The following is a 57,671-nucleotide window of genomic DNA, read 5'->3' as shown; positions in this document are numbered from 1 at the left end:
CAGATTTCACAAGTTCATCATTATCACAATTAAAGATCCTTTCCGGAGAATCACACATGTCTTTAGCAAAAGATAAAATATGGAAGTTACTGGCCCCATTGGTCGTAATGGGCGTCATGTTTCTTATCCCCGTCCCTGATGGAATGCCTCCACAGGCCTGGCACTACTTTGCCGTGTTTGTGGCGATGATCGTCGGTATGATCCTGGAGCCAATTCCGGCAACAGCGATCAGCTTTATCGCCGTAACGATCTGCGTTATCGGCAGCAACTATCTGCTGTTTGATGCTTCAGAACTGGCCGACCCGGCATTTAAAGCGGGTAAGCAAGCGCTGAAATGGGGTCTGGCGGGCTTCTCCAGCACCACCGTGTGGTTGGTGTTTGGTGCGTTTATTTTCGCGCTGGGTTATGAGGTCACCGGTCTGGGTCGTCGTATCGCGCTGTTCCTGGTGAAATTCATGGGGAAACGTACCCTGACGCTGGGCTATGCGATTGTTATCATCGACATTCTGCTGGCGCCGTTTACACCGTCCAACACCGCGCGTACCGGTGGTACTGTATTCCCGGTTATCAAAAACCTGCCGCCGCTGTTTAAATCCTTCCCTAACGATCCTTCCGCGCGCCGTATCGGCGGATATCTGATGTGGATGATGGTTATCAGTACCAGCCTGAGCTCCTCTATGTTCGTGACCGGCGCTGCGCCAAACGTACTGGGTCTGGAGTTCGTTAACAAAATCGCCGGGATTCAAATCAGCTGGTTGCAGTGGTTCCTCAGCTTCCTGCCGGTCGGTATTATTTTGCTGATCGTTGCTCCGTGGTTGTCATACGTTTTGTACAAACCAGAAGTCACTCACAGTGCTGAAGTTGCCGCATGGGCCGGTGATGAACTGAAAACCATGGGTAAACTGACCCGTAAAGAGATGACGCTGATCGGTCTGGTTTTACTGAGCCTGGGTCTGTGGGTTTTCGGTGGTAAGCTGATTGACGCTACCGCAGTGGGCCTGCTGGCAGTCTCCCTGATGCTGGCGCTGCACGTGGTACCGTGGAAAGATATTACCCGCTATAACAGCGCATGGAACACCCTGGTCAACCTTGCCACTCTGGTAGTAATGGCCAACGGTTTAACCCGTTCAGGCTTTATCGACTGGTTCGCCAACACCATGAGCACGCACCTGGAAGGCTTCTCGCCTAACGCAACAGTAATCGTTCTGGTGCTGGTGTTCTACTTTGCTCACTACCTGTTTGCCAGCCTTTCTGCGCACACCGCCACCATGCTGCCGGTTATTCTGGCGGTAGGTAAAGGTATCCCGGGCGTGCCGATGGAACACCTGTGTATCCTGCTGGTGTTGTCCATCGGTATCATGGGCTGTCTGACTCCGTATGCAACAGGCCCTGGCGTTATCATCTATGGCTGTGGTTATGTGAAGTCCAAAGACTACTGGCGTCTGGGTGCTATCTTCGGCGTTATCTACATCTCTATGCTTCTGCTGGTCGGCTGGCCGATTCTGGCAATGTGGAGCTAATCATTTCGGTTCACGCCTGATGAAAATGATGCCAGTCAGCTAAACCTGACTGGCATTTTTTATGATTAAATAGATGATATTCAGAATTTATATAAGTATCCGAAATCATCATGACATCAACATGGCGTTATTCTTCGTTACTGGCAGCACTCCTGCTGCCGGTTTCTGCAGCTCAGGCCGATGAACTTCAGGCAAAACAGTACGCTGATTTTGACAGCTACGTGCTGGCCCTCTCCTGGCAAACCGGATTTTGTCAGAGCCAGCATGAGCGTAATCGTCAGGAGCCTGACGAATGTCGTTTACAAAAAGAGAGCGCAGACAAAGCGGATTTCCTGACCGTTCACGGTTTATGGCCCAGCCTGCCTAAATCCATTGCCGCCCGTGGAGTCGACAACCGCCGCTGGATGCGTTTTGGCTGCGCGACTCGCCCTATTCCCAACCTGCCTGAAGCACGTGCCAGCCGTAAATGCGCGGCCCCCGAAACCGGACTGTCGCTGGAAAGCGCAGCAAAACTCAGCGCCGTAATGCCCGGCGCTGGAGGGAGATCCTGTCTGGAACGTTACGAGTATGCCAAACATGGCGCGTGTTTCGGTTTTGATCCCGACGCGTACTTTGGCACGATGGTACGGCTGAATAATGAGGTTAAGAACAGCGAGGTGGGCAAATTCCTGGCGGAAAACTACGGCAAAACCGTCAGCCGTAACGCATTTGACGCCGCAGTTGCCAAAAGCTGGGGCAAAGAGAACGTCAAAGCTGTGAAGCTAAGCTGCCACGGCAATCCGGCGTATCTCACTGAGATCCAGTTATCCCTGAAAGCCGACAACATCAACCAGACGTTATCTGCACAGTCATTCTTACCGCAACCACATCCAGGTAGCTGCGGTAAACAGTTTATTATCGACAAAGTGGGATATTGAAACTTGCGACCGACGCTGCAAGCCGGCGTCGGTCCGTAAGCTTAGCTTTTTGCTCGGGCGTCCGGGCGAACTAAATCAAAACGGTGTGTTTCACTGATCGAATAATATGCCGTTGGCCCACCTGCGCGCAGTACCGGCTTCGCTTTCGCCGTCTGATAGATGCCCTCTTCCAGCAGCGTTTCATCGATGTGGATGCCCACCACTTCCCCCAATACCAGCCAGGTATCAACCGGTGAGCCATCTGCGGTAGTCAGTTGCAGGCTTTGCGATAAGCGACACTCAAAATTGACCGGGCTTTGCGCCACGCGCGGCACGTTGACTATCCGGCTATCTGCCTTGCTAAGCCCGGCGGCAAAGAACTCATCCTCGCCGTGCGGCAGACTGGCCGACGTTTCGTTCATCGCACTGGCCAACTCAAGGGTGGTCAGGTTCCAGACAAACTCACCTGTTTCGATAATATTCTGCACACTGTCTTTCCAGCCGCTGCTGGCAAAACCGATAATCGGTGGATGATAGTTAAAGCAGTTAAAGAAACTGTACGGCGCCAGATTATGCCGACCGTTACTGTCACTCGACGCAATCCATCCAATAGGGCGTGGCCCAATAATGGCATTGAGCGGGTCATGCGGTAAGCCGTGTCCCTGTGACGGTTGATAGAAATACATAGCGTTCCCTGTTGAAGTTAACGTCAGCGCAGCACAAATTATGCTTCGCTCATCCCCCTGGAAAAAGAAGATCAGCGTAGAACAATCTGCCAACGATTACGACTGAATAAAGTTGAGCAGGTCACCGTTGATCTGTTGTTTATGGGTGGTGCAAATACCATGCGAGCCGCCGACATATACCTTCAACTGCGAATCAGGCAGTATTTCCGCCGCGACCTTTCCGCAGGTTTCAAACGGGACAATCTGATCGTCATCACCGTGGATCACCAGCGTCGGGATAGTCATCTTTTTGAGGTCCTCACGCAGATCTGTTTCCGAAAACGCGTGGATACAGTCGTACAACGCTTTGATGGAGCCTTGTAAACCCTGTTCAACAAAACTTTCCCTGACGGCTTTCGACTCTTTTGCGCCAGGACGGTTGTAGCCATAGAATGCAGCGGTCAATTCATAGAAAAAGGCGGCGCGATCGTTCACAACCCCTTCACGAATGCCATCGAATACCTCTTTCGGCACGCCATTTGGATTAAAGTCGGTCTTGATCATAATGGGCGTCACCGCGCCAATTAACACCGCTTTTGCCACCCTCTGCGTCCCATGGCGGCCAATATAACGAGCAACTTCGCCACCGCCGGTAGAGTGCCCGACATGCACAGCATCTTTGAGATTGAGATACGCGGTAAGTTCGGCCAAATCGTCAGCATACTGATCCATATTGTGGCCATCCCAGGGCTGGGCCGAACGCCCGTGCCCTCGTCTGTCATGGGCTATCACACGAAATCCTTTCGACCCGAGAAACAGCATCTGATCTTCAAATGCATCTGCGGTTAGCGGCCAACCATGGCTGAACACAATGGGCTGGCCGCTTCCCCAGTCTTTGAAATGCAAATAGCTGCCATCTTTTAAGGTAAGTTTGTCGTACTGGCTCATGAGATCTCCTGTCGAGGAACACTGAGTTGTCGTGACGCGCCCGCAGCGAGCGCTTAAAAAGCATAATGCAAATTTGAGAACGATCACGTTTTTCGGCTAAAATCACACCATACGCGTAATGCTTGTCAGTTAACGAACTAAAGGTAATGAACCTGTTGCCTCTGGTGTATTGTTCCGTTCACCTTATGTTTTTCACTTCTCTGAAACCATACTGCCTGTGAACGTGTTAAGGGTACTATCGCTGTACCCTTAACAATCCCGGCTCCCGGCTGAAAATCGATGAGGCGTTGACGGCTGACCGGGTCTGTCCGCAGGGATGCGGACAGAGGGGACGGCCTGCATGGACGTAGGCTCGGCCCCGACCCGACAGGCAGACGGCATAAGACGAATACATCGCGTAGCGACGATTTTCCCGCCGGGAGCCTGGGTTGCAAGGGAGGCGGCGGCGAGCCTCCCTTGCCCGTTCACGGGGGCTGTGCCGCAGAAAAGTGATGCCGCTGAAGTGAACGGAACCCTGAGCCGGAAGCACATGTTCCCTATAATGCTTAACTGGCTGACATTACACCATACGCGACAATATTGATGATTTGCCTGAATGTGAACTAAATCACTTCAAACATGGGGTAAGTCTCAGTATCATCATAAAAGCTAAACCCTTGCCGCCTGACGGTGAGGGTTTTCTTTTGGGATTATTTACCTGCGCATCCGCAGTATCGACGACATGGAGTAATAAATGTCCAGACCAACTATTATCATTAACGACCTCGATGCGGAACGCATTGACCGCCTGTTGGAGCAACCTGCGTTTGCTGGTTTACCGATAGCGGACGCATTAAACGCTGAACTGGATCGCGCCCAAATGTGTTCCCCGGAAACCATGCCGCACGACGTGGTGACCATGAACAGCCGCGTGAAATTCCGCAATCTGAGCGATGGCGAAGTGCGTGTACGTACCCTGGTATATCCGGCCAATATGACTGACAGCAGTACACAGCTTTCGGTAATGGCGCCAGTCGGTGCAGCGCTTCTGGGCCTGCGCGTTGGCGATACGATCCATTGGGAATTACCGGGCGGTACATCGACCCACCTCGAAGTCATCGAGCTTGAGTACCAGCCTGAAGCTGCAGGCGACTACCTGCGCTAACTCTGTCTTATCAAAGCGACTCGCTTTATCTTACAGGGGATGCATCCGCATCCTCTTTCCGCTTCAACCCCTGCTTTCTTTCACTTACTACACTTCCTTTTCTCCTGTTCGCAAAACATAAATCTGTGTCGTGACTGACAGAATCATTTTTAATACTATGCTGTTATGTGTTCATGTAATGACAAGGAGAATGTTTATGTACAACACAATCATAATGCCTGTTGATGTATTCGAAATGGAACTGAGCGACAAGGCTGTTCGCCATGCAGAATTTCTGGCACAAGATAAAGGGGTGATCCATCTGCTGCATGTGCTCCCGGGTTCTGCCAGTCTGAGTCTGCACCGTTTTGCCGCTGACGTTCGTCGTTTTGAAGAGCATCTGCAACACGAAGCGGAAACCCGTCTGCAAACGATGGTCGGTCACTTCAGTATCGATCCTTCCCGCATTAAGCAGCACGTTCGCTTTGGTAGCGTGCGTGATGTGGTAAACGAATTGGGTGAAGAGTTGAATGCAGATGTGGTGGTCATCGGATCGCGTAACCCATCAATCAGCACCCATCTGCTCGGATCTAACGCCTCCAGCGTTGTCCGCCACGCTACCTTACCGGTGCTGGTAGTTCGCTAATAAAAAAAGAGGCTACCTTCCGGTAGCCTCTTTCTCCTACAAACCGATAATATCCCATTTGTAGGCCCGATATGCTTGTGCTATCGGGCATTTCGCTTCTTTTGCAGGTGAGTCTTACTTTCTTATACGGTTGTGGTGCGAATCAGATAATCAAACGAGCTCAATGATGCTTTGGCACCTTCGCCAGTCGCAATGATAATCTGCTTATACGGTACGGTGGTGCAGTCTCCGGCCGCGAAAACGCCCTTCACGCTGGTCTCGCACTTGGCATCAATGATGATTTCACCCATGCGGTTACGCTCAACGGCGCCTTCCAGCCAGTTGGTATTTGGCAACAGGCCAATCTGCACAAAGATACCCGCCAGTTCCACATTGTGGATATCACCGCTGACGCGGTCACGATACTCCAGACCGGTGACTTTACTGCCGTCGCCTTTCACTTCTGTGGTTTGCGCATTCAGAATAATGTCGACGTTTTTCAGACTGCGGACTTTATTCTGCAGAACCTGATCGGCTTTCATTTCCGGGGCAAATTCCAGCAACGTCACGTGCTCGACGATACCCGCCAGATCGATAGCCGCTTCAACACCCGAGTTACCGCCACCTATCACCGCGACACGCTTGCCTTTAAACAGCGGGCCATCACAGTGCGGACAGTAGGTTACGCCCTTGGTGCGATACTGATCTTCACCCGGAACATTCATGTTGCGCCATTTTGCACCGGTAGCAATGATGATGCTGCGTGCTTTCAACACCGCGCCGGAAGCCGTTTCAATCTGATGCAAACCACCTTCCTGAGCTGCCGGAACCAGTTTGCTCGCACTCTGGCTATCAATAACATCAACATCGTAATCATCAACATGTGCTTTCAGTGCGCCAGCCAGTTTCTGGCCTTCGGTTTTCGGTACAGAGATGTAGTTTTCGATATCAACGGTATCAAGAACCTGACCGCCAAAGCGTTCGCCCATCAGACCGGTGCGAATACCTTTACGTGCAGAGTACACCGCAGCCGCTGCCCCGGCAGGACCCGAACCGACGATCAGCACATCGTAAGCATCACGCTTATTCAACTCTTCCGCTGCGCGCTTTTCTGCACCGGTATCCACTTTCGCTACGATTTCAGTCAGCGTCATACGACCCTGGCCGAACTCTTTGCCGTTCATATAGACCGCCGGTACGCCCATGACGTTACGATCGGTAATTTCGTTCTGGAATGTACCGCCATCAATCGCCGTATGCTTGATGCGTGGGTTAAGTACAGACATCAGGTTGAGCGCTTGCACCACATCCGGGCAGTTATGGCAGGACAGTGAATAATAGGTTTCAAACTCAAAGTCCCCGTCGAGGTCGCGGATCTGCTCCAGCAGTGACTGTGCCTCTTTTGACGGATGACCACCGGTCCACAACAGCGCCAGAACCAGAGAGGTAAACTCATGCCCCAGCGGAGAACCGGCAAAGCGCGGCCCCTGGTGAGAACCAGGATTGGTAATCAGGAACGATGGCTTACGTACCGCCAGAGTATTGTCTTCTTTAAAGGTGACTTTTCCTGACAGTTCAGCAATTTCAGTCAGCAGTTCCTTGATTTCTGCCGATTTAGCGCTGTCATCCAGCGTAGCAATCAGCTCAACAGGTTTGGTCAGTTTCTCAAGATAAGCCTTGAGCTGGGTTTTCATATTTGTGTCGAGCATTATTCTTCCCTCTCTGAAAACATCATCATGCAAGCCGAATTCGCGGGGCCGCATCAATGCAACTTGCGTCATGGTGCTGGAATGAAATGGGCGCGTCTGCGCCCATTGATTGCCGGGTGGCACTTCGTTTACCCGGCCTACGGTTTCGTAGGCCTATGCAAGCGCAGCGCCGCAAGGCAAAACAGACTTAGATCTTGCCGACCAGATCTAAAGATGGCGCTAAGGTCGCTTCGCCTTCTTTCCACTTAGCCGGGCAAACTTCACCTGGGTGGGAAGCGACATACTGTGCAGCTTTAATTTTGCGCAGCAGGTCAGACGCATCACGGCCGATACCTTCAGCGGTAACTTCGATTGCCTGGATGATACCCTGCGGGTCAACAACAAATGTTGCACGGTCAGCCAGACCTTCATCTTCACGCATGTTGTCGAAGTTACGGGTCAGGGCGCCAGTCGGGTCGCCGATCATCGCATATTTGATTTTCGCGATGGTTTCAGAGCTGCTGTGCCATGCTTTGTGAGTAAAATGAGTGTCAGTAGAAACAGAGTAAACGTCCACACCCAGTTTCTGCAGTTCTTCGTAATGGTCAGCAACGTCGCCCAGCTCGGTCGGACATACGAACGTAAAATCAGCCGGGTAGAAGAAGAAGACACTCCAACGACCTTCGGTATCTTTCTCGGTTACTTCGATGAACTCACCGTTTTTGAACGCCTGGTTTTTGAAAGGTTTAATTTTGGTATTAATCAAAGACATCTGTACTTCCTCCGTGTTTTCGTTGAGGGATAAGTTAACGAAAATCATTGATAAGGGCTAATGCGTTTCCTTTATCAAATCAATAAGCGTTAACTAACAACCGACTCAACCGCATGGTGTAAACCCTATTCTAAAAGTAAAAAAGGCTCCCTTTGCAGGGAGCCTCATTACCCGAGTTACCCGCAAGTAACTTCAGTGCCAGCAGAACTGGCTATGTGTTGCGCTCTACATTACCTTAACCAAGGTCGTAACAGCGATTGGGATTACATCACCCAACTACCGAAAGGGCAATCGACAGACTGTCGATCTTACCTATGGCTGCGATAGGTTTTGCAACTTAACTCCCTTTCCTTCTAATTTTATAAGGAAAATCAATGTTTAAACGTACATTACTCTTAGCTCTGCTCCCTGCAGTCGTCCACGCTGAAGAGCTTCCTGCCCCCGTGAAAGCGATTGAGAAACAGGGCATTACGATTCTGAAGTCGTTCGACGCCCCGGGAGGCATGAAAGGTTATCTGGGCAAATATCAGGACATGGGGGTCACTATCTATGTGACGCCTGATGGAAAACAGGCGATCTCCGGCTATATGTATAACGAGAAAGGTGAAAACCTGAGTAATGCGCTGATAGAAAAAGAGATCTATGCCCCTGCCGGGCGCAAGATGTGGCAACGCATGGAAAAAGCGTCGTGGATTCTGGATGGCAAAAAAGACGCGCCAGTTATTGTGTATGTGTTTGCCGATCCCTTCTGTCCCTATTGTAAACAGTTCTGGCAGCAGGCGCGCCCGTGGGTGGACGCCGGTAAAGTCCAACTGCGCACGTTGCTGGTTGGCGTAATAAAACCCGAAAGCCCGGCAACCGCTGCGGCCATTCTGGCAAGCAAGGACCCCGCTAAAACCTGGCACGACTATGAAGCCTCCGGCGGCAAAATGACGCTGGCACTGCCAGCAAACCCGCCTGCCGAGCAAATGAAGACGCTGAATATCAACCAAAAACTAATGGACGATTTAGGCGCCAATGTCACGCCCGCCATTTATTACATGAGCAAAGATAATACCCTGCAACAGGCAGTAGGTTTGCCCGATAAAGAGAAGCTGGATATTATCATGGGAGCCAAATAAATATACGCAACGAATGATTGATATTATTTTCATATCAATCATTCTTCTTTTCTATATCAATTAACCCGTTAGCACTTTTTACCGAAAAAATAACCCTGCCTGTGCTATTTTAAGTAGTAGTAAACTATTCATTAAGTTTTACATGTATATGAAACGATGATGCATTAAAACTCATACATAACAAAATGAAATATTTCACAACTAAACTAAAACAGGAATTAGCGTATGGCTAACCTTTACGACCTCAAAAAATTCGATCTGAACATGCTGGTTATTTTCGAGTGTATCTATCAGAATCTGAGCATAAGCAAAGCCGCCGAAACGCTGTTTATTACCCCCTCAGCCGTTAGCCAGTCGCTACAAAGGCTTCGCACTCAATTCAATGATCCTTTGTTTATTCGGGCAGGGAAAGGCATTACGCCTACCGTAACGGCGGTCAATCTACACCATCACCTTGAGAACAATCTCAACAGTCTGGAAGAAACAATAAATATCATGCACAGCTCCAGTCTGAAGAAAAAATTCGTCATTTACAGTCCGCAAATTATCAGCAATGCCTACATAAGTGAGTTAATTAAATCTATCAGGGAAGACAAATATGTTGAAATTGAACATCGTGATATTCTGATAACATCGGAAACCGCTGAAGACTTACTCGCCTACCGTAAAGCGGATGTTGTCATCACGACATCACCGATCGTTAACCGCTCAATTATATGCACCCCATTCAGGACAATTGAGACCGTATTGGTCTGTGGCAAAAACCACCCCAGAATAAATGAAAAAACAACGTTAAATGAAATACTGGAAGAACAGTTTTCGTGGTTTCTCTCTGACGATGCTGGTGTAAAAGAGTACCAGTCGGAAACAAATGCTTTTCTCGCCAATCGTAAAACTGGGTTCTCTAGTGATTCACTGATGTCAATTATCAACATTATATCCATTACAGATATCATTGGTTTCATTCCTAAATCAACCTTCGAATTATATTCATCATTATTCAATTTAAAGAAAATCAAAACAGATATTAAGCCACCATCAATGAATCTATTTTTAATGTACAACCGGGCCTCACTTAACAACAAAAACTTTGAGAATTCCATAACAAAAATAAACAAAAAAACCGAAAAAAACGACATATCAAAGAACCATACATACACTAAATAAAAAAATATTTTAAATACATTAAGTGAATATATTTAAAGGTTGCACGCTTCGTAAATTGGCATATCTTATTCAAAGTATACATTAGAGATGTTACTCTTTTATTCTTTCAGTATGGACTTGCTATGTCTGTTTACAAAATCCCTCTGAGTCAGAGCGTGCTGGAAGCCGCTCAGGAACGCATTACCTGGACTTTGGAAACACTGCCTCGCGTGTGCGTTTCACTGTCTGGAGGGAAAGACTCCGGGCTCATGATGCATCTCACCGCCACTCTTGCACGCCAGTTACATAAAAAAATAAGCGTATTGTTTATTGACTGGGAAGCCCAGTTCTCTTGTACTATCGACTATGTTGAAGCGCTACGAGAACACTATTCTGACGTTATAGAACGTTTTTATTGGGTAGCAATACCGCTCACCACCCAAAATTCTCTCTCACAATTTCAACCGGAATGGCAGTGTTGGGAACCCAATACACAATGGGTGCGGCAACCACCAGCAGATGCGATTACCGATCCCAGTTTCTTTCATTTCTACCAACCCGGCATGACCTTTGAACAATTCGTTCGTGAGTTCGCTGACTGGTTTTCAGAAAAACGTCCTGCGGCAATGATGGTGGGCATCCGTGCCGACGAGTCATATAACCGTTTTGTCGCCATTGCCCATTCACGTAAGCAACGTTTTGCCGATGACAAACCGTGGACTACCGCCGCACCGGGAGGACACACCTGGTATATCTATCCGGTGTATGACTGGAAAACAGCCGATATATGGACATGGTTTGCGAAAACAAAAATGCCATGCAACCCCCTGTATAACCTGATGTACCAGGCTGGCGTGCCAACACGATATATGCGCATTTGCGAACCCTTTGGCCCGGAACAACGCCAGGGACTGTGGCTGTATCATGTTATTGAGCCACAGCGATGGGCAGCCATGTGCACCCGGGTTAGCGGCGTTAAAAGCGGCGGAATATACGCCGGCCATGACAACCATTTTTACGGCCACCGGAAAATATTAAAACCTGAGCATTTAAGCTGGCAAGCGTACGCCATGCTGCTATTAGACAGCATGCCGCAACAGACCGCAGAGCACTACCGCAACAAAATCGCCGTCTATTTACAGTGGTACAAGAAAAAAGGGATCGATAATATTCCTCAAACCCAGGAAAACGATATTGGTTCTAAAGATATCCCCTCATGGAGACGGATCTGCAAAGTACTGCTGAATAATGACTACTGGTGTCGGGCACTCTCATTCAGTCCCACAAAAATGAAAAACTATCAGCGTTATAACGAACGTATGAAAACCAAACGCCAGGAATGGGGGATCTTATGCAACGACGACTAACTCAGGAACTCACCGGTTTTCTTTCTGGCCTTTCAGAAGAAGAACGAATTGAAGCAATCAATGAATTCAGGATGGCAATCCATAGCGTCAGCCCTTTCCGTGAAGAACCGGTAGACTGCGTTCTGTGGATCAAAAACAGCGCTATTTCGCCAAATGATTACAACCCAAATAACGTTGCGCCGCCGGAGAAAAAGCTACTGCTGAAATCCATTGAAGCCGATGGCTTCACACAACCGATCGTCGTGGTTCAATCAACCCCGGAAGAATATGAAATCGTCGACGGATTCCATCGACATGAAATCGGCAAAAACAAATCATCACTAAAATCACGCCTGAAAGGTTATCTGCCCGTTGCCTGTCTGCAACGCGGGCGTCATGAGCGCATGGCGGCGACAATCCGCCACAATCGTGCCCGTGGGCGGCATCAAATCCATGCTATGTCGGAAATCGTTCGTGAATTATCACAATTAGGCTGGAGCGAAGAGAAAATCGGTAAAGAACTGGGGATGGATAGCGACGAAGTCTTACGTCTGAAGCAAATCAACGGTCTGCAAGAGTTATTTGCCGACCGTCGATTCTCCAAAGCCTGGACGGTGAAGTAGCGAAATCGCGTCACTACAGCGTAACCAGGCGTTCTGCCGCTGCCAGCAGCGTCGATTCTTGCTTAGCAAAACACAGGCGAATCAGCTTATGTGGGAAAGGATCGGCGCAGAAAACGGACAGTGGTATCGCCGCCACGCCGACCTCTTTAGTCAGCCATTGGCAAAACGCCACATCGTTGAGATCAGAAACAGCACTGTAATCAATCAGTAAAAAGTACGTCCCTTCGCAGGGTAGTATTTCCAGCCGACTGTCACGCAGCGCATTCACCAGCACATCACGTTTTCTCTGATAAAACGCGGGCAGCTCACGGTAGTGCGTCGGATCTTCGCGCAGCATATCCGCCAGCGCCAGTTGTGCCGGCGTGTTGACCGAGAAGGTTAAATACTGATGGACCTTACGTAACTCCGCGCTGATAGCCGGTGGCGCAACACAATACCCCACTTTCCAGCCCGTCATATGATAGGTTTTGCCAAATGATGAAACGGCAACTGCACGCGCCCTTAGTTGCGGATGCGCCAGCACGCTGGCATGCCCATGCGTGGCAAAACAGATATGCTCGTAGACTTCGTCACTGACAACATAAATCTCATGCCGGTTAATGGCCTGCCATAACGCCTCAAAGTCCGCCTTCTGCCATACCGTAGCCGAGGGGTTATGCGGTGTATTTAGGATCACCAGCCGGGTGCGGTCACTGATTAGCGCAGCAAATTCCTGCCAGTCGACGCGAAAAGACGGCGGTTGCAGCGCGATGCGTTTAACCTCGCCGCCGGATAATTCAATCGCGGGCGCATAGCTGTCGTAGCTCGGGTCAAAACAGATCACCTCATCGCCAGGCCGTACCAGTGCCGTGATCGCGGCGTACAATGCTTCCGTTGCCCCCGCAGTAACGGTCACTTCGCTATTTGCGTCGGGTCTATAGCCGTACAACTGCGCGGTTTTATCCGCAATGGCCTCTCGCAGCGGCTGTACGCCCGTCATCGGCGCATACTGGTTTGCGCCATGCGCGACGTGATACGCCAGACGTTCTTGTAAAAAGAGTGGACCATCAAAATCAGGAAATCCCTGCGAGAGGTTAATGGCCTGGTGCTGCTGCGCCAGCGCGCTCATTTGCGTGAAAATAGTGGTGCCCAGATTAGGCAGTTTGCTTTTCGGAATCAGCGGGTTATTACTCATTATTGTTATCCCAGCGTGTAATGTTGTGGTTGAAGCCACTATAGCACGATGCTAGTATTTGGCAATCAAGACGTTCAGACGTCTATATAAAAATAACCTGCCTGGACAGGACAGCCAAAAGGACAACACAACATGAGTAATACCGAGATTCGCGTCGTCACCGGCCCGGCTAACTATTTTTCCCATCGCGGCAGCCTGTCGAGACTCAACGATTTTTTCACAAAGGATCAACTCTCACGCGCCGTCTGGGTATATGGTGAGCGCGCCATCAATGCAGCCCGGCCTTATCTGCCAGAGGCCTTTCATCTTGCCGAGGCTAAACACCTGCTGTTTACGGGACATTGCAGCGAAACCGATGTTACTCAACTGGCAAAAGAGTCGGGAGAGAATCGCAGCGTGGTGATTGGCGTGGGCGGCGGGACATTGCTCGACACCGCCAAAGCACTGGCGCGCCGCCTTGGTTTACCCTTTGTGACAATCCCAACCATTGCCGCCACCTGTGCTGCCTGGACGCCGCTGTCCGTGTGGTACAACGATGCAGGTCAGGCACTGCATTTCGAAATTTTCGATGATGCCAATTTTTTGGTACTGGTAGAGCCAGAGATCGTGCTTAATGCGCCAGACGCGTATTTGCTGGCTGGTATCGGGGACACGTTGGCGAAATGGTACGAAGCGGTTGTGCTCGCCCCACAGCCTGAAACCTTGCCGCTGACTGTACGTCTTGGCATCAACGGCGCATTGGCGATCCGCGACGTTCTCCTTCAGAGCAGCGAGCAGGCGCTGGCAGATAAGCAGCGTGGTGAACTGACCCGTGCGTTTTGCGACGTGGTGGATGCGATCATTGCTGGCGGTGGTATGGTTGGTGGTCTGGGCGAGCGCTACACCCGCGTGGCGGCGGCGCATTCTGTTCACAATGGCCTGACCGTCCTCCCGCAAACGGAGAAATTTTTACATGGCACCAAAGTAGCGTACGGCATACTGGTGCAGAGCGCGCTGTTGGGACAAGATGATGTGCTGGCGCAGTTAATTACCGCCTATCAGCGCTTCAATTTGCCAACCCGGTTGGCTCAACTGGAAGTGGACATCCAAAACCGCGCCGAAATCGATAAGGTGATTGCGCATACCCTGCGCCCGGTGGAGTCCATTCACGCGTTGCCGGTGAAGCTAACACCGGAAACACTGCGTGCGGCATTTGAGAAGGTAGAGACGTTTACGGTGTGACTATGGTGCAGGTTGCCTGATGGCGGCTTCGCCTTATCAGGCCTACGGCCAATGCAATGTTGTAGGCCGGATAAGCGTTAGCGCCATCCGGCAAAAAATCAACAGCACTTCGCGCCACCTTTGCCCCCATAGCGCGCATCCTGGCGCTCGCGGAAAAATTCTTCGTAGGTCATCGGCGTCTGATCCGGATGCGTGACGCGCATATGCTCAACATAGTTGTCGTAATCCGGCACACCGATCATTAACCGGGCGGTTTGGCCTAAATACTTTCCGGCTTTAGAGAGCGTTTCAAACATAGTGGTTTCCTGTCGTACAAACGCCCTCCCCGTTCAGGAGAGGGCTCATTGGTTAAGAGAATATTAGTGCGCGCCTTTCGCCTGCGCCACGATCTCTTCGACATTCTCAGGCATCGGCTCGTACGGCGTCTCTTTCGACGTTGGTTTGTCCTCTTTCAACGCTGCCAGTGCAGTTTTGATAGAGAACAGACCCAGCACCACCACGACCACCATGAAGAAAATGGTAAGCCCCGCATCCAGGCGGTTGTTAAATACCAGTTGCGTCAGCTGCGACTGGGTGTACTGCGCCGGAATGTTACCGCTGTCGATCATCGCCTGGAATTTGTTGGCGATAGCCAGGAAGCCGATTTTTGCATCCGGGCTAAACGCTTTCTGCCAGCCAGCGGTCAGGGTACAAATCAGCAGCCAGGCGGTTGGCACCAGCGCCACCCATGCGTAGCGTTGACGTTTCATCTTGAATAGCACCACCGCACAGAGCATCAGCGCCATACCGGCCAGCATCTGGTTGGCGATACCAAACAGCGGCCACAGGGTGTTAATACCGCCCAATGGATCCACCACGCCCTGGTGTAAGAAGTAACCCCAGGCCAGTACGCACAGCGCCGTCGCCAACAGGTTCGCTGGCAGCGAATCGGTACGTTTCAGCCCTGGTGACACCACGCCCAGCAGATCCTGCAGCATAAAGCGCGCGGCGCGCGTACCGGCGTCTACTGCCGTCAGAATAAACAGGGCTTCAAACAGAATGGCGAAGTGATACCAGAATGCCACATCCATCATGCCACCCAGCGCACCGTGCAGAATATACGCCATGCCCACCGCCAGCGTCGGCGCGCCGCCTGCGCGGGAGATAATGGATTGTTCGCCGACATCGTTCGCGATCTGATGCAGCGTATCAGGCGTGATAACAAAGCCCCAACTGCTCACGACCTGTGCCGCTGACGCAACCACATCGGTGGTTCCGGCAGGTGCCAGTACCGCCATCGGGCTGTTCATCGCAAAGTAGACGCCCGGATCGATAACACAGGCCGCTACCAGCGCCATAATGGCGACAAAGGATTCCATCAGCATCCCGCCATAGCCGATAAAACAGGCCTGACCTTCATTCGCCAGCATCTTCGGCGTGGTGCCGGAGGCAATCAGCGCGTGGAAACCAGAGACTGCGCCGCAGGCGATGGTAATAAACAGGAACGGGAACAGGTTACCGCTCCAGACCGGGCCGGTACCGTCAACAAACTTGGTCAACGCAGGCATGGTCAGCGTCGGGCGCATGATCAGGATCCCTACCGCCAGACCCACAATGGTGCCGATTTTCAGGAAGGTAGAAAGGTAATCGCGCGGTGCCAGCAGCAGCCAGACCGGCAGCACGGCAGCCACGAAACCGTAGCCCACCAGCATCCAGGTCAGCTGTACACCGGTAAAGTCAAAATAAGGGGCCCAGGTAGGACTCTCCGCCACCCAGCCACCGGAAATAATGGCAAATACCAGGAACACCAGACCGATGACCGACACTTCGCCAATGCGACCCGGGCGCAGATAACGCAGGTAAATCCCCATAAAAATCGCCAGCGGGATAGTGAACGCTACGGTGTAAGTTCCCCACGGGCTGTGGGTTAGCGCTTTCACGACAATCATCGCCAGTACCGCGAGGATAATCACCATGATCATAAAACAGGCCACCAGCGCAATGACGCCTGCCGTTGGGCCCATCTCTTCTTTCACCAGTTCGCCAAGGGAACGACCATCGCGACGGGTAGAAACAAACAGCACCATAAAGTCCTGCACCGCGCCGGCCAGCACTACCCCGGCGAGCAGCCAGATCATCCCTGGCAGATAGCCCATTTGCGCCGCCAGCACCGGTCCAACTAACGGACCCGCTCCGGCAATCGCTGCAAAATGGTGACCAAACAGTACTTTTTTATCGGTGGGAACATAGTCCAGACCGTCGTTATGACGCACGGCTGGCGTCATACGCGTCGGGTCCAGCGCCAGTACATTTTTCGCGATGTACAGGCCATAGAAACGGTAAGCGATAAGGTAGACACAGACCGACGCCACGACTATCCACAACGCGTTGATCTGTTCACCACGGTTTAATGCGATATAGCCGAGGGCAAATGCTCCCATTACGGAGAGCACTGTCCAGACGAGGTACTTCCCTGATTTATTCATAGTTGTTATCCGTTGTCCTATCCAGAGAGATGTTACATTTTGTTTCTATAACATCTTTTCTGGATTTAACAACCTGACAACCATGCAAACCCGAAGTATCACTGAGTATTTACATTGCATTGTTAACTAGATCACTTCATTTACCTGTTAACCCTGCAATTTCATTTTACTTTGCCGGGTGACTTCACCCCATCACCGCCGTGCCTAAACGGCAGGTGCAGCAGCGCCGCCCCTGTTCATCAAAGATGACGATTTCCCAGCTTTGATTCTGTCGCCCAAGATACAACGGCTGGCACACACCGCGCACTTTCCCCTGCGATACTGCGCGGTGATGCGTGGCGTTCAACTCAGTTCCCACCACACACTGCCCGTCTCGAGTCATCAGATAACCAGCCATTGACCCCAACGTTTCCGCCAGAGCCGCCGACGCGCCGCCGTGCAGCAAACCAAACGGCTGATGCGTACGCTCATCCACCGGCATTTCTGCTTCCAGCACATCATCACTCAGTCGGGTATAAACCATGCCCAGATGCGCCACCATGGTGTTCTGACTGGTGGCATTCAGTTCATCCAGCGTTAAATGACGTTTCCAGATCATCGTCATGCCCCCAGCGTGGAGCCGCCGTCCACCACAATATCCTGCAATGTAATGTGGCTGGCCAGATCGGAGGCGAGGAATAAAATCGTGTTGGCGATCTCCTGCGGCCGGGCGATTTTCCCCAACGGAATGCCGAGCTTAAACTGCTCGCCAAACCCTCGAATACGCTGCTGTTCCGCATCATCACTGACCCACAACGTACGCTGCATGTCGGTATCGGTCGAGCCTGGCGAAACCACATTGCAGCGCACGCCGCTGCCCGCCAGTTCAAGTCCCACGGTTAGCGCCAGGCTTTTCAGCGCGGCTTTTGACGCCCCATAAGCACTCATGCCGATACGCGGCGTGTGCGCCGCATCCGATGCGACGGTGACAATTGCCCCGCCCCGCTGGCGACGAAACTGCGCCATCGTCTGCTGAAACAAATTGAATGCTCCGCCCACGTTGACGGCAAAGGTTTGCTGCCAGTCCTCCACGCTCAGCGCGTCGGTTGGTCCCATACGCAGGATCCCTGCGGCGTTCACCAGTATGTCGAGACGCCCGGTATTCGCCAGCAAACGCTCGCATACCTGCGCCACCTGCTGCGCGTTCGCCACGTCCATCACCTCAGTGGCAAAGGGATACTCTGCCAGCGCGAACTCGCGGTCGAAGCCCGTAACCTGTGCCCCGGCATCAACAAACGCCAACGCCGTGGTGTAGCCAATGCCTTTTCCCGCGCCGGTTATCCAGACGGTTTTCCCTGTGAAGTCAAATCCGGCCATCACTTCACCTCGCGGGAGAGCAGCGTCCACCAGGCGTCAATGGTCGGTTTTTTCGCCAGCATCACAAAGTCGATATCGCCATGCACTTTCCGCCAACGGGCCGCCAGCGCCATCATACGTACTGAGTCCAGACCGTAATCGATTAAGTTTTCGTCATCCATTGGCTCTTCAGACTCATCGAGTAGCGGCAGAATCACGCTGCGCAGCGCATCTTTACTGTCCGGAACAGGTGTCGGCAGTAACTCCTGGGTCATCACCACGCGACCGGAACGCCCCGCCACGTATTTCAGTGACATCAGGTGTTCATCACGGCTAAAGTCCGCCAGCGCATCTGCGACCATAAACGGCTTAATATCACGCATGAAGGCATCAGTCGCGGTGGTCATGCAGCCAATATGCGCATACACGCCGGTGATGATCAGCTGGTTACGTCCAGTGTCTCTTAGCATCTGCTCCAGCGGTGAACGATGAAACGCGCTGTAACGCCATTTAACCAGAATGGTATCCGCTTCGTCCGGTGCCAGCGCATCGACGATTTTTTGCTGTTCAGGCGAGCGCGTCAGGCCGGGTCCCCACATATCGTTCAACAACGCACGGTCTTCATCGCTTTGTTCTTTCGGCTGCGCAGTGTAATAGACCGGAATATTATGTGCTTTACAGTACTGACGCAGCGCGGCGATGTTGGCCACTACCTGTTCCATCATCGGGCAGTTCTCGCCCCAAAAGCCGATAAAATAGTCCTGCATGTCGTGGATTAGCAGCGCGGCGCGTTCTGGTTCAAATGCCCAGTCAACTTTATTTGCCGGAACATCAAGCGCCGTTGGCAGCGCATAAGCCTGCAGTTTAGGGATTGCCATTTCTTCTTCTCCTTCAGGCCGGTGAACGTGATGCCAGCCACTGACGTAATTGTTTTTTATCCACTTTGCCTACCGGGGTCAGCGGCAATGACTCAACGCACTCGACACGGTCCGGCAATTTGAATTCCGCCACGCCCTGTTCGCGCAGAAAACGACGCACCTGTACCGCGCGCAGCGGCTCTTTCACCACCAGGCAGGCGCAGCTTTTCTCGCCCATCAGTTCGTCATCCACACTGACCAATGCCGCATGAATCACCGCCGGATGGCGCAGTAACAAGTTTTCGATTTCTTCGGCAGCGATCTTCTCCCCGCCGCGGTTAATCTGATCTTTCTCGCGCCCCTGCACGGTGATGTAACCATCCCGATCGATGGCGATCAGATCACCAGAGCAATAGAATCCGTTAGCATCAAACGCGCTGGCATTGTGTTCAGGGCTATTGAAGTAACCCCGGAAGGTGTACGGGCCACGCGTCATCAGGCGTCCGGTCTCGCCCTGTGGTAAAGGATTACCGTCAGCGTCTGCCACCCAAACCTCATCGTCAGGGCACATCGGACGGCCCTGGGTATTGATGATGCGCTCGGGACTGTCGTCCAGACGGGTGTAGTTCACCAGCCCTTCCGCCATACCGAAGACCTGCTGCAACTGGCAGCCTATTTCCGCCGGAATGCGAGCGGCAAGCGAAGCCGAAAGCCGCGCGCCTCCCACCTGCAACAGTTTCAGCGAAGCCAGTTGTGCGTTACTGCCCCACTCCTGAATTGCCTGCAGCCACAAACTCACCGCTGGCGGTACCAACGCCGTAACGTTTACCTGATGCTGTTCAATCAACGGAAAGCACAACGTCGCGCTCGGGTCTGCCGCCAGCACCACTGTTCCACCCGCGAGGAAAACGCCCAGCGCGCCAGGCGAACTCATGGCGTAGTTATGCGCCGCTGGAATAGCGCACAGATAGCGCGTTTCTCCAGTGAAATGGCAAATCTCGTTGCTGCGGCGCACGCTGTAGTAGTAATCATTGTGGGTACGCGGGATCAGCTTTGGCGTCCCGGTCGTGCCGCCGGAAAGCTGGAAATACGCCACTTCATCGGCAGGCGATGGCGTGGCGGTAAACGCCGTTGCGGGTTGGCTTATAGCCGTTTGCAGATTGTGTTCGCCGTCATCATTGAGCAACTGGACCACGCGCACTGAATTGTGTTCGGCAACAAAGGTATTCAGAAACTCGTCGTCACTGAATAACGCATGCTGGCGATCGGCAATCAGTAACGCCGGTTTAATTTGCGCTGCGTAGGCGTTGAGTTCGTTACGCTGATGGCTAAACAGTGCCAATACGGGAGCCACGCCCAGTTTGAGCAGTGCGAAGAAAGTGATATACAGCTCAGCCACGTTGCCTAACTGCACCAGTGCGGTCTCGCCGGATTTGATCCCCTGACAACGCAGGCTACAGGCAAGATTATCCGTCGCCTGATTTAACTGGCGGTAGCTAAGATGGCGTTCCCCGTCAATCACCGCCGTCTGGTCGCAATCGGCGTGGCGGGTCAGAATGTCGGTCAGCGGCAAATCCTGCCAGTAGCCTTTTTCACGGTAGCGGCGGGCAAACTCTTCCGGCCAACGGGTGAAAGGAATACTCATTATTGCTCCTTAGAGCCTGTCGATAAGGCCTGAATAGCCTGGTAGACCAGGCGCTTAATGCAGTCCAAAAACATTCAACATGGTGGATAGCTTGGCACCTGTTTCACGCCACTCCGCAATCGGTGACGAGGCGGGTACAATGCCGGCTCCGGCGAAAAAACGTACCTGATTACGCAGCAGTTTCGCACAGCGGATCGTCACGACCCATTCGCCGTTGCCCTGCGAATCACACCAGCCAACAATGCCGCCGAAAAGTTCGCGATCGAACGGTTCCAGTTCGGCGATAAGTTTACGTGCGACCTGATGCGGGAAGCCACTTAGCGCCGGTGTTGGATGCAGCAGACAAGCCAGCGTCAGTGCGTTTTCCTGGGCATTGGCTTTACCTTCAAACGGGGTACCGAGATGCCAGAGCGTGGGCGTGGTGACCAGTTGCGGAGACGAAGGAAGTTGCAACTCGCTGCTGCGATCGCGCAGAACCGCTTTCATCGCCTGGGTGACCAGTTCGTGTTCATGGCGATCTTTCTCGGAAGCTAACAGACGGATCCCAGCCTCCCGGTCCAGAACATCGTCCGGTTGGCGACGCGCAGATCCCGCCAGCGGCAGCGAACTGAAATGGTCGCCTTCTTTGCGTAACAGCAATTCCGGGCTGGCGCCGATCAGTACACCGCCATCGTCGATGGGCACATGGAAGTTGTAGCTTGCCGGGTTTTGCGCTACCAGCCGCTCCAGCAGCGCACCACTGTCGATATTGGCGTCGGCGGTCACATCAATCAGGCGAGACAGCACCACTTTGTCGACTTCCGGGGTTGACGTCAGCGCCGCTGCTCTGGCGACCATATCTTCGAAAAAATCCTGCTCAGGAATCGATTTACGCTCAACGACATTCAGCGACTGATGGGCAGTAAAGTAACGTGCTGATTGCTGCTTTGCCGTGCGTGAGAAGCTTTGCCATGATTTAGGAATAAACAGCGACGAGGGCTGGCGGGTGTCAAAGGGAATGGCCCCTACCATAATGGGGTTTGCGATGCCCTGCGATTTGGCCTGCGCAAACAGTGCGTGCATTTTCTGTTGGAAAGGGCTGTCTGGTGAATCACCATCAATTGCCGGTTCCGCATAGCGGGCGAAGCATCCTGACGTCGTAAAACTACGATACGGCGACATAAAGAAAAAACTGTCGGGAGCGAGAGTTGCCATAGTCTGCGTTTTTTCCTCGGCCAGTGACGTGTCCATATCATCCTCCATAAAATGATAAAGGCTTTAATAATGATTATCATTTATATTTTCGGTCGCTAACCTAAAAGCAAAGCGTCAGTATGTCAACTCTTGTGGTAACACAATGTGCGACTTAGGCTTGCATCCCTGACGCGTAACAATGAAAATGAGAAGCATTAACCACATTGATAACAGGAAGCTTATTTGTGAGATTTTCCGCGTTTTACCGCACTGCGCTGTTACTGGTTGGACTCGTTATTTCAGGAATTTCTTTAAGCCATGCCGCTGACTGGCCACGCCAGGTTACCGACAGCCGCGGCACGCACACGCTGGAACATAAGCCACTGCGCATTGTGTCCACCAGCGTCACGCTCACCGGTTCTCTGCTCGCTATTGATGCGCCCATCATTGCCAGCGGTGCCACGACACCGAATAACCGTATTGGTGACGCTCAGGGCTTTTTACGCCAGTGGAGCGACGTCGCCAAAGAACGCAAACTGAGCCGCCTGTATATTGGCGAGCCGAGCGCCGAAGCCGTTGCAGCACAAATGCCGGATCTGATTCTGGTCAGCGCCACCGGGGGAGATTCCGCGCTTGCACTGTACGATCAACTGTCCACCATAGCCCCTACGCTTATCATTAATTACGACGACAAAAGCTGGCAGTCACTGCTGACACAATTAGGTGAAATCACCGGGCAGGAGCAACAGGCAGCGGCGCGTATTGCTGAGTTTGATAAGCAACTGCTCGCGGTAAAGCAACGTATCACCCTGCCGCCACAGCCAGTCAGTGCGCTGGTGTATACCGCAGCCGCACACAGCGCCAACCTGTGGACGCCGGAGTCCGCGCAAGGCAAGCTGATGGAACAGCTCGGTTTCACGCTGGCACCACTACCTGCCGGACTACATACCAGCCAGAGCCAGGGTAAACGTCACGATATTATCCAGCTTGGTGGTGAAAACCTGGCGGCGGGTCTGAATGGCGAAGCGCTGTTCCTGTTTGCAGGCGACAGCAAAGATGCCGATGCGATTTACGCTAATCCACTGCTGGCGCATCTGCCTGCTGTGCAAAACAAACGCGTTTATGCGCTGGGTACGGAAACCTTCCGTCTCGACTACTACAGCGCAACGCTGCTGCTGCAACGTCTGTCGGCTCTGTTTTAATGGTCAGTGCCGGATGCGGCTAACGCCTTATCCGGCCTACAATCCGTAGAGCATAACGCGATCAGACATTCACGGGAACTTGCCGGAATCGGCGCACTTCTCCCAACAACAGCAGCAGTAAAAGACCGACAATCACCAGCCCAAACCCACTGACGCTTGCCGAGGCCGCAGGCGTCATCATCGCCCCCAGCCCCCCTAACAGCGCCGCGCCAATCGCATCGCCGGTGACGTTCTGTGCGGTCCACAAACCGTTAATTCGCCCGAGCATCGCTTCCGGCGTCTGCGTCTGTAACAGGGTGTACTGCAACAAAGAACTGACCGCACTCAGCCAGCCAAACAGCGCCAGACAAACCACACCAAGCTGCCAGACCGGCATCAAGCCAAACAGACCGATAGCCAGGAAAGAGGCCACAGTTGATGCCAGCATAATCAGACCCGGACGCACGCTGTGTGCCAGTTGCCCACTGGTTAAAGCCCCGATGGCCGCGCCCAGGGGAATAGCCGCATACAGTAACCCAATCTGTGCGCTCGACATCTGCCAGTTTATCGCCAGCGCCGGATACAGCACGCGCACGGCGCTCGCCATGGTCAACAGACCGCCAAGCAGCGCAATGCCGCCAATCAGCGGGCTGGCAAGCAGAAAGCGAAATGCTGCCAGCAGCGATTTCAGAGGATGCTCGCGCGGCTGCGGCGGAGGCGGTAATGCGGGAAGGCTCAACAACGGCAGCAAGGTAATAAATGTACCCGCCGCCGCCAGGCCGTAGTTCCAGGCCACGCCACCGGTCGCCAGCAACACCCCACCAAGCATTGGCGAAATCACCGATCCCAGACGCACAGTCAGCATGGTAATCGCCCCGGCCTGCATCAGATTTTCACGCCCGACCAGCGCCGGCGTCGCCGCCAGCAACGCAGTGACACCCAGCGAGGCGAAAAAGCCATCCCATAAACCAAGAACATAGATAGCCAGCAACGACGGTTCGGGCAGCAGCGCGTTCAGACACAGGCCAATAAAACCGATCCCACAGGTTCCGCGAGCCAGCAGGATCACCTTTTTGCGCTCATAGCGATCGGCCAGTACGCCGCCCACCATCAGACCAATAAACATGGCGCTCCCGGTCAGCGTAACCGACAAACCGACCTGCCAGGTCGACTGCGTCATCATCTGGATCTGTACCGGGACCGCAACCCCCAATAGCCCCAGAGAGACAATGGAAATAAAACGGGCGAGGAAGACGGCGCGAAATGCAGGATGGGTCTTTAACAGGCTGAGATTAAGCAGCCAGGATTGTCGATTCATTACAGAGCCTTACCAGGTACTTTTTCAATATCCATTCAATGGCTGCACATGCTAACATATCCAAATAAGATCGATAACGATAATTACTATCATTATCAGGGAAGTTGATATGTCATGCTCTATTTCCGTGACACGCGCCTTCGCCGTGCCCGGACTGTTGTTACTACTTGTTCTCACCACGGCATTAAGTCTGGTTATTGGCGCAAAGTCGCTGCCCACCTCCGTGGTATTTGATGCACTCACCGGCAGTTGTCAAAGCGCCGATTGCACCATCGTGCTGGACGCGCGACTCCCGCGTACGCTGGCAGGGCTCCTCGCAGGTGGTGCACTGGGCCTGGCGGGTGCGCTGATGCAAACGCTCACGCGAAACCCTCTCGCCGATCCCGGTATTCTGGGCGTCAACTCTGGTGCCAGCTTTGCTATTGTGCTGGGGGCCGCACTGTTCGGCTTCTCCTCTGCGCAAGAACAACTGCTGATGGCTTTTGCCGGTGCGCTGGTCGCATCGCTGATCGTGGCATTTACCGGCAGTCAGGGCGGCGGGCAGCTCAGCCCGGTACGTCTGACATTGGCCGGTGTTGCGCTGGGTGCTGTTCTGGAAGGATTATCCACAGGCATCGCCCTGCTCAACCCGGACGTCTACGACCAGTTGCGTTTCTGGCAAGCCGGTTCACTGGATATCCGCAGCCTGCAGACGCTGAAAGTCGTGCTGATCCCGGTCCTGATGGCCGGTGCTGTCGCGCTGTTCCTCAGCCGTGCTCTGAATAGCCTCAGTCTGGGAAGCGACACCGCAACGGCGTTGGGGAGCAAAGTTGCGCGTACCCAGTTTATTGGCCTGTTGGTGATTACCGTACTGTGCGGAAGTGCGACCGCCATCGTCGGCCCTATAGCCTTTATCGGCCTGATGATGCCGCATATGGCACGCTGGCTGGTGGGCGCAGATCATCGCTGGTCGCTGCCCGTCACTCTGCTGGCCACCCCTTCTCTGCTGTTGATTGCCGATATCATCGGTCGTCTGATTGTGCCCGGCGAGCTGCGCGTCTCGGTCGTCAGCGCGTTTATCGGCGCGCCGGTGCTTATCTTTCTGGTACGCCGTAAATCACGCGGGGGTGGCGCATGATGCACCTCTCCCGTCGCCTGATTGTCAGTTGTCTGCTGCTGGTCGTCGGTTGCCTGGCCGTTGGATTGTGGAGCCTGCGTAGCGGTGCCGTTATGCTCGAGACCCCGCAAATTATTGCCGCCCTGTTCGGTGATGCACCGCGTAGCATTACTCTGGTGGTGACCGAGTGGCGATTACCACGCGTGTTGATGGCGCTGCTGATTGGCGCGGCGCTGGGCGTTAGCGGCGCGATATTCCAGTCATTGATGCGTAACCCGCTGGGTAGCCCGGACGTGATGGGCTTCAATACCGGTGCCTGGAGCGGCGTACTGGTGGCAATGGTGCTGTTTGGTCAGCATCTTACCGCCATCGCGCTGGCGGCAATGCTCGGCGGGATCCTGACTTCGCTGGTGGTCTGGGCGCTGGCCTGGCGCAACGGCATCGACACCTTCCGGCTGATCATCATCGGGATCGGCATTCGCGCTATGCTGGTGGCCTTCAACACCTGGCTGCTGCTGAAGGCGTCCTTAGAAACCGCGCTGACCGCCGGGCTGTGGAACGCCGGATCGCTCAACGGTCTGACCTGGGCGAAGACCTGGCCTTCTGCGCCGCTGATTATCGTGATGCTGGGGTGCGCCGCGCTGTTGGTACGCCGCCTGCGTTTACTGGAAATGGGTGATGACAGCGCCTGCGCGCTTGGAGTCAGCGTAGAGCGTTCACGTTTAATGATGATGCTGGTCGCCGTGGTGTTGACCGCTGCGGCCACCGCGCTGGCAGGACCTATCTCGTTTATTGCTCTTGTCGCCCCACACATCGCGCGGCGGATTAGCGGCACGGCACGTTGGGGATTAACGCAGTCGGCGCTGTGCGGCGCCCTGCTACTGCTGATGGCCGATTTATGCGCTCAGCAGCTATTTATGCCTTATCAGCTTCCGGTTGGCGTTGTCACCGTAAGCCTCGGCGGTATTTACCTTATCGTCTTGTTAATTCAGGAGTCCCGCAAAAAATGACCGAATCAGTAGCCCGTTTGCGTGGCGACCAGTTAACGCTGGGTTATGGCAAGTTTACCGTGGCAGAAAACCTTAATGTCTCGATCCCCGATGGTCACTTCACTGCCATTATTGGCCCCAACGGTTGTGGAAAATCCACGCTGCTACGTACATTGAGTCGTCTGATGACGCCCGCGCACGGCAAAGTCTGGCTCGATGGCGAACATATTCAACATTACCCCAGTAAAGAGGTCGCACGCAGAATTGGTCTGCTGGCGCAAAATGCCACCACGCCGGGCGATATTACCGTGCAGGAGCTGGTTGCTCGTGGGCGTTATCCACATCAACCTTTATTTACCCGCTGGCGTAAAGAAGATGAAATCGCGGTAACCCACGCGATGCAGGCCACGGGGATCACGCATCTGGCGGCGCAAAGTGTGGATACCCTCTCCGGCGGTCAACGCCAACGCGCGTGGATAGCGATGGTACTGGCACAAGAAACGTCGATTATGCTGCTCGACGAACCGACCACCTGGCTGGATATCAGCCATCAGATTGATCTGCTGGAGCTGTTGAGTGAGCTAAACCGGGAGAAAGGTTACACGCTGGCCGCCGTTCTGCACGACCTGAATCAGGCGTGTCGCTATGCCACCCATCTGATTGCACTTCGTGATGGAAAGATCGTCGCCGAGGGTGCGCCGAAAGAGATTGTCACGGCAGAGCTCATTGAAAAAATCTATGGGCTGCGGTGTATGATTATCGACGATCCGGTTGCCGGAACGCCGTTAGTGGTTCCGTTAGGACGCACTGCAAACAGGTAAATCGTGCCACCTCCGCAGAGGTGGCGAGTCTATTTATTGGATATCGCTGAGCAAGTCACGCATGACTGGCCCAATCTTCTCGAAAGCCATTGGCGTAATGATATCAACGTGCGCGCAGTCCTGGCGATAAACATCCAGACTGGAAATCCACGGCGACCAACTGCGTTCCGGGCTGACTCCCGGCGGTAACGTGCGTTCAGCAACAAACAGCGTCGCGTGTCCCGCAAAAGGTACGCTATGTGCCGTACTCAGCAGTCGAACCGCATCGGCGTAGTTACCTTCAATGGCGCTAAACAATGCGTCGGATGCATTGCCCTGCTGAGCAGTCAGAAACGCCTCCCGCTCACGATCAATTTCCGCCAACACTTCCGGGTCGAGTCCATTGGCCTCTTTTTCCGACCAATTTTGCGTTTCCGGCGGCCAGGTATCCAGCAGGCCGAGAAACGCGACCGTTTCTCCACGCGCGTGTAATCGGGCAGCAATGCCCTGCGCCAGCGTACCGCCCAACGAGTACCCAATCAGATAATAAGGCCCATGAGGTTGCTGACGAAGTAACGTTGCCAGGTGCTGTTCGCACACCGCATCCAGGTTTTCTGCTGTCTGCATCGGGCCATCCGGTCGCGGTGACTGGATACCCATAATCGACCACTGTGGAGGAAGATAGCGTGACAACACGCTAAACTGCCAGGCGAAACCCGATGCCGGATGGAAGCAGAACAGCACAGGACCATCGCTTTCACGCAGCGGCAGCAGCGTTTCAAATCCCAGCCGTTGCGACTGCTCGTCATCATTGCTATCCAGCAATGCGCTGAGCTGTTCGACGGTCGAGGCCACCATAATCTGCCCAGGCGTTACCTGGCGCGCAAAAATGCGGCTCAACTGCGCGGCCAGCTTCATCGCCAGCAGCGAATGCCCGCCAAGCGCAAAGAAATCCGCTTCAACATCATTGACCTCGCAGCCCAGCAAGGCCGTGAACGCCTGAGCAATCGTAGTTTCAGTCCCTGCTCGCGGCGCCCGCCCTTCCTGACGTGACGTCAGTTGTGGCATTGGTAACGCTTTACGATCCAGCTTGCCGTTGGCGCTGAGCGGGAGCTCCGCCAGTTGCAGCAGCACTGTCGGTACCATATGTGCAGGCAGGGTTGCGCGCAGACTCTCGCGCAATGCCGAAATATCCAGCGGTAAACCCGATTGTGACACCAGATAGCCCACTAACTGGCGCGCATCGCCGCCTGTCGCTACCGCCTGATTGAATACGCAGGCATGGGCAACAGCATGCTCCACATCTGGTAGTTGTTGCATCACCCGATCAATCTCGCCCAGTTCAATACGCTGCCCACGAATTTTTAGCTGGTCATCACTGCGCCCAAGATATTCCACCGCACCATTTTCCAGCCAGCGCGCCACGTCTCCGGTACGATACATACGTTCGCCTGGGCTAAAGGGATCGGCAACAAAACGGCTCGCCGTCAGATCCGGACGCCCCAGATAACCTTGCGCCAGTTGGATCCCTGTCAGGTACAGGTCACCGGCGACACCAATGGGCACTGGACGCATCATGGCATCGAGGATCCGCAAACCGGTGTTCCAGACCGGATAGCCGATGGGTACGCTGTTGCCGGTTACGGCAGCGAGCTCCTCACCCCAGGCTGGATACCAGCTTACATCTACCGCAGCCTCGGTTGGCCCATACAAATTGTGCAGCGGCGCGTGGGTCAGTTGCTCCCATTCGCGGCACAATTCTGCCGGCAGCGCTTCACCGCTACAAAACACCTGTTTCAACGTGGAGCAGCTTTCCCGCGCCGTTTCTGGCGTCAGTGAGCTCACAAATGCCGCCAGCATCGACGGTACAAAGTGCGTTGTCGTCACCCCAAACGTCGCGAAGAACTGTTGCATCGCCAGCGGGTCACGATGTGCCTCTGGTTCAGCCATCACCAGTTTTGCGCCGGCAATGAAAGGCCAGAAAAATTCCCAGACCGAAACATCAAAACTGCATGGCGTTTTTTGCGCCACCACATCGTCGGCCGTCAGCGGATAGTGATTCTGCATCCATAGCAGACGGTTAACGATTGCGGTTTGCCCCACCATCACTCCTTTTGGTCTGCCCGTCGATCCGGAAGTGAAGATGATATAGGCCGTATGATTTGGTCGTGATAAAGCGAATGGTGTGTCATCTTGCTCTGGCAGCGGAGCGGTGTAGCACAGGCTTTCCAGCCCAGGGATACCGCTAAAACGAACCCGTTGTTCATCAGTGGTGATAAGCAACGTAGGTTTGGCGTCTTCCAGCATCATCCGCAGACGATCGTCCGGATATCCGGTATCCAGCGGTAACCAGGCTGCCCCCGCTTCGACGATGCCGTGCAGCGCCAGCGTCAGGAAAACGGAGCGCGGTAAGGCAACCGCCACGCTGTCCCCCGGGCGCACACCGCGTTCGCGCAGCAGTTTTGCCAGTGCCACCACCTGCTGACGCATTTCGCGATAGCTAAACTGATAGCGGGCATCGGCCAGCGCCGGGGCATCCGGTGTTTTATCGGCCTGTTGCGCCACCAGCGCGCTCAGCGTAGTGGACGGGATCTCCACGCTCGTGTCGTTAATCTTCGCCAGCCGCTCATGTTCTGTCGGCAACAACATTTCGGCGTCGCCGCAGCATAGCGATGGATTGTCGGCAAACTGCTCGATAAGCGCGATTAAACGCGAGGCATGCTGCGCCAACGTAGCGGCGTCATATCGCTGCTTATTCGCCAGAATTTCAATGCTCAGCCCACCGTTTTCATCCGGGAACAGCGCCAGCTCCAGATCGTTCACCGGTCCTGTCGCCAGCGTATGGGTGTGCGCCTGTACGCCGGGAATATTCAGCTGATAATCGAATATTTTCACGTTCAGTACCGGGCCAAACAGTGGCTCAGCCCCGGCCGCACGCCCGCTGTCACGGACAATTTGTTCGGCATCATAGCGCTGATGTCGGCGCATTTTCTTCATCTGCCCGGCCAGCCGTTGCGCAAGCGCAGGGAGACTTTCTGCTGCATCAAGTCTCACGCCAAAGGGCAGGACATTTAACACCGGTCCGGTAGCGGTAAGCGCAGCTGATCCCATACGGCGCATAAAGATAAACCCGGCAGCATAGTCCATTCGGCTGCATAAACGACCGAGCCACAATGCAACCAACGCCAGCGCCAGATCCGCACGCTGAACATCTGGCATACGTGACGCAAGCTGGCGGAATGAACCTTCAGGTGCAGTTAACTTCATGCGAATAATATCCGCGCTGGCTGAGCGACCTGGCAGCGGTTTGTTCGACAATGAAGCCGGCGGCGGCAGTTGTTGGCGTTGCTCAGCCCAGAATGCGCTATCACGTTGCCAGGCATCGCTTTGACGATACTGTTGATACTCTTCCACGACCTCGGCAAACGGCGTAAATGGCGAGGCTGGAGTGGATTCACCGCGCAGCCACGCTGTGTAAATTGCAGCAATCTGGCGAGTAATAGCCGGGAAACTAAAGCCATCAACCAGTAAGTGATGATAGCGCTGATACCAGTACCAGCGTTTATCTCCCACCTGAATGAGCAGATGGAAGACCAGCGGCTTGCCACCGTCAGCGCGCAGATCCTGTTGCAGATCCGCCCGCATCAACGCACGTGCCGCCTCGTGCGGACTGGATTCATTGCGTAAATCGAGAATGTCAGGTTCAGCAAAGGTGAGCGTAGGATCAACCCATTGCCAGATTTCACCGTTATCCTCAGTGAACTGCATCCGCAGGGTATCCGCATGCTCCAGACCAGCCACGACTGCCTTTGCCAGCAGTGGTGCATTCAGTTCACCGGTTAATTCGACATAGTGTGCAACGCTCCACGCCGAGGGCAATGTGGAGAGCTTTTCTGCCATCCAGATCCCCGGCTGGGCCGCAACTAAAGGTAAGCGCTGAGTCATTGCGCCTCCTGTACATCGACATAGTTCGCTGGCGTCAGCGTGGTCCAGTTCGCATCCAGCCATTGCTGGCAGACTTCCTGCGACTGCGGTTCGCACACAACCGTCCAGCCAGCAGGAAGTGAGCACTGCTGAGGCCAAAGGCTGAATTGACGTTGTGGGTTTTGCAGAATGTAAAACTGTCCCTGCGGGTTATCGAAGGGGTTACTGAATTCCATACTCAACTCCTGTCGTGGAACATCGTCCGGTTAAAGCGTGTCGGTGAGCGGTTGCCAGAGCGTCATCAGCCCTTGCATTAAGCCGCCGCGCCAGCAAAGCGCATCATGACCACCCTCAACCTGACGCCAGAAAATAGACTGTGGTGCAGAGGGAAATTGGGCGAATAGCGCCTGATTAGCACGAAAAATAATCGGCTCGCGGGTCCCGGCTTCCAGCACAATACGTAGACCCTGAACGCTTACCGTTCCGGCCTTCAGTTGTTCAATAATCACGCCATCCTGATGACTACCGCGATGCGGCCACCAATAAGATCCGGACTGACTGAGTACGCAGCCAAACCGTTCTGGCCAGTTCAGTCCAGCATACAGCGAAGCCAAACCGCCAAAACTTTGCCCGGCAACCACCGTACGCTGCGGGTCATCGGTGAATGGCGTCGTGGTTTTGACCAGCGGCAATAATTCCTGCTGAACTGCCAGCCAAAAATCAGCGTTACACGGCAACTCATGGCTGCGATGCGGCGTATCAATGGCATCAATCAGGAGATATACCGCGGGAGGAAGCTGGCCACGATGAGTGAGTGAGGTCAGCGCCGGCCAGACAGGCAGACTGTGTGCCCAAAATTGTCCGTCCAGCAGAATAGCCAGGGGACGTTCTTGCGGGTTGGCTTCACCGGTGGTGAAAACCCACACCCGGCGCGTATTACCCAACCGATCGCTGTGCCATTGCAGGCATACTGCGGGCAAGTCGGGATTTTCAGGGCGATCCCATCCCGGCTGTACGGGAGCATCTGGCATCTCCAGCGCGGACACCGCATGCCCCCGGCCCCCTTTCCAGCTTTGAGTATTGAGAGGATCCGCAATAGCCTGTGGCAGCAGTTGTCGCCAGCCTTCACGCAGCACAGTCCGGTCGGGCGCTTCGCCCGCCACCAGCGTAGCAAAAATATCGTTCCGTTCTGTTGGAATAAAACAGTAACTGCCGCGCCAGTTAGCGCTCAGGGAAATGCTCCAGCACCAAACATTTGTTCCATCAATGCGTTGCATCGACTGAGGTACGGCATTTTGATGATGATCGGTAACGCCGGTAATGTAGACCCACACGCGGCGAATGGCTGACTCTTTTTCCGTTCCCTGCGGGTCACGCCACCAGAACGTTACCCGATAATTTCCGTTGTCTTCACGCTCCCACTCCGGGCCTTTTTTCGACTGCCACCACGCCTCGCTTCCCATCATTAACGTCGTCACCGCCATAACCCCATGTTTATTGTGAAATTTTATATCTGAGCGTGAAATATATTGATAATATTATTGATAACTATTTGCATTTGCAATAGCGTATTGACGCGCTGTGGGAAGCGCGCACAGTTTTTCACCACTTATAAACCGACCTGGCGCTGCGTACTTTTTCTGGAACGGAGGGGTTTACGCAGATGCGGGCGACATCAGGCCTGGTGCCCAAAACGGCACACGGGTACTCGTGGCTAAAAGAAAGCAGGACATACAATGAACAACAAGATTCATTCACTGGCCTTATTGGTCAATTTAGGGATTTACGGGGTAGCCCTGCCCGCGATGGCAGAAGATAAAACCGATAGCGCCGCCGTCTCTCATGAAGACACCATCGTCGTCACCGCCGCTCAGCAGAACCTGCAGGCTCCAGGCGTTTCGACCATCACCGCAGATGAAATCCGTAAGAACCCTCCGGCTCGCGACGTGTCGGAAATCATCCGTACCATGCCAGGCGTTAACCTGACCGGTAACTCAACCAGCGGTCAACGTGGCAACAACCGTCAGATAGACATTCGCGGCATGGGCCCGGAAAACACCCTGATTCTGATCGACGGCAAGCCGGTCACCAGCCGCAACTCTGTGCGTCAGGGCTGGCGCGGCGAGCGTGATACCCGTGGTGATACCGCCTGGGTGCCGCCGGAAATGATCGAGCGTATTGAAGTGCTGCGCGGCCCAGCCGCGGCACGCTACGGTAACGGTGCTGCGGGTGGCGTGGTGAATATCATCACCAAAAAAGGCAGCAGTGAATGGCACGGCTCCTGGGATACCTATTTCAATGCCCCGGAACACAAAGACGAAGGTTCGACCAAACGCACCAACTTTAGCCTGAACGGCCCAATGGGCGGAGATTTCAGCTTCCGTCTGTACGGTAATCTCGATAAAACCCAGGCCGACGCATGGGACATCAACCAGGGTCATCAGTCAGAACGTACCGGCACATATTCAAATACCTTACCCGCCGGTCGTGAAGGGGTGATCAACAAAGACATCAACGGTATTGTGCGTTGGGATTTTGCCCCACTTCAGTCACTTGAACTGGAAGCGGGTTATAGCCGCCAGGGCAACCTGTACGCGGGTGACACGCAAAATACCAACACTAACCAGTTGGTGAAAGATAACTACGGTAAAGAAACTAACCGTCTGTACCGTCAGAACTACTCGCTGACCTGGAACGGCGGCTGGGATAATGGTGTCACCACCAGCAACTGGGTGCAGTACGAACATACGCGGAACTCTCGCACGCCGGAAGGTCTGGCCGGTGGAACAGAGGGGATCTTCGACCCGACTGCTTCACAAAAATATGTCGATGCCGACCTGAATGACGTCATGCTGCACAGTGAGATCAGCATTCCGTTGGATCTACTGGTCAATCAAAACCTGACGCTGGGTACTGAATGGAACCAGCAGCGCATGAAGGACATGCTGTCTAACTCGCAGACCTTTATGGGCGGTAATATTCCAGGCTACAGCAGCACCGATCGCAGCCCATATTCGAAAGCCGAGATCTTCTCTTTGTTTGCCGAAAACAACATGGAGCTGACCGACAGCACCATGCTGACACCGGGTCTGCGTTTCGACCACCACAGCATTGTGGGCGACAACTGGAGCCCGTCGTTGAACCTGTCTCAAGGTTTGGGCGACGACTTTACGCTGAAAATGGGTATCGCGCGCGCCTATAAAGCACCAAGCCTGTACCAACTCAACCCGAATTACATTCTGTACAGTAAAGGCCAGGGCTGCTATGCCACCGGTTCTGCCAGCGGTATTGGCTGCTACATGATGGGTAACGATGACCTGAAAGCTGAAACCAGCATCAACAAAGAGATTGGTCTCGAGTTCAAACGTGATGGTTGGCTGGCTGGCGTCACCTGGTTCCGCAACGATTACCGTAACAAGATTGAAGCGGGTACGGTACCGTTTGACAGAACCTCTATCAGCAAGAAAAACGCAACAACGGGCAAGACTACAACAACCTACACCGATATCTATCAGTGGGAAAACATTCCTAAAGCGGTGGTAGAAGGCCTGGAAGGAACGTTGAACGTGCCGGTTAGCGAAACCGTTACCTGGACCAACAACATCACCTACATGCTGCAAAGCAAGAATAAAGAGACTGGCGAACGTCTGTCGATTATTCCTGAGTACACGCTGAACTCAACATTGAGCTGGCAGGCGCGTGAAGATCTGTCACTGCAATCCACCTTTACCTGGTACGGCAAACAGCAGCCGAAGAAATACGATTACCAGGGTAAACCGGTAACCGGCAGCTCGGCACAAGAAGTGAGTCCTTACAGCATCGTCGGCCTGAGCGCGACCTGGGACGTGACCAAAAACGTCAGCCTGACCGGCGGCGTGGATAACGTCTTTGACAAACGTCTGTGGCGTGAAGGCAATGCCCAGACCACTGGCGATATCGTTACCGGTAATTATATGGCGGGCGCTGGCGCGTACACCTATAACGAACCGGGTCGTACGTGGTTCATGAGCGTGAATACACACTTCTGATAGCGTTGTTCCCTCTCCTCCCGGTGGGGAGAGGGAAACGATACAAAATCATGCGTACAACACACACATCGTTGCCTTTCGCAGACTATTCGCTGCAGATCATCGAATTTGATCCCAACAGCTTTCACGAGCACGATCTGCTCTGGCTCCCTCACCATGCCCAGCTAACCGCTGGCGCACGTAAACGTAAAGCAGAGCACCTGGCAGGACGTATCGCCGCAATACATGCTTTACGTGAATACGGTATCAAAACGGTGCCCGGCATCGGCGAGCAGCGACAACCGCTGTGGCCACATGGCCTCTTTGGCAGTATCAGTCATAGCGCGACAACGGCACTGGCTGTCGTCTCACGCCACCCCGTCGGACTGGATATTGAGGCTATTTTTTCGCCGCAGGTCGCAGCTGAGCTGGCTGACAGCATTATAGACAACACTGAGAGAAAGGTTTTGCTTCATGCGTCACTCCCCTTTCCACTTGCCTTAACCCTGGCCTTCAGCGCCAAAGAGAGTCTGTATAAGGCATTCTCCACCCAGGCAAGCGGGTTACCTGGTTTCGCCAGCGCAAAAATTACCGCCCTCACGACTCAGCATATAACCCTGCAAATTATGCCATCATTTTCGGCAAACCTCGGCAATCAGGACGTCAACGTGCGTTGGTTTCAGCGTGGTAACAACATCATTACGCTGTGCCCGGCCTCGCCATCAGGATCGTGATCCTTTTCTCCTTTTAAGAAATTAGCTGCGCAAATCGTAGACAGTTCGATTATCTCGATTTATCGTTAACTTGAATAATAAATCATATTTGAATAAATATTCAAAGTGGAGAAAAAGATGAACAAGACCCTGGTTAAATCCGTATTACTGGCCTCGATCCTGACCGCCTCGGGTTCGCTGTATGCTGCTGACAACGGATTGATTGCGATTATTACCCCTTCCCACGACAACCCGTTCTTTAAAGCCGAGGCCGACGGCGCGGTTGCCAAAGCAAAAGCGCTGGGATACACGACGCTGGTTGCCTCTCATGATGATGACGTCAATAAACAAAACCAGCTGATTGAAACCGCCATTGCCCGTAAAGCGAAAGCAATCATTCTCGATAATGCGGGTGCGGATGCCACCGTGGGTCCGCTGGAAAAAGCCAAAGCAGCAGGCGTGCCTGCCTTTCTGATCGATCGCGAAATCAATAAAACCGGCATCGCCGTCGCACAAATCGTGTCGAATAATTATCAAGGCGCACAGCTCGGTGCGGAGACGTTCGCCAAACTGCTGGACGGAAAAGGGAAGTACGTTGAACTACTGGGGCGTCAGTCCGACACCAACGCTCATGTACGCTCGCAGGGATATCACGATGTACTCGACGATTACCCGGACATGAAAATGGTGGCCCAACAAACAGCAAACTGGAGCCAAACCGAAGCCTTTACCCGCATGGAATCCATTCTGCAAACCAACCCGGATATCGTAGGGGTGATCTCAGGGAATGACACTATGGCGCTGGGTGCCGAGGCCGCACTGAAGGCTGCCGGGAAAAATAATGTCATCGTGGTCGGTTTTGATGGTAGCGACTACACCCGCGATTCAATCATCAATAAAAGCAATATTAAAGCGACCGTGCTGCAACCCGGCTGGCAACAGGCACAAATGGCAGTTGAGCAGGCAGATTATTACCTGAAAAACGGCAAAGCCCAGAAAGAGGAAAAACAGCTTATGGATTGCGTGCTGATTGATGAAACCAATGCCAGCAAGCTGAACTCGTTTAATTTGAGCCACTAAACGGAGGCACTATGTCGTTAACACAATGGGGTGCCGCACTGGTTGGGTGCGCCGCCCTGTTGCTGACGGCCTGCACGGTAGTTGACCTCGACGAAAACGGCAAACCCATCATCCCGGCCGATCCACAGGCCAAAGCCAGTTTCGACAACCAAACTCCCGATCAGATCGCGCAACAAACCTGGCAATCCCGTGTTCTGGAGGCGGCACAGCAACATGCTCTGGATGCTTCAGCGCTGACCACTCGCCTGAAGGCCCCCTCACCCGCTCCCGAAAGCGTGTTTGTACGCCTGACCAGCACGATTGATAGCATCGACACCACCAATGGGCGTGAACGCACCATCGTGGTGAAGGTCAATGACATGCCCGTCACAGTCCAGATTGGTCCGGTAATGCGCGGCAATGCTATTCGTGATGCCAGCGGTTTCAAGTTCGAAGATTTTACTAATCAGGTTCAGTTTGCCCAACTTTCACGGGCCTATAACCGCGAAGCGGCAAAACACTTATCCGCCGTAGACACGAGTTGGCAAGGGAAGACTGCGACAGTGCTGTTCGCCGTGACGTTGAATGCTGGAAAAACGGAAAACGCGGCAGCGCTGACGCTTGAACAGGAGACTCATTAATGCGCAATACCTCAGCTGATGGCATCATCCTGCGCACCCATGCTATTTCCATGTTGTTTCCTGGCACGATTGCGCTGGACAGCGTGGATTATCAGGTCTGGCGCGGCAAAGTGAACGTGATTATTGGTGAAAACGGCGCGGGAAAATCCACACTGATGAAGATCCTCGCGGGTGTTCAGCAGCCCAGCAGCGGCGAGATGTCGCTTAATGGAAATCCCGTGCGCTTCGCCAATACCCGGGACGCAGCGGCACACGGAATTGGCATGGTGCATCAGGAACTAAACCTGTTTGAGAACCTCACCGTCGCGGAAAATATTTTCCTCGGTCGGGAAATTCAAACGGGCATGGCTCCCATTGATGAGGCCGAACAGGAAAAACGTACCGCCGAACTGTTAACCCGACTCGATCAGCCAATATCACCACGCGATCTGGTTGGCAATCTCAAAGTGGGACAGCAACAACTGGTCGAAATCGCGAAGGCCCTGGCTGAAGATGCGGATATCCTGATCCTTGACGAACCCACCTCAGCGCTCAGTAAAACTGAAGTCGAGATCCTGTTCCGTGTCATTCGTGAACTGACCCGCCAGGGGGTGTCAATTATCTACATTTCCCATCGTCTCGAAGAATTGATGTCGATTGGCGATGTGATCACCATTTTACGCGATGGTAAATTTCAGGCCGAAGCCAGGGTGAGCGAGATCGATGTGCCATGGATTGTGCGCGAGATGTTGGGCAGCGATCCGGTGAGCAACTTTCTCGAACCTGGCCGCACGTTTGGCGCCCCGGTTCTGGAAGCGGAACATATTACCTGCGTCAATACTGCGGGCAACGCGGTCGTCAATGATGTCACCTTTAACGTTCACGCGGGTGAAATTGTCGGTATCTATGGGCTGATGGGAGCCGGACGAACTGAATTGTTCGAGTGCTTGTTAGGTACTGAGCGCAACTATCTCGGCAAACTGTGGCTCGACAGCAAACCGGTCCCGCAACGCTTAACGACCGCCGATCGCATCCGTATGGGGATGAGTCTGGTGCCAGAGGACCGCAAACGCACAGGGATTTTCCCTATTTCATCCGTTGCCACCAATCTGACCATTGCCAGCCTGTGGCGCCGTTTGCAGCGCGGCTTTGCCATTGCCCGTAAAGATGAAGAGGCGGTAGTCGCCAGCACAATTGGTAATCTGTCGATAAAAGTCTCCTCACCCGATGTGGAAATTCAGGCGCTGAGCGGCGGTAATCAGCAAAAAGTGGTGATTGGTCGCTCTCTGCTCACCAATCCCAAAATTCTATTTCTTGACGAACCGACACGTGGCATCGACGTCGGGGCAAAAGCCGATGTGTTCCGCATGATGGTTCAACTTTCACAGCAGGGGATTGCTGTGGTCTTCTCCACCTCGGATTTAAAAGAAATTATGGCGGTTTCTGACCGCATTCTGGTGATGTCCGGCGGCAAGCTAACGGCCGATATCGCCCGCGATCGTGCCGAAGAGTCGGCGCTGGTAACCGCAAGTGCTCAGGGGTTCTGACATGAAAACACTACAATCTGCTGTCGTCGCGCCTCGCTCCACAGTCGCTTTCTCACGGGAAAATATCCTGCTGTTGATCCTAAAATTACGCACCTTTATTGCACTGTTTTTGATAGTCGGCTTTTTTGCTTTTACCGTACCGGGATTCCTTTCTGGCGGCAGTATGGTCATTATGATCAAGCACATTGCCATTAACGCATTTCTGGCACAGGGGATCACGTTTGTCATTATTACCGCCGGGATTGATCTCTCGATTGGCGCTACGCTGGGGCTGTGCGGCATGATTGCCGGATGGCTTATCACCAAAGGTATTGTATTACCGATGTTCGGCATAGCAATTTTTCCCAGTGTCTGGGTAATTGTACCTGTCGTTCTGTTGATTGGTGGACTGATTGGCGCGACGAATGGCTGGATCATCACCCGGTATAACGTTGCGCCGTTTATTTGTACGCTTGGCACCATGTACGTTTTGCGCGGTGCGGCAATGCTGACCTCCGATGGGCAAACCTTCCCAGGGCTTTCCGGTAATCCTCAGCTCGGTAATACCGGTTTTGATGAGATTGGTGCTGGAACGTTGTTTGGCATTCCGTGGGCCATCTGGATGATGATAGCGCTGGCCCTAGTCATTGCTTACGTCGCCCGTCGCCTGCCTTTTGGTCGCCACGTGTACGCCATCGGGGATAACGAACGCGCTGCTGAGCTGTCAGGAGTAAAAGTAAAACAGGTGAAAATCTGGGTCTATACCCTGTCAGGACTGTGTGCCGCCATTGCCGGTATTGTGGTCTCAGCGCAACTTTCCGCCAGCCATCCGGCGAACGGTACGGCATTTGAGATGAACGCCATTGCCGCCGTTGTACTTGGTGGTACGTCGCTGGCGGGTGGTCGTGGCACCATCTTAGGCACGTTGATTGGCGCTTTCGTTATCGGTTTCCTGGCCGATGGTCTGGTGATGATGGGGGTCAGCGAATTCTGGCAAATGGTGATTAAGGGCATCGTGATTATTGTCGCAGTCATCATCGACCAGATGCAAAATCGCATGCAGCAAAAAGCCGCCGTGGTCGCGCAAAAAGCAGCGATGGAAACGCAGTAGCCCTCAAGGTGCCGTGCTTATCAGGCCTACGTCGCGTATGACAGTAGGCCTGATAAACTACGCTTAACAAAACGCTGATGACTATAGCCAGCCCCTGGGGCTGGTTATAACTGAACTCGCCGCGACATCACCCTTTTACCAGACTACGCGCTGTCGGGTAGTCTGTGATCAGTACGTCAATATAATTTCCCTGCAGTGCGCCGCGAATCGCATTCTGTTTTTCCACTCCGCCCGCCAGCGCAATCACATGGTTGCAGTCGCGGATCTGCGAAAGCTCCATGCCGATGACCGGATCTTCCTCATGGCTAAGTACCGGATTTCCCGCTGCATCGTAATAATGCAGACAAATATCCCCGACCGCGCCGCGTTCGGCCAGCAGCCGCAACATTTCTTCGTTGTAGTAGTTGCCTGAGTTTTTCAGCAGTTGAGAAGGCTCGAGTTCACCAATGCCGACAATGGCCACATCCACTTCGGCAAACTTTTCAACCACAGCAGCAACGTCCGGGCTGTTAACCAACCGCGTACGTTCCTCCACCGAATGTTCAATGCTTTGTGAAGGCAGTAGCCAGGCCGGACAGCCAAGGTGCGCCGCCAACTGCTGGGTAAGAATCGTGGCCTGCACGTTGCCGTTCGGCCCTACGCCCCCCAGCAACTGAATGACGCCCGCTGCACGGATATTTTGCGGGTGCATCTCATCAACCATGCAACGAATGGTGCTACTCCAGGAGGAAATCCCAACCAGGTCCTCGGCACGCAGGCGGGTTTCAACATAGTGTGCCGCCGCGCTGCCAATAGCATGTTTGATTTGCGTACTGCTGGGGTTATCTCCAACATCAACGACAATCGCCTGGCGAATACCAAACTGCTCTTCAATGGCTTTTTCCAGCTCCACAAAGATATTGGTCGGCTGTACGACGGTGATTTTCACCAGCCCTTCTTTCTGGCAACGCGTCAACGCACGGGAGACAAAGGACTGCGACAAATGCAGCAGCGTAGCGATCTCAGACTGTTTTTTATTTTCGGCATAGTAGAGTGTGGCTATCTTAACCAGCAACCGCTGTTCATCCTGCTTTGACATGGCATTCCCCCTGGTAAACTACCTGTTATTTTTATTCATACCTGAATAGATAACAAGCCATCTGCACCTTTCCTGTTAACTCGTTAGTGTGATCCTTTTCTCTTTTCTCCAAAATTTGGTGGCACAAGCCGTAGACAAACTGCCAGACAAGGCATATCTTCAATAATGAATAATAAATCAGTAGTGAATATTTATTCTAACCAATAACGACAGACTGTTTTATCTGCAGATTACGCAGTGAATAGAGAGACAGTTGCACTACTGCACCCGTACGGAATATTTATTCAACTAAGATTAAACATTCAAGAGGTGTCTTATGAATCCGTTTTTGCTCTCAATACCAGAGCTAGAAAAGAAAGCACGTGCCGTGCGTCGCCGCATAATCGTGTTGAATGCTGAAAGCCCGGCTGGCGGGCACACTGGCGCTGACCTGTCGCAGGTTGAACTGCTGACAGCACTCTATTTTCGCATCCTGAACTGCTCTGTGGCGCTTAAAGAGAGCGACGAGCGCGATATCTACATCCAGTCGAAAGGTCATGCCGTGGGGGGGTACTACTGTGTACTGGCAGAAGCGGGGTTTATTCCGGTGGACTGGCTGGCGACCTACCAACACGCCGATTCGCATCTACCAGGCCATCCGGTAAAACATAAAACACCAGGAATCGAACTGAACACAGGGGCTCTTGGTCACGGCCTACCGGTTGCAGTAGGGATTGCGTTGGCAGCTAAACGTAGCAATAGCAAGCGCCGGGTATTTGTCGTCACCGGTGACGGTGAACTGGCCGAAGGCAGTAACTGGGAAGCGGCCCTGGTCGCCGCCCACTATAAACTCGATAACCTCATTATTATCAACGATAAAAATAACCTCCAACTCGCCGGAGCAACCAAAGAGATCATGAACACCGATCCGCTGGATGAAAAATGGCGTGCCTTCGGCATGCAGGTTACAGAGTGCCGTGGGAACGATATGAATGATGTGGTGCGCACGCTGGAAGGATTAACACCCGAAGGCAAACCGCACGTTGTCATTGCACACACCACCAAAGGGGCCGGGATCTCCTTTATTCAGGGCCGCCCGGAATGGCATCACCGTGTGCCAAAAGGAGAAGAAATTGAACTGGCGCTGGAGGAACTGAAAGATGCGTAATAGCGAACACCTCGCCACCGTGATGGTGAACACGTTAATTGCCGCAGTCAAACGCGGGATGGATGTTGTGCCCGTCGTGGCCGACTCAACATCAACAGCTAAAATCGCCCCATTTATGCAGGAATTTCCCGGCCGTCTGGTCAACGTAGGTATTGCCGAACAGACGCTGGTCGGCGCCGCTGCTGGTCTGGCGTTGGGCGGTAAAATCGCCGTCACCTGTAACGCCGCGCCCTTCCTGATTTCACGGGCTAATGAGCAAATTAAAGTCGACATTTGCTACAACAATACCAACGTGAAGTTGATTGGTCTGAACGCGGGGGCCAGCTACGGCCCGCTCGCCAGTACGCACCACAGCATTGATGACATTTCCGTGCTGCGAGGTTTTGGCAATATTGAGATTTACGCCCCATCCTGTCCAGTGGAATGCCGACAAATTATCGACTATGCCTTAAGCCACGTTGGTCCGGTTTATATTCGCCTTGATGGCAAAGCCTTGCCCGAATTGCACGACGAAAACTACCGCTTCGCCCCGGGGAATATCGATATTCTGCGGGAAGGAAAAGATGTTGCGCTGGTCGCGATGGGCTCAACCGTGCATGAAATTGTCGAGGCTGCCACACAGCTGGAACAGGCTGGTATTGATGCCAGCGTAATCAGTGTACCGTCAATTCGCCCCTGTAATACCCAACAGTTGCTGGCGGCATTAGCCCACTGCAAGGCTGTGGTCAGCGTAGAAGAACATAACGTGAATGGTGGCGTGGGTAGTCTGGTGGCTGAAGTGCTGGCAGAAGCAGGCAGTGCGATTCCACTGCGTAGATTAGGCATTGGCGATGGCCAATATGCCATCGCCGCCGATCGTGCGGCAACACGCGCGCGCCACGAAATTGACGCAGCGGGCGTCGTGAAAAACGCCACCGCGCTGTTACAGGCAACACGATAAAACAATAATAACAGAACACTTACTGGAGAAAGCTATGTCCCGAATTCCTCAACAACTGACCATGGCTGTCATCATTGGCAATCGGGGATTTTTCCCGAGCTATCTGGTTGCTGAAGCCCGCGAACAGGCCAGCGCACTCTTTGACCGGCTGGGCATTAAAACCATTATGCTCGACGATATGCAGACCGAGCTCGGTGGGGTTGAAACCCGTCAGGATGCGAAAATTTGTGCTGAATTATTCCGTACACACCGCGATGACATTCACGGTGTGGTGGTACTGTTGCCTAACTTTGGCGACGAAAAAGCGATAGCGGAAACGCTGCGTCTTTCTGGTTTAAATGTGCCGGTGCTGGTACAGGCGCAGGAGGACAATCTTGATAAAATGGGACTGGCCACCCGCCGTGACAGCTTCTGCGGCAAGATCTCCCTGTGCAATAACCTGCGCCAGTACGGTATACCGTTTACGCTGACCACTCAGCATGTCTGCGATCTGTCAGGCGAAGTGTTTGAACAGGATCTGAAACGCTTCGAACAAATCTGCCGGGTTGTTACCAGCATGCGCGGTGTACGCGTCGGCGCAATCGGTGCACGTCCGGCCGGGTTTAATACCGTCCGCTACAGCGAAAAATTACTCGAAAGGCTGGGGATCGCCGTGGAAACACTGGACCTGTCTGAAGTCTTTACCCGCATCAAACGACTGCGCGACGACGATATTCGCGTGGAGGAGAAGCGACGTCTGTTGCTGGATAACGCCGACGCCAGCACCATTCCAACTGACAAACTGGTCACAATGGCAAAACTGTTTGTCGTTATCAGCGAATGGGTTGTTGCCAACGATATTGATACGACAGCCATCCAGTGCTGGACCTCGCTGCAGGAAAATTTGGGTATCAATGTTTGTTCGATCATGAGCGTAATGTCCGGGCAGTTAATGCCCAGCGCCTGCGAAGTGGACGTGATGGGTGCATTGTCAATGTACGCGCTCGCCAGCAGTAATTTAAGCCCTGCATCGATTGCTGACTGGAATAATAATTTCGGCGACGATCGTGACAAATGTGTCCTGTTTCACTGCGGTAACTTCGCATCAGCCAGTCTGGATAACCCGAAGATGGGCACGGCAGATATCATCGGCACCACGGTGGGAAAAGAGAACACCTGTGGTGCGGTACATGGACGCATGAAAAGCGGTGCACTGACCTACTTCCGCCTGAGCACCGACGATTTAACCGGTGAAATCAAAGCCTACGTCGGGGAAGGGCAATCGGTTGACGATCCACTGGATACGGTTGGCTGTCGCGCGGTAATTCAGGTGCCTCATCTGGAGGATCTACTGTCCTGGATCTGTCGCAACGGCTTTGAGCATCACGTGGCCATGAACCATTCTGCCAGTGCCGAGGTGCTGCATGAAGCTTTCACCCGCTATCTCGGGGTGGACACCTTTTTCCATCGCTAATGCTCAGGGAATCAGAGGGGCTGGAGAAAACAATGTCAGCACAAAAAGACATTATTGTTGCGCTCGATGAAGGCACCACCAATGCCAAAGCCGTCGCGCTGGATAGCCAGGGAAATGTGGTCGCGAAATTCTCCCAGGCGTTGGCGATCCACACGCCCCGCGAAGGCTGGGTTGAACAGTCGGGCGATGCGCTGCTGGAAGCATCGCTGGCTGTGGTAGCACAAGCCATTGCTGCCGTTGGCGCACATCGCGTCGCCGCGCTGGCGATCAGCAATCAACGTGAAACGGCGATCGGCTGGTATCGTACCAGCGGACGCCCCATCGGCCCTGCCATCACCTGGCAGTGTTCGCGGACGGCCGATTTTTGTCGTGCATTACGTGAACAGGGCCGAGAGGCACACATAAAATCCGCCACCGGATTACCCGTCGCCCCGCTCTTTTCTGCCTCTAAAATGCGCTGGCTACTGGAGTCTGTTCCCAACGGTATGGCGCTCGCACAGCAAGCCGAAATATGTCTCGGAACCATCGATAGCTGGTTATTGTGGAACCTGACACACGGCCAGTCATTTCGTTGCGACATCTCGAACGCTTCGCGTACGCAATTGCTCAATCTGAACAGTGGCCAATGGGATAGCGAGATGCTGGCGCTGTTTGGTATCCCACGACAGGCACTGCCTGAAATTTGCCCTTCCAGCTACCCTTTTGGCGTCACACAAGGCCTGGCGACGATACCTGATGGCATCCCTATTCTGGCGATGATCGGCGACTCTCATGCCGCGCTGTTTGCTCATGGACTGGGGACCGAAGGCTGTGTCAAAGCCACCTATGGCACCGGATCTTCCGTTATGGCTCCTGTATTCACGACACAGTCTGCGGTGAACGCGTTGGCAACGACCATCGCCTGGCATGATGGTGATACCCTGGTCTACGGTCTGGAGGGCAATATTCCGCATACCGGGGACGCTGTCGCATGGATGGCCGATAGCACAGGTCTTAGCGAATTACCGGACGCGCAATTGCTGCACGAGCTCAATACACTGCCTGCCACGGTTGACTCGACACTGGGCGTCTATTTTGTTCCGGCACTGACCGGACTAGGCGCCCCCTGGTGGGATGAAGATGCCAGAGGATTGATTCACGGTCTTAGCCGCGGAGTAAAGCGCGCACATCTGGTACGTGCAGCACTAGAGTCCATTACCTATCAGATTGCCGATGTTGTATCCGCGATGCGCCAGCACAAAGGCTTTCAACTCAGTGCGTTAATGGTTGACGGTGGACCAACAAAAAATGACTGGCTGATGCAGTATCAGGCTGATTTGCTGGGCTGTCCGGTCATGCGCAGCGATATCCCTGAACTTTCCGCGATAGGTGCAGGACTGCTGGCACGCAAGAACCTGCTGGGTATAGCAACCAGCCAGTTACACGACTACCTGCCCGATCACGTGTCGTTCCAGCCCGATATGGTACGCCATGGAAGACTGCAAAAACGCTGGCATGAATGGCAAAGCGCCGTCGAACGTACCCGCTGGCAAACCCGTTAGTGAATCAGCACCCATAATAAATGCGCCCATGCCATGACTGTACTGACTGCGGGCGCATCGTTAATTTTTCTGAAGCGTACTATTGCTGCCGACATGCCGCCAATGACTGGCGCTGCAGCCCTTTTTCATCAAAGTTATCCGCTGCCAGCCAACGCTGCAAAACAGCGTCACACTGTGACCACTCATCGTCAATCATTGATAACCAGTCGCTGTCGCGATTACGGCCCTTGCGCACCATCTTTTGGCGAAAGCGCCCTTCATGGATAAACCCTAAACGCTCCGCCGCACGTCGGGATGCGATGTTCAGGGAATCACATTTCCACTCCACGCGGCGATAGCCCAGCGCAAACGCCTGGCGCAGCAACAGCCAGACGGTTTCAGTACCCAGCACCGTATTCTTCATTCGTGGCGACCAGGTCACATGGCCTATCTCGACCGAGCCATTTACAAGGTCGATCGCCATAAATGAGACTAACCCCACGGCGCGCCCGGATTGTAAATCAATCACCGCATAGGGAACCAAAGTGGCATCCGTTGATTTACCCGTGACCCAGCGCACGGCCTCCTCTACGCTCGCCGGACGCGTGCTGGCAAGCCAGGTCCAGTCACGTTCGTCAGGTGCCTGCGCGTAGGCGTCAAACAAATCGGCGGCATGGCGGTCAGCATTCAGGGGCTCCAGACGGCAATATTGTCCGATAAGCACACTCCGTGGCAGCGCAGTTGCGCCATTCCAGTCCGGTAGGGCATCACCCACCGTCTGCCCATACAGATTTATCTCTGGCACTGTTCACCCCCTGTTATGCAAGCAAAAACCACGTTATAGCACCCGCCATTTCACCTTCAAAGCGCTGGCCAGGGATTTTTCACGCAGCACAGAAAATCGCCGCCCCTTCTATACTGATTAGAAATCAACGCTCAGGAGAACACGATGTCACTACCCGATTTTCATGTCTCAGACCCCTTTACGTTAGGTATTGAACTGGAAATGCAGGTAATCAATCCTCCGGGCTACGATCTGAGTCAGGACGCGTCCAGGTTGATTGACGCCGTGAAGTCAGAACTCACTGTCGGCGAGGTGAAGCACGATATCACCGAAAGTATGCTGGAAATGGCGACCGGGGTGTGTTGCAATGTTGACCAGGCGGCCGCGCAGTTTTCCACCATACAACACCTTGTTTTGCGCGCAGCCCAAACGCTTCACCTCGAAATCTGCGGTGGTGGTACGCACCCATTTCAGACATGGCAGCGTCAGGAAGTGTGTGATGACGAACGCTATCGGCGGAACCTGGAGAACTTCGGCTACCTTATTCAGCAGGCAACGGTTTTCGGTCAGCATGTTCATATCGGTTGTGCCAACGGTGACGATGCGATTTACCTGCTGCACGGCCTGTCACGATTTGTCCCCCACTTTATTGCGCTCTCTGCGGCCTCCCCCTATATGCAGGCTGCCGATACACGCTTTGCCTGCGCACGGCTGAACATTTTCTCCGGATTTCCCGATAATGGCCCGATGCCGTGGGTAAGCAACTGGCAGGAATTTACCAGGCTCTTTCGCCGACTGGCGTATACCAGCATGATTGACAGCATTAAAGATTTGCACTGGGACATCCGCCCCAGTCCGCATTTTGGCACGGTAGAGGTACGGGTGATGGACACCCCGTTGACCCTTGAGCACGCCCTCAACATAGCCGGGCTAATTCAGGCTACCGCCCACTGGTTACTCACCGAACGGCCATTCAGGCATCAGGAAAATGATTATCTGTTGTACAAGTTCAACCGTTTTCAGGCCTGTCGTTTTGGTATGGAAGGAATTCTCACCGACGTGAATACCGGGGATCACCACTGCCTGGCGGATGACACGATACGCTTACTGAACACTGTCGCTGCGTCGGCTGAAAAAGTGGGGGCAGCGAGTGCCGTTCACACCTTACATCAGCAGGTGAAAAAGGGTCACAATGAGGTACGGCACATGCGTGATTTTGTGGCAAACGGTGGCTCGCTGAGTGGACTGGTGAAAAAACACTGTGAGATCTGGGCGGGGCATTAAGCGCGACGTTTGCGTTAACCAACGAGATCCCGGACAATGGCTTTTTAACTCAAGTTTAACAATGCCATGAAACACCCGCTTGAATCACTGATGACCGCCGCCGGGATACTGCTGTTGGCTCTGCTTTCCTGCCTGCTGCTGCCCGCCCCTTCGCTTGGCCTGGCGTTGGCGCAAAAGTTAGTCACAACCTTTCATTTAATGGATCTTAATCAGTTTTATACTTTGTTGTTTTGTCTGTGGTTCTTGCTTCTCGGGGTGATTGAATATTTTGTACTGCGCTTCATCTGGCGGCGTTGGTTCTCGCTGGCAGAATAGACCCGCGAGAACCCGTATACCGTTAATGTGTGCGGCTGTGATTTTCTTTACGATACGCCCCAGGCGGCTGGCTAAACGTACGGGTAAAAATACGCGTGAAAGTCTGCTGCGAATCGAAGCCATACTTCAAACAGATATCGTAAACTTTTTGGTCGGTATCGCGCAGATCGCGTGCCGCTAATAATAGCTTACGTTCACGAATATAACGCCCGAGGCTCTCGCCTTTGTACTGCAAAAAAAGGCGTTGCAGATGCCATTTTGAATACCCCGCATGGCGCGCAATATCATCAATGCGCAAGGGTTGGTTCAAATTATCATCAATCCATTCAACAATCGTATCAATTACCTGAGCAGAAATCGTCATCATGCTCTCCCCTCTGTTCATTGCGTTGCCTGCTGCCACCAGGCCGTAAACTGTTGGTCCGGTTCGGACAGTGCTACCGGCTCACCCAGCATCGGCGTCAGCAATCGGTAATGTTGGCGGCGACTGGCAAGTGCCAGTCTTTTGTAGGGATCATCCCAGGTGTGTTTTGCCAGAACGAAGCGACCCGCATGTCCGGGTAATACCGCTTTCGCGTGGAGATCGGCCGCAGCCTGGGCGGTTTCTTCCGGCATCATATGAATGAACTTCCAGTCCGGGTCATACTGACCATTTTCCATGATTGCCAAATCGACCTTGCCAAACTGCTCGCCAATCGCTTTAAAATGCGGCCCGTAGCCGGAGTCACCGCTGTAGTAAACGTTCTGTTCCGGCGTTTCAAACATGAAACTGGCCCACAGCGTTTGGTTACGTTTAATCCCCCGGCCAGAAAAATGGCGGGCCGGCAGGACATGGACGATCAGCGAGTCCGTCACTTTGACGGATTGATTCCAGTCACGTTCCTCAATAATCTCGCTGTTCATTCCCCAGTAACGCAGGTGCGATCCCACGCCAAGTGGCGTAATCACGCGCTTAATCTTCGGCATCAGGGCCTTGATGGTGGCGAGATCCAGATGGTCATAATGATCATGCGAGATAATAAGAAGATCGATCTCCGGCATCGTCTGCGCGGTCCACGGATACTCACCAGCAAAAGCTTTATTCAGGAATGAAAACGGTGCGGCATAATTGCTCAACACCGGATCAATAAGAATACGCTGGCCCGCCAACTGTAAATACCACGAGGAATGTCCCAGCCAGACAAGGGTATCCTGCTCTGGCGATAAACTGGCGAGATCGGTCGCAACCAGTGGTAACGGCTGCGCGGGTCGCGCGTTTTCTCGCTTCGCGATCAGAAAATCCCACCAGGCCGCCAGCATACCTTTGTTGCCGGTATAGCCCGGGGTCGGGACCTGATTATGAAACTGTCCATCACGATAGTGTGGCGACTGTTCAACCTGACTCAGTTGTGCTCCTTGCGGCGCCTGACCAAATCCGGCATTGAGGACAAACGGTAAACTTGCTGCTGCGGCAATGAGCATAATAACAACCACACAAACTGTGAGACGCTTCATATCCTGACCTTAAACGCGCCCCCTTTCCGCTGGGTTGCGCGACTGACTCTTGATTATGAGTGAGTAAGCACTCATTATAGAAATCGAAAGTTTGTCGTCAAGATGATTTTCAATCTTTGACATTCGCCGTTGCGGTGCTGCAAAGGCCGTGATTCAATCCTATTTTTTTACAGACTTAGGGGTAAAGTGTAGTGGCTCGTCCGAAGAGTGAAGACAAAAAACAGGCATTACTGGAAGCTGCAACCGCAGCATTTGCACAATCAGGCATTGCGGCCTCTACCGCCGTAATTGCCCGCAATGCAGGTGTCGCAGAGGGAACATTGTTTCGCTATTTCGCAACAAAAGATGATCTGATCAACGAGCTTTACCTCCATTTAAAGCAAGACCTCTGCCAGTCAATGATGGCAAATCTGGATCGCTCAGTGACCGATGCCAAAACCATGACTCACTACATCTGGAACAGCTACATCAGTTGGGGTCTGGACCATACTTGTGGACATCGCACTATCCGCCAACTGGCCGTCAGCGAAAAGATCAGCAAAGAAACCGAACAGCAGGCTGATGATATGTTCCCGGAACTGCGCGATTTATGTCATCGTTCCGTTCGCCCTGAATTTATGTCTGACGAATATCGTGCCTTCGGTGATGGGCTTTTTCTTTCACTGGCAGAAACAACCATGGAATTTGCCGCCCGCGATCCTGCCCGCGCGAATGAATATATTTCGATGGGGTTTGAGGCCATGTGGCGCGCACTGACCCGCGAGGAAAAATAATGGACGGCCAAACGCTGCATGCTTGTGCTAAACGTATTGCGCTCGAACTGCCTTTTACTGAGCAATGCTGGCCGTTCGGCCCTGAATACGATGTCTTCAAAGTCGGCGGTAAGATTTTTATGATTGTCTCAGAGCAGCGCGGTCGTCCGTTGGTTAATTTGAAATCAGACCCACAAAAATCACTGCTGAATCAGCAGATTTACCGCAGTATCGAACCGGGCTATCACATGAATAAAAAGCACTGGATATCCGTCTACCCCGGCGATGATATTAGCGAGTCATTACTGACTGACCTGGTGAACGACTCATGGCATCGGGTGGTAGACGGCCTGCCTAAGCGGGATCAAAAACGCCTGCGGCCTGGCTGATTTATCGTTAGCGTCGATAAGTGTTTTTGCATTTTTCGGTCTTATCATTTTCCCGCTAACCCTGTACCCTGCTGAAACAAAACGTACCCGCAGGGTATAAAAAACCACCAGGAGTAGTTATGGATATTGTTTCTGTCGCCTTAAAACGTTACTCCACTAAGGCATTCGATCCGACTAAAAAACTGACCGCTGAGCAGGCCGAAAAATTAAAAACACTGCTGCAGTTTAGTCCGTCCAGTACCAACTCTCAGCCATGGCACTTTATCGTTGCCAGCACTGACGAAGGAAAAGCGCGGGTGGCTAAATCCGCAGCCGGCGGCTTCGTGTTCAACGAACGTAAAATGCTGGATGCTTCCCACGTCGTGGTGTTCTGCGCCAAAACGGCGATGGACGATGCGTGGCTGGAGCGCGTGGTGGATCAAGAAGAGCGCGATGGACGCTTCGCCACCCCTGAAGCCAAAGCCGCAAACCACAAAGGTCGTACCTTCTTTGCTGATATGCATCGCAAAGAACTGAAAGATGACAACCACTGGATGGCAAAACAGGTGTACCTGAACGTCGGTAACTTCCTGCTGGGCGTTGCAGCAATGGGTCTGGATGCAGTGCCGATTGAAGGCTTTGATGCGGCAGTGATGGATGCAGAGTTTGGTCTGAAAGAAAAAGGTTACACCAGCGTTGTCGTGGTCCCGGTGGGTCATCACAGCGTAGAAGACTTCAACGCCGCCCTACCAAAATCACGTCTGCCGCAAGAAACGACGCTGACAGAAGTCTGATCCCCATATTTGCATAAGCTCCACGCAGCGGTCATCATAGACCGCTGTTTATTAAGGAGACATTATGCAGGAATTGATATCTCAGGTAGAAGAACTCGGCATTGAAATAAATCACACCACCTCACTGGTGATGATTTTTGGCATTATTTTTATCACCGCCATTATTGTTCACGTTATTTTGCACTGGGTGGTATTACGCGCATTTGAAAAACGTGCCAGCACCAGTTCCCGTCTGTGGTTGCAAATTATCACGCAGAACAAATTATTCCACCGTCTGGCGTTTACGCTACAAGGTATCATCGTCAATATACAGGCCACACTCTGGCTACAAAAAGGCAGTGAAGCGGCAGATATATTAGTGACTTGCGCACAGCTGTGGATCATGATGTACGCCCTGCTGTCCCTGTTTTCTCTGCTGGACGTTATTCTCAACCTGTCGCAAAAAATCCCTGCCGCATCCCAGTTACCCTTGAAAGGTATATTTCAGGGTATCAAACTGATTGCCGCCATCCTCGTCGGGATCCTGATGATTTCCCTGCTGATAGGCCAATCGCCGGCAATACTGATAAGCGGTCTGGGTGCCATGGCAGCCGTATTAATGCTGGTGTTTAAAGACCCGATTCTCGGTCTGGTGGCCGGAATACAGCTTTCAGCCAACGACATGCTTAAGCTTGGTGACTGGCTGGAAATGCCGAAATACGGCGCAGATGGTGCGGTTATTGATATTGGCTTAACCACCGTAAAAGTGCGCAACTGGGATAATACCATCACCACGATCCCCACCTGGTCGCTGGTATCAGACTCGTTTAAAAACTGGAGCGGGATGTCGGCTTCCGGTGGTCGGAGGATTAAACGCAGCATCAGCATCGATGCCACCAGCATTCATTTTCTTGATGAAGATGAACGCCAGCGATTGCATAAAGCGCATCTGCTGAAACCGTATTTGACCACGCGCCACCAGGAAATCAGCGAGTGGAACCAGCAATTAGATGCGCCTGAGTCCGTATTGAATCATCGCCAGATGACCAATATCGGCACCTTCCGCGCTTATCTGAACGAATATTTACGCCACCACCCGCGTATTCGCAAAGATATGACATTAATGGTGCGCCAACTTGCACCAGATGACCACGGTTTACCGATTGAAATTTATGCGTTTACCAATACGGTGGTGTGGCTGGAATATGAAAGTATTCAGGCTGATATCTTCGACCATATTTTTGCCGTCGTCGAAGAGTTTGGTTTACGCATTCATCAATCCCCTAGCGGAAATGATATTCGCGCCCTGGCAGGTGTCTTTCAGCGTTAATCGGTAGCATGAAGAAAGGACCGATCTCATCACCAGGATGAGATCGGTTAGATATTAGCGGGACTTGCGACGCAGCAGTTTGAAGGCCACGAACAGGAACAGGATCCACACCGGCAGCAGGATAGCGGACAGGCGCATATCATCCATGGTGCACATCAGCACCAGAATCATACCAAGGAAGGCGATGCACACGTAGTTACCCGCCGGATACAACAACGCTTTAAACTGAGTATCACGCCCCTTACGACGCATTGCCGCCCGGAAACGCAGGTGCGCCAGACAGATCATAATCCAGTTCAATAGCAGCGTCGCAACCACCAGCGCCATCAACAGGCTGAAGGCTTTTTGCGGCAACACATAGTTGATCAGCACCACCAGCGACGTAATCGCGCCGGACAGAATCAATGAGTTTACCGGTACGCCACGACGGCTGACTCGGGTTAAGAACTTCGGTGCATTTCCCTGTACCGACAGACCAAACAGCATACGGCTGTTAGAGTAGACGCCACTGTTATACACCGACAGCGAAGCCACCAGGATGACAAAGTTCAGCGCAGAAGCCACCACGTTGCTGTCAAGATTATGGAAAATCATCACAAACGGACTGCTGTTGGATTTCACTTCCACCCACGGATACAGCGCCAACAGCACCACCAATGAGCCGATGTAAAACAGCAAAATACGATACACCACCTGGTTTACCGCTTTCGGGATACTTTTTTGCGGGTCCTGCGCTTCGGCAGCGGTAATTCCGATCAGTTCCAGACCACCAAACGAGAACATAATCACCGCCAACGACAGGATCAGTCCATTCCAGCCAGTCGCGAAAAAGCCGTTATAACGCCAGAGGTTATCGATGCTTGCATGTTCGCCACCGTTGCCGGAAACCAGCATCCAGATACCAAAGCCAATCATGCCGATAATCGCCAGGACTTTGATCAGCGCAAACCAAAATTCCGTTTCGCCATACAGACGCACGTTGACCAGGTTGACCGCATTGATAATCACGAAGAAAGCCGCGGCCCAAATCCAGGTTGGGACATCAGGCAGCCAGTACTGCATATAAATTCCGGCTGCGGTGAGTTCTGCCATGCCAACCAGCACAAACATCACCCAGTAGTTCCAGCCAGACAAGAAACCCGCGAACGGACCCCAGTATTTATAGGCAAAGTGGGCAAACGATCCGGAAACGGGTTCTTCAACCACCATTTCGCCCAGCTGACGCATGATCAGAAACGCGATAATCCCGGCAACACCGTAACCGAGTAATACAGCAGGTCCCGCCATCTGAATAGCCGGGCCGATTCCCAGAAACAAGCCTGTACCAATTGCGCCGCCCAGCGCAATTAACTGAATATGGCGGTTTTGCAACCCCCGCTGAAGCGTCGGTTCATTCGTCGACGCGGCATCAGACACGCTGGTGTCAGATGCAGTTGACGCGTTTTTCACGCCCTACCCCTGTGTGGTTTTTATTGAAGGGGCTTCTTTTAACATTTCAACCTGGTTGTCGCAAGGCGCAATCGTTTGGATACGCCGGGCATCCTTGCCCAACGCACCGAGGCCCAGGAAAAAAATCAGAAGTCGTAACTGACGGAAACCTTCAGCGTGCGTGGCTCGCCCTGGAACAGATAAGTCCCGGTATCATCAATACCTGACCAGTAATTCTCGTTGGTGACGTTATCGACCCCTGCACGCAAAATCATCTGGTTCTGATTTTGATTGAGTGACATACGGTAACGCACACCTAAATCCAGTGTGGTAAAACTGTCGAGTTTCTTGGTATTTGCCGCGTTGGCATACTGAGCGCCAGAATGGTTCAGCCGTGCCGTCGCGGTGAGTCCTTCAACAGGTTTAATATCATATTCAGCCCCCAGCACCGCATAGAAGTCCGGTACGCCGATTGCCGTCTTACCGTCGTTGACACCGTTTTGATTTTTACTGAGCGTCGCATCCAGCCACGTTGCACTGGCGTTCAGCCGCAGTCCTAACACCGGTTCACCAAATACATTCAGCTCCACGCCACGATTACGCTGCTCACCGTTGATTGCGTAATACCGGGTCTGGCTATCCAACTGCGCAACCGGCATTTTGATTTCAAACAGCGCCAGTGAACCGCCTACACGCCCAAAGTCTGTTTTGACTCCAACCTCATTCTGTTTTGCATGGATGATTCCGGTGCTTTGACCGTAGTTCACCGCACTGCTTGGCGCGGTGCTGCCAGGCTGTAGCGATTCGGTATGATTCGCATAAAGAGAAAGTTCCTGCCACGGCTTATATACGACACCGTACGTCGGCATCCAGCGGCTGTCATCAAAACTGTTCTTAACGTTTTCAGCGCCTGTTTCTTTGTTGTAATCACGTACCACGACCTTTTGGTGGCGGGCACCGACGGTAAACAGAAGCTGATCATCAAGCACGCCCAACGTATCGCTGAGTAACCACCCCTGGCTACGCGTACGTCCACTGGTTAACGGATCGCTATAGTTACCTCCCGTCGCCGTCACCGCTGGTTTTGCTACAGCTTGCGTATCGTAGATATTGACGTCCGGACGTGCGGCACGTGACCCCATGCGCCAGGCGATTTTGTCTTCTTTAGTGACGGCGGAATAGCCTACATTAACCTTATGTGACACAAAACCCGTATCAAAATTCCCGCGCAGCCCTGCCATCCCGCTGAACGCATCAATAATACGATTGGTATCAAGGCGTCCGGCTTTGGCGTCACCGGCCTGGTTGTATATTTCCGGGGCACTGTACAAACCAATTTCATGCGCGTGCTGCGCACCTAAACCAGCATAAGCGGTCCAGTTATCGGTCAGATCATATTCCGTGCGCGCCATTCCGAACTCATTTTCAATATCGCTATAACCCCATCTCTGGCTATAGTTGTGCGTATTTTTCGGCAGATCGGGGACAAATGGTACATAGTAGACATTGATCCCCATGTTACCGCCGTGAAACGTCTTTTTTTGATACCCGACGTCTAATGAACTGCGGAAACGGTCGCCACGGTAATCCAGTCCCAGCGATGCCAGCGTGGTACGACGTTTATCGTCGTCAACCGCCCCCTCCCCTTCACGATGCAACAGATTCACACGGGCGCCGGCCTGGTTATTGTCACCAAAACGACGTCCGGCATCGAGCGACGTTCCCACCTGTGAGTCACTGGTGTAGTCCATACCAAGGCGTGTGATCGGCGTATCGTCTGCATGCTTGGGTTCAAGATTAATCATTCCGCCAACGCCGCTACCGGCCGCGCCATTGAGCAATCCATTCGCGCCTTTAAAGATTTCAACGCGATCGATCATCTGCGTATCCACCACCTGGCGCGGCAGCACACCGGATAATCCACCAAAGGTCATATCATCGCCGTCAAGTTTCAGACCGCGAATACGGTATGTCTCTGCGTAGTTACCGTAGCCTTGCACCGCCTGCACGCTCGCGTCATTGGCGACAACATCGGCTACGGTCTTAGCTTGCTGATCTTCGACCAGTTTTGAGGTGTAGCTTATAACGTTAAATGGCACATCCATGGCATTTTGCTGACCAAGCATCCCCAGCCTGCCGCCATTGGCGACCTGGCCGTCGAGAAAAGCAGGCAGTAACGTATCGCCACCGGGTTTAAAATCACGTCCCTCTGCAGCCTGTACGACAATGGTATCTTCCGCTTCTGTCGGGGTTTCAGCAGCATTCACCGTGCCGGAAAGCGCGCCAATAGTAGCGGCCAGCACAGTTTTTCTCATTAA

At 53.2% G+C, this 57,671-nt stretch carries 52 protein-coding genes (2 of these 52 cut by a window edge); 30 read left to right on the top strand and 22 right to left on the bottom strand.

Annotated elements, in window-relative coordinates; translation table 11 throughout:
• The 3 genes from citG to rna all read left to right on the top strand — a co-directional run.
• A protein-coding gene (gene citG, locus OGY19_RS23095; RefSeq protein WP_115600778.1) for a triphosphoribosyl-dephospho-CoA synthase CitG crosses the window boundary here: on the top strand, nucleotides 1-33 show its 3' end. It extends 873 nt beyond the left edge of the window; the window shows 33 of its 906 coding nt (coding positions 874-906); the start codon falls outside the window, past its left edge; it ends in the stop codon at nucleotides 31-33.
• Nucleotides 34-56: 23 nt separating this feature from the next.
• Nucleotides 57-1,520: a citrate/succinate antiporter CitT gene (citT, locus tag OGY19_RS23090; protein ID WP_115600779.1), complete on the top strand. Its 1,464-nt coding sequence runs from the start codon at nucleotides 57-59 to the stop codon at nucleotides 1,518-1,520.
• A 110-nt stretch (nucleotides 1,521-1,630) separates the two neighbouring features.
• Nucleotides 1,631-2,437 carry a ribonuclease I gene (gene rna, locus OGY19_RS23085; protein ID WP_003835606.1) on the top strand — a complete coding sequence of 269 codons (807 nt, stop codon included), beginning with the start codon at nucleotides 1,631-1,633 and terminating at the stop codon, nucleotides 2,435-2,437.
• Between the two features lie 41 nt (nucleotides 2,438-2,478).
• Here rna and OGY19_RS23080 read toward each other — a convergent pair whose 3' ends face one another.
• Together OGY19_RS23080 and OGY19_RS23075 are read right to left on the bottom strand one after the other, a co-directional pair.
• On the bottom strand, nucleotides 2,479-3,102 hold the full coding sequence (locus OGY19_RS23080; protein ID WP_115600780.1) for a flavin reductase family protein: 624 nt from the start codon (nucleotides 3,100-3,102) through the stop codon (nucleotides 2,479-2,481).
• Nucleotides 3,103-3,198: 96 nt separating this feature from the next.
• Nucleotides 3,199-4,029 (bottom strand): alpha/beta fold hydrolase, encoded by an 831-nt coding sequence (locus OGY19_RS23075; RefSeq protein ID WP_115600781.1) that lies wholly within the window; start codon nucleotides 4,027-4,029, stop codon nucleotides 3,199-3,201.
• A 733-nt stretch (nucleotides 4,030-4,762) separates the two neighbouring features.
• Between OGY19_RS23075 and rnk the strand changes: the two genes are divergently transcribed.
• Nucleotides 4,763-5,173, top strand: a complete 411-nt coding sequence (gene rnk, locus OGY19_RS23070) for a nucleoside diphosphate kinase regulator (protein ID WP_005120853.1) — start codon at nucleotides 4,763-4,765, stop codon at nucleotides 5,171-5,173.
• 196 nt (nucleotides 5,174-5,369) lie between these two features.
• Nucleotides 5,370-5,798 (top strand): universal stress protein UspG, encoded by a 429-nt coding sequence (gene uspG, locus OGY19_RS23065; protein ID WP_005120854.1) that lies wholly within the window; start codon nucleotides 5,370-5,372, stop codon nucleotides 5,796-5,798.
• Between the two features lie 122 nt (nucleotides 5,799-5,920).
• On the opposite strand, the gene ahpF is transcribed toward uspG, so the two are convergent.
• The gene (gene ahpF, locus OGY19_RS23060; protein WP_286597279.1) at nucleotides 5,921-7,486 is read right to left on the bottom strand and encodes an alkyl hydroperoxide reductase subunit F; all 1,566 of its coding nucleotides are present in this window, start codon (nucleotides 7,484-7,486) and stop codon (nucleotides 5,921-5,923) included.
• A 187-nt stretch (nucleotides 7,487-7,673) separates the two neighbouring features.
• Nucleotides 7,674-8,237, bottom strand: coding sequence for an alkyl hydroperoxide reductase subunit C (ahpC, locus tag OGY19_RS23055; RefSeq protein ID WP_002894394.1), 564 nt, complete (start codon nucleotides 8,235-8,237; stop codon nucleotides 7,674-7,676).
• Between the two features lie 374 nt (nucleotides 8,238-8,611).
• Here ahpC and dsbG point away from each other — a divergent pair, with 374 nt between their 5' ends.
• The 4 genes from dsbG (at nucleotide 8,612) to OGY19_RS23035 (ending at nucleotide 12,473) form a co-directional block, all read left to right on the top strand.
• Nucleotides 8,612-9,358 carry a thiol:disulfide interchange protein DsbG gene (gene dsbG / locus OGY19_RS23050; RefSeq protein ID WP_115600782.1) on the top strand — a complete coding sequence of 249 codons (747 nt, stop codon included), beginning with the start codon at nucleotides 8,612-8,614 and terminating at the stop codon, nucleotides 9,356-9,358.
• A gap of 225 nt (nucleotides 9,359-9,583) precedes the next feature.
• Entirely contained in the window at nucleotides 9,584-10,525 is a 942-nt protein-coding gene (gene citR, locus OGY19_RS23045; RefSeq protein WP_286597276.1) for a DNA-binding transcriptional repressor CitR, read from the top strand.
• Between the two features lie 122 nt (nucleotides 10,526-10,647).
• The gene (locus tag OGY19_RS23040; RefSeq protein ID WP_048212321.1) at nucleotides 10,648-11,871 is read left to right on the top strand and encodes a phosphoadenosine phosphosulfate reductase; all 1,224 of its coding nucleotides are present in this window, start codon (nucleotides 10,648-10,650) and stop codon (nucleotides 11,869-11,871) included.
• Nucleotides 11,856-12,473 carry an IbrB-like domain-containing protein gene (locus OGY19_RS23035; RefSeq protein WP_048212322.1) on the top strand — a complete coding sequence of 206 codons (618 nt, stop codon included), beginning with the start codon at nucleotides 11,856-11,858 and terminating at the stop codon, nucleotides 12,471-12,473. Before OGY19_RS23040 ends, OGY19_RS23035 begins: the two co-directional genes overlap by 16 nt.
• A gap of 13 nt (nucleotides 12,474-12,486) precedes the next feature.
• Here the strand turns inward: OGY19_RS23035 and OGY19_RS23030 are convergent, their stop codons facing one another.
• Nucleotides 12,487-13,647, bottom strand: coding sequence for a pyridoxal phosphate-dependent aminotransferase (locus OGY19_RS23030; RefSeq protein WP_048212323.1), 1,161 nt, complete (start codon nucleotides 13,645-13,647; stop codon nucleotides 12,487-12,489).
• A 132-nt stretch (nucleotides 13,648-13,779) separates the two neighbouring features.
• Between OGY19_RS23030 and OGY19_RS23025 the strand changes: the two genes are divergently transcribed.
• Entirely contained in the window at nucleotides 13,780-14,868 is a 1,089-nt protein-coding gene (locus OGY19_RS23025) for an oxidoreductase (protein ID WP_115600784.1), read from the top strand.
• 98 nt (nucleotides 14,869-14,966) lie between these two features.
• Here the strand turns inward: OGY19_RS23025 and OGY19_RS23020 are convergent, their stop codons facing one another.
• From OGY19_RS23020 to entC, 7 genes are all read right to left on the bottom strand, one after another.
• The gene (locus OGY19_RS23020) at nucleotides 14,967-15,164 is read right to left on the bottom strand and encodes a YbdD/YjiX family protein (protein WP_006685574.1); all 198 of its coding nucleotides are present in this window, start codon (nucleotides 15,162-15,164) and stop codon (nucleotides 14,967-14,969) included.
• A 63-nt stretch (nucleotides 15,165-15,227) separates the two neighbouring features.
• Nucleotides 15,228-17,333 carry a pyruvate/proton symporter CstA gene (cstA, locus tag OGY19_RS23015; protein ID WP_016152202.1) on the bottom strand — a complete coding sequence of 702 codons (2,106 nt, stop codon included), beginning with the start codon at nucleotides 17,331-17,333 and terminating at the stop codon, nucleotides 15,228-15,230.
• A gap of 184 nt (nucleotides 17,334-17,517) precedes the next feature.
• Nucleotides 17,518-17,931, bottom strand: coding sequence for a proofreading thioesterase EntH (entH, locus tag OGY19_RS23010; protein ID WP_048212612.1), 414 nt, complete (start codon nucleotides 17,929-17,931; stop codon nucleotides 17,518-17,520).
• Nucleotides 17,932-17,933: 2 nt separating this feature from the next.
• On the bottom strand, nucleotides 17,934-18,689 hold the full coding sequence (gene entA, locus OGY19_RS23005; protein ID WP_048212325.1) for a 2,3-dihydro-2,3-dihydroxybenzoate dehydrogenase EntA: 756 nt from the start codon (nucleotides 18,687-18,689) through the stop codon (nucleotides 17,934-17,936).
• Nucleotides 18,689-19,546, bottom strand: coding sequence for an isochorismatase (locus OGY19_RS23000; RefSeq protein WP_115600785.1), 858 nt, complete (start codon nucleotides 19,544-19,546; stop codon nucleotides 18,689-18,691). Before OGY19_RS23000 ends, entA begins: the two co-directional genes overlap by 1 nt.
• 13 nt (nucleotides 19,547-19,559) lie before the next feature.
• Complete coding sequence (entE, locus tag OGY19_RS22995) at nucleotides 19,560-21,170, bottom strand: (2,3-dihydroxybenzoyl)adenylate synthase EntE (protein ID WP_061067494.1); 1,611 nt, start codon at nucleotides 21,168-21,170, stop codon at nucleotides 19,560-19,562.
• A 54-nt stretch (nucleotides 21,171-21,224) separates the two neighbouring features.
• Entirely contained in the window at nucleotides 21,225-22,400 is a 1,176-nt protein-coding gene (gene entC, locus OGY19_RS22990) for an isochorismate synthase EntC (RefSeq protein ID WP_115600786.1), read from the bottom strand.
• Nucleotides 22,401-22,588: 188 nt separating this feature from the next.
• On the opposite strand from entC, the gene fepB reads away from it, so the two are divergent.
• Entirely contained in the window at nucleotides 22,589-23,545 is a 957-nt protein-coding gene (gene fepB / locus OGY19_RS22985) for a Fe2+-enterobactin ABC transporter substrate-binding protein (RefSeq protein ID WP_048212329.1), read from the top strand.
• A gap of 61 nt (nucleotides 23,546-23,606) precedes the next feature.
• Here the strand turns inward: fepB and entS are convergent, their stop codons facing one another.
• Nucleotides 23,607-24,842, bottom strand: a complete 1,236-nt coding sequence (gene entS, locus OGY19_RS22980; protein WP_061067491.1) for an enterobactin transporter EntS — start codon at nucleotides 24,840-24,842, stop codon at nucleotides 23,607-23,609.
• A gap of 109 nt (nucleotides 24,843-24,951) precedes the next feature.
• On the opposite strand from entS, the gene fepD reads away from it, so the two are divergent.
• The 3 genes from fepD to fepC are packed head-to-tail and all read left to right on the top strand — an operon-like array spanning nucleotide 24,952 to nucleotide 27,748.
• Nucleotides 24,952-25,959 carry a Fe(3+)-siderophore ABC transporter permease gene (gene fepD / locus OGY19_RS22975; protein WP_048212331.1) on the top strand — a complete coding sequence of 336 codons (1,008 nt, stop codon included), beginning with the start codon at nucleotides 24,952-24,954 and terminating at the stop codon, nucleotides 25,957-25,959.
• A complete protein-coding gene (fepG, locus tag OGY19_RS22970; protein ID WP_186336721.1) occupies nucleotides 25,956-26,948 on the top strand; it encodes an iron-enterobactin ABC transporter permease in 993 nt (330 codons plus the stop codon). The genes fepD and fepG overlap by 4 nt, the downstream gene beginning before the upstream one ends.
• Nucleotides 26,945-27,748 carry an iron-enterobactin ABC transporter ATP-binding protein gene (gene fepC, locus OGY19_RS22965; RefSeq protein ID WP_005123456.1) on the top strand — a complete coding sequence of 268 codons (804 nt, stop codon included), beginning with the start codon at nucleotides 26,945-26,947 and terminating at the stop codon, nucleotides 27,746-27,748. Before fepG ends, fepC begins: the two co-directional genes overlap by 4 nt.
• A 33-nt stretch (nucleotides 27,749-27,781) precedes the next feature.
• Here fepC and entF read toward each other — a convergent pair whose 3' ends face one another.
• Genes entF through fes form a run of 3 tightly spaced genes read right to left on the bottom strand, consistent with a single transcriptional unit; the run spans nucleotide 27,782 to nucleotide 33,135 of the window.
• Entirely contained in the window at nucleotides 27,782-31,672 is a 3,891-nt protein-coding gene (gene entF / locus OGY19_RS22960) for an enterobactin non-ribosomal peptide synthetase EntF (protein ID WP_115600788.1), read from the bottom strand.
• Nucleotides 31,669-31,887, bottom strand: a complete 219-nt coding sequence (locus tag OGY19_RS22955) for an MbtH family protein (protein WP_061067489.1) — start codon at nucleotides 31,885-31,887, stop codon at nucleotides 31,669-31,671. The genes entF and OGY19_RS22955 overlap by 4 nt, the downstream gene beginning before the upstream one ends.
• Before the next feature lie 30 nt (nucleotides 31,888-31,917).
• Entirely contained in the window at nucleotides 31,918-33,135 is a 1,218-nt protein-coding gene (fes, locus tag OGY19_RS22950) for an enterochelin esterase (protein WP_115600789.1), read from the bottom strand.
• A 252-nt stretch (nucleotides 33,136-33,387) separates the two neighbouring features.
• On the opposite strand from fes, the gene OGY19_RS22945 reads away from it, so the two are divergent.
• The 6 genes from OGY19_RS22945 (at nucleotide 33,388) to OGY19_RS22920 (ending at nucleotide 40,687) form a co-directional block, all read left to right on the top strand.
• Complete coding sequence (locus OGY19_RS22945; RefSeq protein ID WP_061067488.1) at nucleotides 33,388-35,679, top strand: TonB-dependent siderophore receptor; 2,292 nt, start codon at nucleotides 33,388-33,390, stop codon at nucleotides 35,677-35,679.
• 50 nt (nucleotides 35,680-35,729) lie between these two features.
• Nucleotides 35,730-36,392, top strand: coding sequence for an enterobactin synthase subunit EntD (gene entD / locus OGY19_RS22940; RefSeq protein ID WP_061067487.1), 663 nt, complete (start codon nucleotides 35,730-35,732; stop codon nucleotides 36,390-36,392).
• Nucleotides 36,393-36,509: 117 nt separating this feature from the next.
• The gene (locus tag OGY19_RS22935) at nucleotides 36,510-37,451 is read left to right on the top strand and encodes a D-ribose ABC transporter substrate-binding protein (RefSeq protein WP_048212337.1); all 942 of its coding nucleotides are present in this window, start codon (nucleotides 36,510-36,512) and stop codon (nucleotides 37,449-37,451) included.
• A gap of 11 nt (nucleotides 37,452-37,462) precedes the next feature.
• On the top strand, nucleotides 37,463-38,071 hold the full coding sequence (locus OGY19_RS22930) for a DUF2291 family protein (protein WP_115600790.1): 609 nt from the start codon (nucleotides 37,463-37,465) through the stop codon (nucleotides 38,069-38,071).
• A complete protein-coding gene (locus OGY19_RS22925; protein ID WP_186336722.1) occupies nucleotides 38,071-39,597 on the top strand; it encodes a sugar ABC transporter ATP-binding protein in 1,527 nt (508 codons plus the stop codon). The genes OGY19_RS22930 and OGY19_RS22925 overlap by 1 nt, the downstream gene beginning before the upstream one ends.
• A gap of 1 nt (nucleotide 39,598) precedes the next feature.
• On the top strand, nucleotides 39,599-40,687 hold the full coding sequence (locus tag OGY19_RS22920) for an ABC transporter permease (protein WP_286597268.1): 1,089 nt from the start codon (nucleotides 39,599-39,601) through the stop codon (nucleotides 40,685-40,687).
• A gap of 127 nt (nucleotides 40,688-40,814) precedes the next feature.
• On the opposite strand, the gene OGY19_RS22915 is transcribed toward OGY19_RS22920, so the two are convergent.
• Nucleotides 40,815-41,765 (bottom strand): sugar-binding transcriptional regulator, encoded by a 951-nt coding sequence (locus OGY19_RS22915; RefSeq protein WP_115600791.1) that lies wholly within the window; start codon nucleotides 41,763-41,765, stop codon nucleotides 40,815-40,817.
• 316 nt (nucleotides 41,766-42,081) lie between these two features.
• Here OGY19_RS22915 and OGY19_RS22910 point away from each other — a divergent pair, with 316 nt between their 5' ends.
• The 4 genes from OGY19_RS22910 to OGY19_RS22895 are packed head-to-tail and all read left to right on the top strand — an operon-like array spanning nucleotide 42,082 to nucleotide 46,846.
• A complete protein-coding gene (locus tag OGY19_RS22910) occupies nucleotides 42,082-42,912 on the top strand; it encodes a transketolase (RefSeq protein ID WP_061067485.1) in 831 nt (276 codons plus the stop codon).
• On the top strand, nucleotides 42,905-43,852 hold the full coding sequence (locus tag OGY19_RS22905) for a transketolase family protein (RefSeq protein WP_048212342.1): 948 nt from the start codon (nucleotides 42,905-42,907) through the stop codon (nucleotides 43,850-43,852). The genes OGY19_RS22910 and OGY19_RS22905 overlap by 8 nt, the downstream gene beginning before the upstream one ends.
• A 34-nt stretch (nucleotides 43,853-43,886) precedes the next feature.
• Nucleotides 43,887-45,305: an L-fucose/L-arabinose isomerase family protein gene (locus OGY19_RS22900; protein ID WP_286597266.1), complete on the top strand. Its 1,419-nt coding sequence runs from the start codon at nucleotides 43,887-43,889 to the stop codon at nucleotides 45,303-45,305.
• A 32-nt stretch (nucleotides 45,306-45,337) separates the two neighbouring features.
• Nucleotides 45,338-46,846: an FGGY family carbohydrate kinase gene (locus tag OGY19_RS22895; RefSeq protein WP_048212344.1), complete on the top strand. Its 1,509-nt coding sequence runs from the start codon at nucleotides 45,338-45,340 to the stop codon at nucleotides 46,844-46,846.
• A 79-nt stretch (nucleotides 46,847-46,925) separates the two neighbouring features.
• On the opposite strand, the gene OGY19_RS22890 is transcribed toward OGY19_RS22895, so the two are convergent.
• Nucleotides 46,926-47,630 carry a GNAT family N-acetyltransferase gene (locus tag OGY19_RS22890; RefSeq protein WP_115600793.1) on the bottom strand — a complete coding sequence of 235 codons (705 nt, stop codon included), beginning with the start codon at nucleotides 47,628-47,630 and terminating at the stop codon, nucleotides 46,926-46,928.
• Nucleotides 47,631-47,774: 144 nt separating this feature from the next.
• On the opposite strand from OGY19_RS22890, the gene OGY19_RS22885 reads away from it, so the two are divergent.
• Together OGY19_RS22885 and OGY19_RS22880 are read left to right on the top strand one after the other, a co-directional pair.
• A complete protein-coding gene (locus tag OGY19_RS22885) occupies nucleotides 47,775-48,893 on the top strand; it encodes a YbdK family carboxylate-amine ligase (protein ID WP_115600794.1) in 1,119 nt (372 codons plus the stop codon).
• Between the two features lie 66 nt (nucleotides 48,894-48,959).
• Nucleotides 48,960-49,208 carry a DUF1158 family protein gene (locus tag OGY19_RS22880; RefSeq protein WP_061067481.1) on the top strand — a complete coding sequence of 83 codons (249 nt, stop codon included), beginning with the start codon at nucleotides 48,960-48,962 and terminating at the stop codon, nucleotides 49,206-49,208.
• A gap of 22 nt (nucleotides 49,209-49,230) precedes the next feature.
• Here the strand turns inward: OGY19_RS22880 and OGY19_RS22875 are convergent, their stop codons facing one another.
• Both OGY19_RS22875 and OGY19_RS22870 read right to left on the bottom strand, forming a co-directional pair.
• Nucleotides 49,231-49,572: a RamA family antibiotic efflux transcriptional regulator gene (locus tag OGY19_RS22875; RefSeq protein WP_005122005.1), complete on the bottom strand. Its 342-nt coding sequence runs from the start codon at nucleotides 49,570-49,572 to the stop codon at nucleotides 49,231-49,233.
• A 17-nt stretch (nucleotides 49,573-49,589) separates the two neighbouring features.
• Entirely contained in the window at nucleotides 49,590-50,702 is a 1,113-nt protein-coding gene (locus OGY19_RS22870) for an MBL fold metallo-hydrolase (protein ID WP_115600795.1), read from the bottom strand.
• Between the two features lie 191 nt (nucleotides 50,703-50,893).
• On the opposite strand from OGY19_RS22870, the gene OGY19_RS22865 reads away from it, so the two are divergent.
• The 4 genes from OGY19_RS22865 to OGY19_RS22850 all read left to right on the top strand — a co-directional run bounded on the left by OGY19_RS22865 (nucleotide 50,894) and on the right by OGY19_RS22850 (nucleotide 53,925).
• Entirely contained in the window at nucleotides 50,894-51,475 is a 582-nt protein-coding gene (locus OGY19_RS22865) for a TetR/AcrR family transcriptional regulator (protein WP_048212348.1), read from the top strand.
• Entirely contained in the window at nucleotides 51,475-51,843 is a 369-nt protein-coding gene (locus OGY19_RS22860) for an MmcQ/YjbR family DNA-binding protein (protein WP_048212349.1), read from the top strand. Before OGY19_RS22865 ends, OGY19_RS22860 begins: the two co-directional genes overlap by 1 nt.
• A gap of 119 nt (nucleotides 51,844-51,962) precedes the next feature.
• Nucleotides 51,963-52,616 carry an oxygen-insensitive NAD(P)H nitroreductase gene (gene nfsB / locus OGY19_RS22855; RefSeq protein WP_061067479.1) on the top strand — a complete coding sequence of 218 codons (654 nt, stop codon included), beginning with the start codon at nucleotides 51,963-51,965 and terminating at the stop codon, nucleotides 52,614-52,616.
• Nucleotides 52,617-52,680: 64 nt separating this feature from the next.
• On the top strand, nucleotides 52,681-53,925 hold the full coding sequence (locus tag OGY19_RS22850; protein ID WP_115600796.1) for a mechanosensitive ion channel family protein: 1,245 nt from the start codon (nucleotides 52,681-52,683) through the stop codon (nucleotides 53,923-53,925).
• A gap of 54 nt (nucleotides 53,926-53,979) precedes the next feature.
• Here OGY19_RS22850 and pheP read toward each other — a convergent pair whose 3' ends face one another.
• Both pheP and OGY19_RS22840 read right to left on the bottom strand, forming a co-directional pair.
• The gene (gene pheP / locus OGY19_RS22845; protein WP_061067477.1) at nucleotides 53,980-55,374 is read right to left on the bottom strand and encodes a phenylalanine transporter; all 1,395 of its coding nucleotides are present in this window, start codon (nucleotides 55,372-55,374) and stop codon (nucleotides 53,980-53,982) included.
• Nucleotides 55,375-55,499: 125 nt separating this feature from the next.
• Nucleotides 55,500-57,671, bottom strand: the 3' portion of a protein-coding gene (locus OGY19_RS22840; protein ID WP_286597260.1) for a TonB-dependent receptor. The gene runs 27 nt beyond the window's last position; 2,172 of the gene's 2,199 nt are visible here — the last part of the coding sequence; its start codon lies off the right edge, out of view — the gene reads right to left on this strand; it ends in the stop codon at nucleotides 55,500-55,502.

The sequence above is a fragment of the Citrobacter sp. Cy070 genome (assembly GCF_030332245.1).
In the GTDB taxonomy this organism is placed as follows: Bacteria; Pseudomonadota; Gammaproteobacteria; order Enterobacterales; family Enterobacteriaceae; genus Citrobacter; species Citrobacter youngae.
This window is presented reverse-complemented; position numbering and strand designations above follow the sequence as displayed.

Excerpts from the sequence above, each read along its gene's own strand:
- fepD (WP_048212331.1), top strand. The coding sequence starts at position 24,952 with ATGTCATGCTCTATTTCCGTGACACGCGCCTTCGCCGTGCCCGGACTG.
- OGY19_RS22905 (WP_048212342.1), top strand. The coding sequence starts at position 42,905 with ATGCGTAATAGCGAACACCTCGCCACCGTGATGGTGAACACGTTAATT.
- OGY19_RS23080 (WP_115600780.1), bottom strand. The coding sequence starts at position 3,102 with ATGTATTTCTATCAACCGTCACAGGGACACGGCTTACCGCATGACCCG.
- entE (WP_061067494.1), bottom strand. The coding sequence starts at position 21,170 with ATGAGTATTCCTTTCACCCGTTGGCCGGAAGAGTTTGCCCGCCGCTAC.
- entF (WP_115600788.1), bottom strand. The coding sequence starts at position 31,672 with ATGACTCAGCGCTTACCTTTAGTTGCGGCCCAGCCGGGGATCTGGATG.
- OGY19_RS22935 (WP_048212337.1), top strand. The coding sequence starts at position 36,510 with ATGAACAAGACCCTGGTTAAATCCGTATTACTGGCCTCGATCCTGACC.
- entD (WP_061067487.1), top strand. The coding sequence starts at position 35,730 with ATGCGTACAACACACACATCGTTGCCTTTCGCAGACTATTCGCTGCAG.
- OGY19_RS22910 (WP_061067485.1), top strand. The coding sequence starts at position 42,082 with ATGAATCCGTTTTTGCTCTCAATACCAGAGCTAGAAAAGAAAGCACGT.
- OGY19_RS22860 (WP_048212349.1), top strand. The coding sequence starts at position 51,475 with ATGGACGGCCAAACGCTGCATGCTTGTGCTAAACGTATTGCGCTCGAA.
- rna (WP_003835606.1), top strand. The coding sequence starts at position 1,631 with ATGACATCAACATGGCGTTATTCTTCGTTACTGGCAGCACTCCTGCTG.
- entC (WP_115600786.1), bottom strand. The coding sequence starts at position 22,400 with ATGGACACGTCACTGGCCGAGGAAAAAACGCAGACTATGGCAACTCTC.
- ahpC (WP_002894394.1), bottom strand. The coding sequence starts at position 8,237 with ATGTCTTTGATTAATACCAAAATTAAACCTTTCAAAAACCAGGCGTTC.
- cstA (WP_016152202.1), bottom strand. The coding sequence starts at position 17,333 with ATGAATAAATCAGGGAAGTACCTCGTCTGGACAGTGCTCTCCGTAATG.
- OGY19_RS23035 (WP_048212322.1), top strand. The coding sequence starts at position 11,856 with ATGCAACGACGACTAACTCAGGAACTCACCGGTTTTCTTTCTGGCCTT.
- entH (WP_048212612.1), bottom strand. The coding sequence starts at position 17,931 with ATGATCTGGAAACGTCATTTAACGCTGGATGAACTGAATGCCACCAGT.
- fepG (WP_186336721.1), top strand. The coding sequence starts at position 25,956 with ATGATGCACCTCTCCCGTCGCCTGATTGTCAGTTGTCTGCTGCTGGTC.
- OGY19_RS22920 (WP_286597268.1), top strand. The coding sequence starts at position 39,599 with ATGAAAACACTACAATCTGCTGTCGTCGCGCCTCGCTCCACAGTCGCT.
- OGY19_RS22955 (WP_061067489.1), bottom strand. The coding sequence starts at position 31,887 with ATGGAATTCAGTAACCCCTTCGATAACCCGCAGGGACAGTTTTACATT.
- rnk (WP_005120853.1), top strand. The coding sequence starts at position 4,763 with ATGTCCAGACCAACTATTATCATTAACGACCTCGATGCGGAACGCATT.
- entS (WP_061067491.1), bottom strand. The coding sequence starts at position 24,842 with ATGAATCGACAATCCTGGCTGCTTAATCTCAGCCTGTTAAAGACCCAT.
- dsbG (WP_115600782.1), top strand. The coding sequence starts at position 8,612 with ATGTTTAAACGTACATTACTCTTAGCTCTGCTCCCTGCAGTCGTCCAC.
- OGY19_RS22885 (WP_115600794.1), top strand. The coding sequence starts at position 47,775 with ATGTCACTACCCGATTTTCATGTCTCAGACCCCTTTACGTTAGGTATT.
- OGY19_RS22900 (WP_286597266.1), top strand. The coding sequence starts at position 43,887 with ATGTCCCGAATTCCTCAACAACTGACCATGGCTGTCATCATTGGCAAT.
- OGY19_RS22925 (WP_186336722.1), top strand. The coding sequence starts at position 38,071 with ATGCGCAATACCTCAGCTGATGGCATCATCCTGCGCACCCATGCTATT.
- OGY19_RS22930 (WP_115600790.1), top strand. The coding sequence starts at position 37,463 with ATGTCGTTAACACAATGGGGTGCCGCACTGGTTGGGTGCGCCGCCCTG.
- OGY19_RS22895 (WP_048212344.1), top strand. The coding sequence starts at position 45,338 with ATGTCAGCACAAAAAGACATTATTGTTGCGCTCGATGAAGGCACCACC.
- citT (WP_115600779.1), top strand. The coding sequence starts at position 57 with ATGTCTTTAGCAAAAGATAAAATATGGAAGTTACTGGCCCCATTGGTC.
- OGY19_RS23030 (WP_048212323.1), bottom strand. The coding sequence starts at position 13,647 with ATGAGTAATAACCCGCTGATTCCGAAAAGCAAACTGCCTAATCTGGGC.
- uspG (WP_005120854.1), top strand. The coding sequence starts at position 5,370 with ATGTACAACACAATCATAATGCCTGTTGATGTATTCGAAATGGAACTG.
- OGY19_RS23020 (WP_006685574.1), bottom strand. The coding sequence starts at position 15,164 with ATGTTTGAAACGCTCTCTAAAGCCGGAAAGTATTTAGGCCAAACCGCC.
- nfsB (WP_061067479.1), top strand. The coding sequence starts at position 51,963 with ATGGATATTGTTTCTGTCGCCTTAAAACGTTACTCCACTAAGGCATTC.
- OGY19_RS22945 (WP_061067488.1), top strand. The coding sequence starts at position 33,388 with ATGAACAACAAGATTCATTCACTGGCCTTATTGGTCAATTTAGGGATT.
- ahpF (WP_286597279.1), bottom strand. The coding sequence starts at position 7,486 with ATGCTCGACACAAATATGAAAACCCAGCTCAAGGCTTATCTTGAGAAA.
- OGY19_RS23075 (WP_115600781.1), bottom strand. The coding sequence starts at position 4,029 with ATGAGCCAGTACGACAAACTTACCTTAAAAGATGGCAGCTATTTGCAT.
- OGY19_RS23000 (WP_115600785.1), bottom strand. The coding sequence starts at position 19,546 with ATGGCAATCCCTAAACTGCAGGCTTATGCGCTGCCAACGGCGCTTGAT.
- OGY19_RS22870 (WP_115600795.1), bottom strand. The coding sequence starts at position 50,702 with ATGAAGCGTCTCACAGTTTGTGTGGTTGTTATTATGCTCATTGCCGCA.
- OGY19_RS22880 (WP_061067481.1), top strand. The coding sequence starts at position 48,960 with ATGAAACACCCGCTTGAATCACTGATGACCGCCGCCGGGATACTGCTG.
- fes (WP_115600789.1), bottom strand. The coding sequence starts at position 33,135 with ATGGCGGTGACGACGTTAATGATGGGAAGCGAGGCGTGGTGGCAGTCG.
- entA (WP_048212325.1), bottom strand. The coding sequence starts at position 18,689 with ATGGCCGGATTTGACTTCACAGGGAAAACCGTCTGGATAACCGGCGCG.
- OGY19_RS22915 (WP_115600791.1), bottom strand. The coding sequence starts at position 41,765 with ATGTCAAAGCAGGATGAACAGCGGTTGCTGGTTAAGATAGCCACACTC.
- OGY19_RS23025 (WP_115600784.1), top strand. The coding sequence starts at position 13,780 with ATGAGTAATACCGAGATTCGCGTCGTCACCGGCCCGGCTAACTATTTT.
- OGY19_RS23040 (WP_048212321.1), top strand. The coding sequence starts at position 10,648 with ATGTCTGTTTACAAAATCCCTCTGAGTCAGAGCGTGCTGGAAGCCGCT.
- OGY19_RS22875 (WP_005122005.1), bottom strand. The coding sequence starts at position 49,572 with ATGACGATTTCTGCTCAGGTAATTGATACGATTGTTGAATGGATTGAT.
- fepC (WP_005123456.1), top strand. The coding sequence starts at position 26,945 with ATGACCGAATCAGTAGCCCGTTTGCGTGGCGACCAGTTAACGCTGGGT.
- OGY19_RS22850 (WP_115600796.1), top strand. The coding sequence starts at position 52,681 with ATGCAGGAATTGATATCTCAGGTAGAAGAACTCGGCATTGAAATAAAT.
- citR (WP_286597276.1), top strand. The coding sequence starts at position 9,584 with ATGGCTAACCTTTACGACCTCAAAAAATTCGATCTGAACATGCTGGTT.